The sequence below is a fragment of the Mesorhizobium sp. WSM4815 genome (assembly GCF_055811575.1).
In genome coordinates, this window is the sequence record NZ_JBVVQS010000096.1 from 227,435 (window position 1) to 270,615 (window position 43,181).

Sequence of the window (43,181 nt, forward strand, 5' to 3'; positions counted from 1 at the left end):
GCGATGAACGGGTTTGACGTGTCGACGATCGGCACGCGCTGGAAGTTGATGGCGGTCTGCGAGAATTGCGGGACGATGTAGCGGACATAGTCCGGCATGCGGCGCAGGATGACGTCCATCACCGCCTCGGTGGAATAGCCGCGGGTTGCCCGGTCGCGATGGATCTTCTGGATCCATTCGAGGTTGATGACCGGCACCACGCCGATCCTGAGGTCGGCATGCCTGGCCAGGTCTATCTTGTCGGTGACGACGCAGCCATGCAGGCCCTCGTAGAAGAGCAGGTCGCTTGGCGGGAATTCGCGCCATTCGGTAAATTGTCCGGGCGGCGTGCCGTACTGCTTCTCCTCGTCCTCGTCATGGATGTAGGTGCGGGTCTTTCCGGTTCCGCGGCGGCCATATTCCTCAAACACCTCTTCGAGGATTGCGAGCTCGTTGGCCTCGGCATGGAAGTGGGTGAAGTTCGGATTGCCGGCCTTCTCCTCCTCGGCCACCTTGACCTTCATCGTGGCGCGGTCGTAGCGGTGAAAGGCGTCGCCTTCGATGAAGGCGGCGTCGATGTTCTCGCGCCGGAAGATCAGCTCGAAGATGCGCTTGACCGAGGTGGTGCCGGCGCCTGACGACCCGGTGATGGTGATGATGGGGTGCTTTGCCGACATGATGCTCAGGCCCTGAACAGGCCGCGGCGGCTGAACAGCGGTGCACGCTCGCCGATCGCGCTGGGCTCGGTGTGGTAGCGGGTGATGCGCGCGACCTCGCGCGCCGATCCGAACACCACGGGCACGCGCTGGTGCAGGCCCTCGGGCTCGATTTCGAGGATGCGGGTGATGGTGTCGGTGGCGGCGCCGCCTGCCTGTTCGATGAGATAGGCGATCGGGTTGGCCTCATAGACGAGGCGCAGCCGTCCCTGGCGGTAACCCTTGCGCTTGTCGCCTGGATAGAGGAACACGCCGCCGCGCATCAATATGCGGTAGCAGTCGGCGACGAGGGAGGCGATCCAGCGCATGTTGAAGTCCTTTCCGCGTGGGCCTTCAGTGCCTTCGAGGCAGTCGTCGATGTAGAGCCGCACCGCCTCGTCCCAATGCCGGTAGTTGGCGGCGTTGATGGCGAACTCCTGGGTACGCTGCGGGATGATCCGGCTCTCGTAGGCCTGGACGAAGGTGCCGAGCCTGGTCGAGAGAACGAAGACATGCGTGCCGCTGCCGAGTGACAGGACCAGTGCCAGCTGCGGCCCGTAGATGAAGAAACCGGCGCCCAGCTGCTTCACGCCCGGCTGCAAAAAAGAGGCGGCCGGATTTTCGTCCGGCGCGCCAGTTGCAGGGAGGAGCGAGAAGATCGTTCCGATCGACACATTGGTGTCGATGTTGGAAGAGCCGTCGAGCGGGTCGATGGCGATGGCGAGAGGCGCCTGGCTGTCGAGCAGAACTGGCTGCTCCAGTTCCTCGGAGGCGTAGAGCGCGACCGGAGCGTGGCGCATGGCATCGAGGAAGATGTCGTCGGCGAAGATGTCGAGATCCTTCTGGATATCGCCGTCGGCATTGGCGCTGCGGGTCCCGGCAAAGGCGGTGCCGAGCACCCCCTGATTGATGGTGTTGCGGACCTTGGTGGCGGCCTGCGTCAGCTGACGAACGGTCGCGACGACTGCCGAACGCAGTTCGTCGGGTGGGCCGAGATAGGAATTCAGAAATGCGTCGAGCGTTGCCGCTGGCATCGTAACCTCCCGATCCAGCCGCAACTCCTCCGGCCGGATTGGGGAATGAGAACAAACTGCCATGGATAAGTAAAATTCAATAACTTTACTTTCGTGCTAAAAAAAATTTAGTATGGCGCATGAGAAACCTCACGCTCAAGCAATTCAAGACCGTTCAGGCCATCATCAGCCATGGAAAAATCGTTAGCGCGGCCAAGGTGTTAGGCTTGTCTCCTCCAGCTGTGACGATCCAGTTGCGGCAGGTCGAGGAGGAGTTCCAGCTGGCCTTGTTCGACCGGACGTCGGACGGCATGCGTCCGACTGCCGCAGGTCTGGCCTTCGTCGAGACGGCGCAGGCGATCGAGGAGCGGCTTCGCCTGCTCGAAGACAAGATGGATGCGATCAAGGGCGTGCGTATCGGCAGCTTGCGGCTCGGCGTCGTTTCCACCGCCAAATATTTCGCGCCGCGGCTGATGGCCGGCTTCATGAAGGAACATCCCGACATCGACATGCGGCTCGCCATCGGCAACCGCGCCGAAACCATCAACAGTCTTAAGAACCACGACATCGACATCGCGCTGATGGGACGCCCGGCGAGGGAAGTCCCGGTGCGTGCCTCGGTCTTCGGTGATCACCCGCTGGTCATCATCGCGCCGCCCGACCACCCGCTGGCGTCGGCGCGCGAGATATCCAAGGAGCGGATCGCCGAAGAGCATTTCCTCATCCGCGAGCCCGGCTCCGGCACGCGCATCTCGCTGGAAATATTCCTCAGCGACGTGCCCGGCCGCATCGACGATCTCGGCGTCGAGATGGGCTCGAACGAGACGATCAAGCAGGCGGTGATGGCCGGGCTCGGCATTGCCTTCATCTCTGCCCACACCATCGCCGCCGAAACCGAAGCCGGCCGGCTGGTCATCCTCGACGTCGTCGGCATGCCGATCCGCCGGCAATGGTTTTCGGTGATGCGCAGCGATCACGCGATCTCGCCGGCGATGGCGACGTTCCACGATTTCCTGATGCGCAAGGGCGCGATGTATCTGCCCCTGTTCGGCAAGCTCTATCCGCACGAAGGACCGAATATTGGAGGTCGCGCCTGAATTGAGGGCGGAATGCGTCGCTGGCAGCCACCTGCCAGGGCGGCTAGTTCGATTTGCCGAGAGCTTTCAGGACAAAGCGAATCTGCGTGCGCAGGCCCGCTTCGGTGTCTTCGCCGTGTTGAACGCAGTGCTCGATCAGAATCGGGTGGAAGAACGGCGTGAACGCGGCGTTGACCGCACGCGCCGCTTCTGCCGGGTCCTCGACCTTGAGTTCGCCCGCCTCGGTCCCCTCGCGAATGATCGCCTCAAGGATTTCCAACATTCGCTCGACATGCGCCTTGATGACCGCCCGATTCTCGCGCAGGGCGGCGACGATCAAATCGTGCATGCTTCTTTCATTGATCAATTTCGTCTTGTTGTGCCGGTGAACGGCGGTCAGGAGCCGGTCGAGTTTCTCCAAGGCCGGCGCGTTGGTGCGTGCGATCGCAACGGCGATGTCCGCGACCTCGTTCACGATCTGCCTGCAGATGGATTCGTTGATTGCATCCCTGGAGGAAAAGAAACGGTAGACGTTCGCCCGGCTCATGCCGAGTTCGGAGGCGATGTCGGCTACCGACGTCTTATGGTAGCCGATGCGGCGAAAATGCGCCTCCGCCACCTCCAGGATGCGAGCGCGCACCTCGTCGGGATCCGTTCGCGGTCCGACCGGATGATTCATCGATGTCTCCAGAGCTGATGATGGATCTGCCGGGCTCGCCCTGAACGATCATTTGCAAGCGGTAAGGTCGTGCGACTGGCCCTGCGTATGTTCAGGCAAAGCCAGCGGCGAAATCTTGGTCCGCCTGCTCGACAACGGGGCCCTATTCAGCAGCAATTGCCGTGTGCATTTCCAGTTCCTCCGCCGCGCCCTCACGGACTTCGTCGGCAGTCGGCTTGATGCCGAACCACGCGGCGTAGAGCGCGGGAAGGAAGAGCAGGATCAGCACCGTGCCAACCGCCGTGCCGCCGATCAACGTATAGGCCATCGATCCCCAGAAGACGGAGTGCGTGAGCGGGATGAAGGCCAGCACAGCGGCGAGTGCCGTCAGGATCACGGGCCTCGTGCGTTGCACCGTCGCCTCGATGACGGCGTGATAGTCATTAAGGCCGGCAGCTCGGTTCTCCTTGATCTGTTCGGTCAGGATCAGCGTGTTGCGCATCAGGATGCCGGCCAGTCCTATCATGCCCAGAATGGCGTTGAATCCGAAGGGCTGGTTGAAGGTGAGCAGCATCGGCACGACGCCGACGAGACCAAGCGGCGCCGTCAGCATCACCATGGCCATCGTCGAGAAGGATCGCACCTGCAGCATGATAACAATCAGCATGGCGGCGATCATTGCCGGAAAGACTTTGCCCAGTGCGGTGTTGGCCTTTTCAGCCTCCTCGATCGATCCGCCCAATTCGATGCGATAGCCGGCCGGAAGGGATGCAATCAGCGGCTGAAGGGCCTTCATGATCGCCTTGGAAACCTCTGGCGGCTGAGTCGCTTCGTTGATATCCGAGCGGATCGTGATGACAGGCGTGCGATCGCGGCGCTTCATGATCGGCTCTTCCAGACGGATTTCCGAATGGCCGATCTGGTCGAGCGGAATCGGGCGACCGTCCCGGCTCATCAGTGAGAAATCCGCCAGACGCGCCGGATCCAGCCGCTCGTCGCCGGCGCTGCGTGCGACGATTGGGACATTGCGGATATCCTCGCGAACCTGCGTGACGGGGATGCCGGTGAGCAGGAACTGGAGCTGCTGGCCCACCTCCGCCGGCGACAGGCCGATGAGGTTCAGTCGATCCTGATCCGGGACGAAGCGAAGCACGGGCGTGCGATTGCCCCAATCCCGGTTCGCCTGCCGCACGTCCGGGACGCCCCGCATGATGTCGAGGGCCTTTTCGGAGATGCTGTAAAGTTGCATGGGGTCAGGTCCCATGACCCGGAACTCGACCGGGAACGGCGTGTAGGGCCCGAACACGAGTTGCGTGACGCGGATATTGGCCTCGGGTGCAAGCCCCTCAGACACCGCCTCGCGCAGCCGGTGCTTCAACGCCTCACGCGCCTCGGCGTCCGGGGTGAGCACGACGATCTTGGCGAAGGCAGGATCAGGCAGTTCCGGCGCCATCGCGAAGAAGAAGCGTGGAGCGCCCTGACCGACATAGCTGGTGACGATCCTGGCCTCGGCTTGGTCGTCCAGCCAGCCTTCGAGCTTCTCGACCGTAGCGGTCGTCGTCTCGATGCTGGTGCCTTCAGGCAGGCGAATCTCCACCAGCACTTCGGGGCGGTCGGACGTCGGGAAGAACTGCTGTTTGAGAGAGCCCATGCCGACAACGGAAAGCACGAAGGCGATGCCAACGATACCGCTGATCATGAACTTGTGGCGCACGGCGAAGGTGATGAGCCGCCGCAAGCGCCGATAATTGGGTGTGTCATAGATCGCGTGGTGACCGCCTTCGACCGGTTTGATCGCGGGCAGCATCTTGACGCCGAGGTAAGGTGTGAAGACCACCGCGACGATCCAGGAGACGATGAGGGCGAACCCTACGACCCAAAAGATGTTGCCGGCGTATTCGCCGGCCGTCGAGCGCGCGAAGCCCACCGGCAGGAAGCCGGCGATCGTCACGAGCGTTCCCGACAGCATCGGCGCCGCGGTGTGGCTCCACGCATAGGCGGCCGCCTTGATGCGGTCCATGCCCTCTTCCATCTTCACCACCATCACCTCGATGGCGATGATGGCGTCGTCGACGAGAAGACCAAGCGCCAGGATGAGGGCGCCGAGCGTGATGCGGTCGAAGAACCGGCCAGTTTCCAGCATGATGAGGAACACGACGGCAAGTGTCAGGGGAACGGCGGCCGCCACCACGATGCCGACGCGCCAACCCATGCTAATCAGGGCGATCAGCAGCACCACGCCGAGCGCCATCGCGAACTTCATCATGAATTCGTCGACCGCCGAGGTGATGTTGACGGCCTGGTCGGTCACCTTGTCGAGCGTCATCCCGAGCGGCAGCGTCTGTGCGATGGCCGCCGTCTTGTCCTCCAGCGCCTTGCCGAGCGCGAGACCATCCCAGCCCTCCTGCATGACGGCCGCGAGCATGATGGTGGGCTCGCCCTGACGTCGGATAAGGTAGGTGGGAGGGTCTTCATAGCCGCGCCGGACCTCGGCGATGTCGGAGAGCTTCAGCGTCCGCCCGGCAGCGACAATCGGCGTGTCGGCGATCGCCTGAACGCTGTCATAAGCGCCGTCCACCCGGATGAAGACCCGCGGCCCCTGGGTGTCGATGGAGCCTGCCGGCGTGAGGGTGTTCTGCCGCTGCAAGGCGGCGACGATGTCCTGTGCCGACACGCCGAGGGTGGCCAGCTTGGCGTAGGAAAATTCGACGAATATCTGTTCGGGACGTTCACCAAGGATGTTGATCTTCTTGACGCCGGGCACGTGCAGGAGGTCCTGGCGGATCGCCTCGGCCTGTCTCGCCAACTCACGCATCGGCATGCCCTTGGCCTTCAGCGCGTAAAGGGCGAAGCTTACATCCGAATACTCGTCGTTGACGAAGGGCCCGAAGACGCCGGATGGCAGGTTGCGGGCTTCATCCCCGAGCTTCTTGCGAGCCTGGTAGAACTCATCCTGCACGACAGATGGCGGTGTGCTGTCCTTCAGCGTGACCGTCATATACGCGTAACCCGGCCGAGTGGTCGTCTCGACCCGGTCGTACCAGGTCAGCTCCTGAAGCCGCTTCTCCAACGGTTCGGCGACGAGGTCCTGCATCTCGCGCGCCGTTGCGCCCGGCCATGCCGTCGTGACCGTCAGGGTCTTGATGGTGAAGTTGGGGTCCTCCGCCCGCCCGAGCATGACGAAAGCGTAGGCGCCGGCGGCCACCAGCAGGAGGATGAAGAACAGGGTAACGGCGCGTTCGCGAACGGCGATCGCGGAGAGATTTAGGTTCATCATCAGTTGCCCCTGCTTGCGGACGCGGTCCTGACGCGAGCGCCCTCCTGCAGGAGATGGGCGCCGAGCGAAACAATCGGATTGCTGGAGTTCAGTCCGGAGACCACAGCGGTTTCGCTGGTCACACGAACAAGCTTGACAGGCTGAAACTGTACGGTCGAGGTGGCGCTGTCCAGGACCCAAACGCCTGTCTTCTCGCCGTCATCGAGCACGGCTCCCAGCGGCACCTGGACTTCCCGCTGGCGTGCCTGGCCCGCAAGCCGAATGGTTACCGTCGCGCCAAGCGGTGCTGCCGCGGCCTCACCGTCGAGCACATAACGGGCCTCATAGGTACGGGTCTGGGCATCGGCGGAGTTCGATAGTTGCCGGAGATGTGCCGTATAACGACGCCCATCGCCGCCATACACGCTGGCCTCGGCCACCGACCCAATCGCCGGCCGGATCGTTTCGGGAAGCGCGACCACCGCTTCGCGGGAGCCGGCCTTGGCGATCCGGACCACTGTCTGGCCGGCGGAGACGACCTGCCCCGGCTCGCCAAGCGTTTCGACCACCGTTCCATCCGCGTCGGCCAGCAGGACCGCGTAGATCGCCTCGTTCTCGGCGACCCGTGCTTCTGCTTCGGCGGCGGCGAGTTGCGCCTCGGCCGTATCCACCGCGGCCTTCGCCTGCTCGTAGCGCTGTCGGGGGACCCATCCATCCCTAAGCAAACTGGCGTATCGCCGTTCATCCGGTTCCGTCTGAACGACTGTTGCGCGGGCTGCGGCAACGGCGTTGCGCTTCGCCGTGAGCGCGAGGCGAAGGTCGGTGTCGTCGATGCGCATCAGTGGCTGACCAGCCTTGACCTCCTGACCCACATCCACGAGCCGCTCCACGATTTTGCCGGGGACACGAAAGCCGAGATCGCTCTGCACCCGCGCCCCGACGATACCGGTGAAGCCGCGTTCGGATCCGGTCACCGGCGCTGCCGTCACCAGTCTGACGATCGGCGGTTCCTGCCTCGGGTCGCCTACGGCGGAGGCTCCCTGCGTAGGAATGGCAAGTGTGGCAAATGCCGCCGCTCCTGACATCGCGATCAGCACGCCCCCCAGCACAACAGCGGGTCTCTTTTTCACGTTCGTCGCCTCTCAAGAAAGATTGCGTTTGACCTTTACATCGGCCCCACGGACGTGAGCCCAGCAGCACGCAGGCTGCCGTCTGCAAGGCGGGTCGGTGCATTGGCATCGGCGCGCAGGTGGCTCTCTGACGACACCGTCACCTCCTCGCCGGACCGCGAGAACGCGTAGAGCGGGCCGCGGTGGCCGGGCATCGAAAAGGCCACGGAGTCGCCGTCGGCGAGGCCCATGACGACGCGCTGCGGATCGCCGCCGGTCTTCGGCGCGAATGTGGCGGTGACCTCCAGGCGGTCGCCTTCGGCCGGGACGTAATAGACGACCATGTCGAGGTGTCCCTCGTGCAGGCTGCCGGCTTCGATCGGGCGTCCTATGGTGGCTTCCTCGGCAAACGCCGGGGCGGCAAGAAACAGCGCGGCCAGAACCGAGGCACTCAGGGTTTTGCGGATCATCTCGTATCTCCATTTTTTTAGATTGCGTTCGAACTCTATAACTGAGTTAGATTACGAATGCAATCTAAAAAATGAAAATTTATGATGCATGTGAGTCGCAGGCGCATCGCGCAGACAGAATGGAGGGCTGCCCGATTGACGCGCTCGGTTCGGATGCCGCCGGGCAGGGCGCCGACGTGAGGCATCATTCGAGGCCGGGGATCAGGGAATACTCTGGAATGCTCGATAGCTGGGTTGGCGAGGGCAGGGCAAGGAGCCCAACTGCAAGGCCATTCTCTCGACAACGGCCGGCGCGGTGCTCCTCTCGCGACCGTCAACGACGAGCGGCTGTCGAAGCGGTTCCCGCAAGCGGCCGTCGAGCACGCGCTGATGGGGTCGGCATGGCCACGGGCTAGCGTACCCGCGGTTACGCTGCGGGCCGCTGACTGCGCTTCTGCTAGCCTGCAATTGGTTCGGCGACAGCCTCTTCGAGGCCAGTTGCCGCTTGGGCGGCAAGACCGCGGGCCGCTGCTTGTGAATCGTAGAATTCCTCAAGCGCATAGACCTTGCCCCACCGCAGCGTGAACACGTGGAGACCGCTGTTGACGTAGGACGCGTCGCCGTTGAGCAGCGTCGCGGTGCCGTCCCACTGGGCAAATACGGTGGTGTGCCACGGCCAGCCCTTCACCCAGACGTGGTTGACCGTGAGATGGAGATTGGGCAGGACGCGGCCGAGGCGCTCAAACCAGCGGCGCACGGCTTCCTTGTCGTGGCGCTCACCACCAAGCGCGTGGGCGCCGGAAACGCGGTGATGGACATGCGGCACGAGTGCTTTCACCGCCTCATCCCAGCGATGGTTGTTGACGTGGTCGAAGCTCTGCCGGATCGATTTCTCGACGATATGACTGTATAGCATTTGAGCTCTCCTCCAAATTGGATTGCGTTCGTACTCTATATTTGTTATAGATGTCGAACGCAAGCTAATTTAAGGAGGTCTACATGCGTGTGAGTCGCATTCAGGCGGCGGAAAACCGCGAAACCGTGATCAATGTGGCAAGCCGGCTTTTTCGGGAGCGCGGCTTTGACGGCATCGGCCTCAAAGACCTGATGCAGGCTGCCGGGCTGACCCAGGGCGCGTTCTACAAGCAGTTCGCCTCCAAGGACGATTTGGCGGTGCAGGCGTCGAGGCGGGCGATGGAGAGCGCCACGCTGCGCTGGTCGGCCGCGACTGCGGCAAAATCCGAGGATCCGCTTGGCGCCGTGATCGCATTCTACCTCAGCATGGGCCATCGCGGAGAAAAGATGGACGGCTGCCCGATTGTCGCGCTCGGCTCGGATGCCGCCAGACAGGGCAGCGAGGTGAAAGCGTCGTTCGAAGCCGGGATCAAGGAGCATCTCGAAATCCTCGGCCGTTTCATTGCCTACGCCAAAGCTGAGGAGCCCGATAGAAAGGCCATGGCCATTCTCTCGACGATGGTCGGCGCGCTGATGCTGTCGCGCGTCGTCAACGACCCGGATCTCGCCCAGGCCTTCCTGGACGCGGCGACCGGACAGGTTCGCGAAGCAGCCGGCGGATGAACGGCGTGCGCAGCGTTGGCGGCGCAGCCAAATTGATAGGAAAATAGATGCGACGGATTGTTGTTACAGGCATGGGAGCGGTCACGCCCCTTGCTGCCGATGTCGAAGCGTCGTGGTCGCGGCTGCTGGCCGGTCGCTCGGGCATCCGCAGGCTTCCGGACGCTATGGTGGCAGACCTCCCGGCCAAGATCGGCGGGGTGGTTCCCTCGCCGGAAGACGATCCGGAGGCTGGTTTCGATCCGGATACCGTCCTGGCTGCGAAGGACCAGCGCAAGGTAGACCGGTTCATCATCTTCGGGCTCGCCGCTGCACAAGAGGCCCTCGCGCAAGCAGGGTGGGCGCCCGTCTCGGAAGCGGATCGCCTGCGCACGGCCACGATCATCGCCTCCGGCATCGGCGGCTTCCCCGCCATCACCGAGGCGGTGCGCACGGTCGACCAGCGCGGCGTCCGCCGCCTCTCGCCGTTTACGGTGCCGTCCTTCCTGGTGAACCTCGCGGCGGGCCACATCTCGATCCGCCATGGCTTCAAGGGGCCACTCGGCGCGCCGGTGACGGCGTGCGCGGCCGGCATCCAAGCGATCGGCGATGCGGCCCGCCTCATCCGCGCCAACGAAGCCGATATCGCCGTGTGCGGCGGGACGGAAGCCTGCATGAACATCGTCAGTCTTGGTGGTTTTGCTGCAGCACGATCTCTTTCGACCGGCTTCAACTGGGCGCCGGCTCAGGCGTCACGGCCTTTCGACGTGTCGCGGGACGGCTTCGTCATGGGCGAAGGAGCCGGCGTGCTGGTCATCGAGGAATTGAGCCACGCGCTGGCGCGCGGCGCGAAACCGCTCGCCGAGCTCGTCGGCTACGGCACGACGGCGGATGCGCATCACGTCACCTCCGGTCCCGAGGATGGCGACGGGGCGCGCCGAGCCATGCAGATCGCAATTGCCCAAGCCGGCATCTCGCCGCGTGAGGTTCGCCACCTCAATGCGCACGCGACCTCGACGCCGGTCGGTGATCTCGGGGAAATGGCGGCGATCAAAACACTCTTCGGCGCAGATTCCACCATCGCCGTCAGCGCAACCAAATCGGCGACCGGACATTTGCTTGGAGCCGCCGGCGGGCTTGGAGCCATCTTCGCAATCCTGGCGCTCAGGGATCAGGTGGCGCCGCCAACCCTCAATCTGGGCGCGCCGGATCCCGCCGGCGACGGCATCGACTTCGTCGCAAACCAGGCCCGGCCGATGGCAATGGACTACGCGATCTCAAACGGCTTCGGCTTTGGCGGCGTCAATGCCAGCGCGCTGTTCCGGCGCTGGACGGACGAGTTGGCCGGTGCGAACGCCAGAGGCGCTCATAACTGACTCCGACCTTTCATGCTTCTTCCATGCCAATCCAAAATCAGTCCAACCCCAGAGAAAGAGATGATTTCAATGAACAAGACCAATCCTGGCGTCGCCCTGGTGACGGGGGCGTCCTCCGGCATCGGGCGCGCGACGGCCATAGCTTTGCAAAGCGCCGGTTTTCGCGTGTTCGGCACCAGCCGTCGCGCAGCCGCCAAAAACTCCGACGGTCTGACCATGCTGTCCTGTGACGTGACCGATGACGCGTCGGTGGCGAAACTGGTCGATGACGTGCTGGCCGAGACCGGGCGCATCGATCTGCTCGTCAACAATGCCGGCATGGGTCTGTTTGGTGGCGCGGAAGAGTCCTCAATGATCCAGGCTCAGGCACTGTTCGATGTGAACGTCTTCGGCGTGCTCCGCGTGACCAACGCGGTCCTGCCGATAATGCGCCGACAAGGCAAGGGTAGGATCGTCAATCTGAGTTCGGTGCAGGGGTTCATCCCAGCTCCCTATTTCGCACTTTATGCTTCGACCAAACATGCCATCGAAGGCTATTCCGAATCGCTCGACCATGAACTGCGCCCGTTCGGGATTCGCGTTGCATTGGTCGAACCCGCTTATACCCGCACGTCGTTTGAAGATAATCTCGCCAAGCCGGACCAGTTGCTTGATATTTATGACGCTGCGCGCGCTGGCATGAACGCAGTCGTGCGGAAAGCAATGGAAAAAGGCGATTCGCCCGAATTGGTCGCCAAGACGGTTTTGGCGGCTGCGACCGATCCCGTTCCGAAGAGGCGCTATGCTGCGGGAAAAATGGCGCGCCAGGTCAGTCTCCTGCGCCGTTTCGTCCCCGCATCCGCATTCGACAAGAGCCTGCGTAAGCAGAACGGGCTGCCGGTCTGACGACATCGAAGACACCCCGTGAAGATCGGAATCATCGGCCCTGGAAACGTCGGCGCCGCATTGGCGCAGCGCAACCTGAAGCAATTGCCTAGAACGCCCCGGCGGTTGTTGGTGTTAGATAAGCGATATGTTATATTGCAGTGCGAAAGAGTGGGGGCCACGTCCTTTCACACCCGTAAGCGATCTGTATGTGCGACCCCTGCAGTCTTGTCGGTATCTCGGAAACCTCCCGGGCATGGGGTTCGGGAATTCGATGGGGGTAATGGGGCAATGCTTTACACGCTGGTTATGATGGTCTGCCTGACGGATGTGCCGCAGACCTGTGAACAACGCGAGCAGATGGTGGACGGCCTGGCGATGAACCCAGGGACCGCCTTCATGCAGGCGCAGCCGCTGGTAGCCCAGTGGATCGAGACGCATCCCGGTTATTTCGTGCAGCGCTGGCGCGTGCTGCCCGGCCGGGGAACGTGAGATCCGCTGCGGAGATAGAGGTTCTACTTCTTTGCGGCGAGGGTTTCCGAGACGGCCTTGGACAATTGATAAAGCCGCTGCTCGATGATCGTCGGCACTTCACAGACGTAAGTCAGTGATTGGACGCGTTCATTGAAAATTCGCGTTGCGAATTTCAGCTGTTCGGTTCGCCGTTCGATGTCGTCGGGATCCGCATCCGGCATTGCCCGCAACGCATCGACGTCGGACGCTGCCTTGCGCAAGGCGGCGGCCATTTCGAGCTGCTTGTGGGCGTACCGGGAAATGCCTGAGATCACCTGCGAACGCTCGGCGTCCATGTGATCGAACATGCCTTGCACCAGCATCGCCATCTTCGGCGCAAGCTGCTCGGCCGGCAGCGAGGCGGCGAAATCCTTGATTTTCTTTTGGGCTTCGGCGATCGGCATCCGCCGGGCCGCCACCTCCTCGACCAGGGTGGAGACGGCAGGGTCCTTCGAAAAATCCTTCGCCGCTGGCGGAAGCTCCGGCCCATTCCAGATCTGGCCGAGCGAGAGTTGCGGCACCTTGCGCTGTATGCAGGGCCAGTCCGGATCGGTATTCGCTGCCCTGGCGTTCATGCTCGGCGTCAGCATGGCAACCACAGCCAGGCTGCGAACAAGGCTCATTCGTGCCATCAGGCATTTCCTCCGGTGTCTTGTTTGCGGGTCACCAGGCCGCGCGAAGGGTCATAGGCGATGATGGCGGCGGCAAGGAACAGAACAGTGCAGCCGACAACGACGCCCAGCGACAGCCACTCGATCTGGCCGTAGAAGGCGAAGCGGATCAGTTCGACGGCATAGGTGAACGGATTGGCGAGGCAGATCTTGTGCAGCAGCGGGCTCGCCTCCTGGATGCGCCACAACGGATAGAGCGCCGGCGAGGCGAAATAGCCGGGAAAGATGACGAAGTTCATGATGCCGGCGAAATTTTCGAGCTGCTTGATCATCGACGACAAAAGCATGCCGAGCGCGCAAAGCATCATGCCCGACAGGAACAGCGCCGGCAGCACCATGAGATAGCCGATCGGCGGCGCCTTGACGCCCCAGAACCAGGCAATGATCAGGAACGCATAGACCTGCGCGATCGATACGGATACGCCGGCGAGCATCTTCGACACCAGCAGGAACCAGCGCGGGAAGGGGCTGACCAAAAGGGTGCGCATGTTGCCCATCTCGCGGTCATAAACCATCGACAGCGAAGACTGCATGCCTGAGAACAGCAGGATCATGCCGCACAGCCCCGGCGTGATGTAGACCTCGTAGAGCACGTAAGTCTTGTAGGGCGGGATGATCGACACGCCGAGCACCTGCCGGAATCCGGCGGCAAAGATGAACAGCCAGATGAGCGGCCGAACCAGCGAGGATATGAAGCGCTCGCGCTGGTGCAGGAAGCGCAGGCATTCCCGCAGGACGACGCCCTGGAGGCAGATGAGATAGTGGCGCAGGCCGAATTTCTCGAACTTCTCCGGAAAGATGCCGGCGACTTTTTCGGGTATTGAAGGAGCGCTCATGGCGATATCCCCGCGGTGCCGGCCGCCTCGATGCGGCTGAGCCTGGAAAAGGCGTCGCGGATCGAGCCGGCGCCGCTCGTCCTGACGACATCGGCCACCTTGCCCTTGGCGACCAGTTCGCCCTGGCGCAGCACGACGACATGGTCGCCGTCGTCAACCTCGTCGATCAGATGCGTTGCCCACAGCACGCCGATGCCCTCGGTTTCGACGAGCTTGCGGATGGTGGCGAGAATGCCGGCGCGCGACTGGATGTCGAGACCGACCGTCGCCTCATCGAGCAGCAGTAGCGACGGGCGGTGGAGCAGCGCCCTGGCGATCTCGATGCGCCGCATCTGGCCGCCGGAAAGGCTGCGTGCCTTGTCGTGCTGGCGGCCCGGCATGTCGACGATATCGAGCAGCGCGGCAATGCGCTGCCGGGCCTCGCGTCCGCCGATGCCATGCAGCGCGGCGTGGTAGGAGAGGTTCTGGTGGACGCTGAGGTCGAGGTCGAGCGTGCGCGCCTGGAACACGATGCCGACCCGCCTGAGCGCCTCGCCCGAAGCGCGGCTGACGTCATGGCCGAAGATGCGGATCGATCCGCGGCGCGTGTCGTAAAGATGGCTGATCAGCGAGAACAGCGTCGTCTTGCCGGCGCCGTTGAGACCGAGAAGCACGGTGAACGTCGCCGGCGCGATCGAGAACGAGACGTCGCTGAGCGCCGGCTTCGAACCATAGGAATGGCTGACGCCGGCGACGTCGAGCGCCGCCACCTGATCTCCCGGTCCGTTTGTCCTCACATGCTGCACGCCGGTCGGCTCCCTTGTCGTCGACAATAGTCTGGCCCAAGTCTAGCCCACGGGGCGCGATCGCGCAGGTCCTGCTTTTCAAACCTTACTTGATCGTGATCGTGCCCTTCATGCCCTTGTCGGCGAGGTCGGGCACCGACCATGTGTAGATGCCGGGCCTCACGGTGGTGAACTGTACCTGGATGGTGCCGTCGGCGTCGAATTCGAGCCATGCGGGTGCGCCGTTCATGTGCACCTCGAGGTCGTTGATGACGATCTGGTTGTTCCACACATTGCGGAACAGGTCGGTGTGGAATTTGTACTCCAGCCCGCCGGCCGCGGTGATCTTCCAGCGATAGCCCTGGCCGGCGATCAGCTCAAAATCCTTCTGGTTGGCGGTGAACTGGTCTTCCTTGCTGCCGAGGATAAGTTCCGGCACGTCCTTGCTGGCCCGGGTCGCCTTCTCGACTTTCGGACTGGCCTCCGTGCTGGCCGCTCCGGCGGCGGCGTCATCGTCATCGCCGTCCTGCGCCCAGACCTGGCCCTGGGTGAGCGCCATGCCCACCAGCGCAGCGAAAGCGACTGCCCGAAATTTCCGCATGATTTCCTGCCCTTCTGCTGTTTTTCTGTCGGCTTGATTCACTTGGTTTATTCAACGGTTCATGTGGCGGAATTCAATTGGGCGAGACGACGACGCCCCACGGCAGCGCGCCGACGGTCACCGACTGCACCGGCTCGTCGGTCGCCACGTCGATGAAGGTGATGTCGTTCGACACGCCGTTGGTCGAGATGATGGTCTTCTGGTCCGGGGTGAAAGCAAGCTGCCAGACGCGTTGGCCGACCAGCACATATTTCTCGACCTCGTATGTCTGCGTGTTGACCACCGCGACGCGGTTGGCCGGTCCGAGCGCCACATAGGCTTTCTTGCCGTCGGCGGTGATGCGCACACCGACCGGCTGGATGGATTCGGGCCTCAGGCCGGCAACCTCGAAGGTGATCTTCTGGACGACTTCGCGCGTTTGATTGTCGATCACCGAAACCGTGCCACCGATCTCGGCACTCACCCAGGCCTGCTTGCCGTCGGGCGTGAACTCGATGAAGCGCGGACGCGCGTCAACCAGCACGTTGTCGGTGATCTCGTGCGTCGACGTATTGATGAAATGCGCCATGTTCGTCGTTTCCGACGTGTTGACCATGGTCTTGCCGTCCGGGCTGACACCCATGCCCTCCGGTTCGACGCCGACCGGGATTTCCGCCAGCACTTTCTTGCCCTCGATGTCGATGACGGTGACGAGATTGTCGTCCTCATTGGCGACATAGAGCGTCTTGCCGTCAGGCGACAGCACGAACAGCTCCGGGTCGGGCCCGGAAGGCAAGGTGTCGACGATCTCCAGCGACGCCGTGTCGATGACCTCGATCGAATCATCGTCGCTGGCGCAGAGATAGATGTGCTTGCCGTCGTGCGAGATGGTGATGCCGCGCGGACGCTGCCCGACATTGACGGTCTTCACCACCTGCATCGTCGCGGTGTCGACGACGGTCATCGTGTTGTCTTTCTCGTTGGAGACATAGGCCATGTAGGCCGACGCCGGACCGGACATGAAGCCGGTCGCAACTATGGCGAGTGCGCAAGCTCGTCTCTGCACTGAAATTCCTCCCAAACTTTTCTACTTAAGCACGCATTTTGTTTCCGGCTCGTCGACCCCGAGCGTATCGAGCTCCGACAACTGGTGCAAAAATCCCTCCTGCGGCGAGGTCGAGACGACCGACCTGGTGTCGCCGAGGAAGATCGGCTGCCGCAACTGCTGGTTCCATTTGCGGAAGGTCAGTTTCTGCCCCTTGAAGGCGGCGATCGAAAAATCGTCGGAGCGGATGAAATCGGCCATCTTGCGCGGGTCGGCGCCCTGCGTGCGGGTCGCCGCCTCCCCGAGAATGCGCACCGCGGTCCACGCCGCCATGTCCTTCGACACCATGCGGCGGCCGTTTGCCTTGGCGAAGCGGTTCTGGATCTGGGTGCCGCCCCATTGCTCGCTGGCCGGATGCCAGGCCAAGGGAGTGAGGCCCGCGGTGCCGGCGACCGGCCGCGGAATCCAGGTGCGGAACGGAACGTAGGTGCCGAACACCTCGCTTTCGTCGGCGACCAGCAGCACATCGTGCTCCGGCAGGTCCTGGGTGAAGACAGGCATCTGCCGCTGGATCTGGACGACGCCGGAATCGGTCCGCCGCGCCGTGCCGGTATCCTCGAACAGCTTTTCGCCGACGATCTCGCCGCCGAAGCGCGTCGCCGCCCGGCGCAGCGCCTCGGCAAAAAGCTGGTCGCGCTCGTGCGAGCCGTAGATCAGCACCCAGCGCCGCCATTGCTTCCAGATGAGATATTGCGCCAGCCCGTCGGCCAGCATGCTGCGCGTCGGGATGGTGTGGAAGATGCTGGCGCGGCATTCCTCCTCGCGAAGACTGTCGTCGGTGGCGCCGGCGTTGAAGATCAAGACGCCGTTGTCGCGGGCAAGATCGGCGATCGACAGCAACTGCCTGGCCGAGAGGTCCGCGACCACATAGCGGTTGCCTTTGGCGATCATCTCCTGGAAGGCCGGGACGACATCGGCATCCGGCTTCACCTCGGTCACGTCGAGGCTGAATTTCTGGCCGAGGAAGCTGCCGGTCGTGTTGTTGTCGGCAATCGCCACATTGCCGCCGGCAACACCTTCATCGCGCGGCGGGACGTCGAGCACCGACAAGGCCAGTTGCGGCGCATAGGCGCGCAAATAGCCTATCTTGATCTCGGTCAGCTTTTTTTCCGGCTTGGCCGTTGCGGTCGGCTGCTTGCCCGTCGCTTCCTGGGCGAGCGCGCAAGCAACGTTGACGGTCAGGGAAAAAAAGCACAAAAAGGCCGCCAGAGTGCCCGGCACCGCGCTCGTCATCGATAAAATTACCCGTTCTTGCGCTAAAGTCCGATTGTTGTCGGAGCGGCGCGAAGTCAAGGTGCCCGTGATGAGCTTAGCTGACCCGCAAATTTTATCAAACCCTGAAAGTGGACTGCTCACGTCTGCTTTAGTGCCATGCCTGCTCGCCCGAACGGCGACCGAGCGGATTTCGGTATTCGGGCCCAAAAGCGTCCTTTTCCTCATGCCGGAGAAAGTCCGTCAATGACCAGAATGCTGGCCAGCGTCACCGGCGTCGACGAGGCGGAGATCGCGCTTTCAGGCGGTGCCGACATCGTCGATCTGAAGGATCCGAAGGCGGGAGCGCTGGGCGCGGTGTCCACGCAGATCATCCGCCGGACGATTTCGCTGATCGCCGGCCGGGCGCCGGTCAGCGCGGTCTGCGGCGACCTGCCGATGGAACCGGAGACGATCCGCGCCAGGGCCGAAGAGATCACTGCCGCCGGCGCCGATTACGTCAAGATAGGTTTGTTTCCGTCGGCAAATGTTGCGGCTTGTGCGGCGGCGCTCGCGCCGCTCGCCGCGCGAACGAAACTGATCGCCGTGCTTTTCGCAGACCTGACGCCGGATTTCGAGCTTCTGCCGATGCTTGCCGAACATCGCTTCCATGGCGCCATGGTCGACACGGCCAACAAGGCCAACGGGCGGCTGCTCGACCATCTGCCGCCCGAGCGTATCCCGGGATTCATCGATCGAGCGAAATCGCTCGGCCTCATGGTTGGGCTGAGCGGATCGCTGGAAGCCCCTGATATTCCACGCCTGCTGCCCTTCGCTCCCGATTTTCTCGGCTTTCGCGGGGCGCTGTGCGGCGATTCCGGCCGCGTGGGTTCGATCAGCGCCGAGGCGGTTGCGCAGATCCGCGAACTGATCCCGGAAGCATCCCGGGCCGGCGGCGCGTCGAGCATCGACTACCGCCTGCTGGCGGCGAGGGGCTATTCGCCGGGCACCGACCCGACACTGGGCACCGACAAGATCTTCGTGCGGGACTTTGTCCTGCCGGTCCAGATCGGCGCCTACAGTTTTGAGCACGGCCATACCCAAAAAGTGCGTTTCGACGTGACCGCCGACGTGCTGCAAGTCACCGATCATCCCGAAGACATGCGCCATGTGTTCTCCTACGACATCATCATGGACGGCATTCGCACCATTGTTGCGCGGGGCCACATCCAGCTTAGCGAGGCCCTGGCCGAGCAGGTGGCGACCTACATTCTGGAGAACCCGCGTGTCGTGCGGGTCACGGTAAGGGTGGAAAAACTCGAACTCGGCCCAGGCGGCGTCGGCGTCGAGATCGAACGCAAGCGCCAATCGGCAGGTCGCGGCGTCGCCTCCGGCCCTGCCGGTCGAAAAGACCAAGGCGCCGTTTCCCGGCCGCGACAGGAAAGGCCCGAGGCCATCAGGCGAGCCGCCGTCAAGCCGTCCGTCGTCAAGCTTGGCGGCAGCACCGTCCATGCGGCGGAACTGGAAAGCTGGATCGCGGCGCTGGCGGGTTCCAAGGTGCCGATCGTCATCGTGCCCGGCGGCGGCCTGTTCGCCGACCAGGTGCGCGAGACGCAGATTTACATGGATTTTTCCGACACCGCCGCCCACGCCATGGCGATCCTCGCAATGGAGCAGTTCGCCCAGGTCATCCTCGACCGTGACGAAAGGCTGGCGCCGGCACGGTCGCTGGAAGAAATGGGGCGGGCGCTGGACGCGGGGAAGATCCCGGTGTGGCTGCCGTCGTCATTGGCGCTGCCGGCGCCGGACATTCCGGCGTCCTGGGATGTTACCTCCGATTCGCTTGCCGCCTGGCTTGCCGGCAAGCTCGGCGCGAACGCGCTGCTCTTGATTAAGCAGACCGGCGCCTTCTCCGGCAGCGACACGATCGACAGCCTGGCGGTCAGAGGTATCGTCGACGCCGGCTTCGCCGCCATGCTGCCCGACGGTGTCGATGTCCACCTCGCCGGCCCGAATGATGCCGCCGAGGCCGGGGCGCTGCTCGCGGCAGGCAATCTGCCCGGCATTGCGATCGCGGCTTCGATCCGGTCGGCAAGAAAAGCAGGGTAGGCGATGGCGATGCTGCATACGCCGCGCTGGGCATGGGTTTTGACCGGTTCCGGTCATTTTTTTACGGAGAGTTTTGCACTCATCCACCAGATCGAGCATTGCGATGTCTTTGTGTCGAAAGCCGCCAACGAAGTGCTGCGCATGTACAAGCTCAAGCTCGATTTCCCGGAGACGACGCGCGTGCTGCACGACAAGACGGCGAGCGCGATCCCGGTCGGCGAATTCTACCACGGCGTCTATCATACGGTGGTGGTGGCGCCGGCCAGCTCCAACACGGTCGCCAAATGCGTGCACGGCATTTCCGACACGCTCGCCACCAACGTTTTTGCCCAGGCCGGAAAATGCCGGGTGCCGGCCATCGTCTTTGCTTGCGACACGGCGCCGGAACTCGAAACCATGGCGCCGCATGGGCTGGTCAAGGTCTATCCGCGCAGCATCGACCTGGAGAATACCAACCAGCTGAAGAGCTTTGAGCGAACCCAGGTGGTCGAGTCGCTTGCCGATCTCGAAGCCTCGGTCAGGCGGCGCCACGCCCAACTCGCAAGCCATGGCTGAGCGGCTGGTCTTTCTTACCGGCCATCTGGCCAAGGTCCGGCTGGAAAGGCTGCTGGCCGGACTGGGCGAAACCGAATTTGCCTGGGAGATCATCGACATCGGCGTCAAGGTCGCGGCGCTGATGAGCGAAGACATCATCAAGCGGCGGCTTACCTTGGCAGGCGCCGCCGATCGCGTCATCCTGCCCGGCCGCTATCGCGGCGACATCGAGCATCTGTCGGAGCATTTCGGCGTGCCCTTCGTGCGCGGGCCCGACGAGATCGCCGATCTGCCGGCCTTTCTCGGCCGGGCGGGCGAGCCGCCTGACCTTTCGCGTCACGACATGCGCATCTTCGCCGAAATCGTCGATGCGCCGATGCTGTCGGTCGAGGCGCTGGTGGCGAGAGCACGGACGCTGGCCGCGGCCGGCGCCGACGTCATCGATCTCGGCTGCCTGCCGGAAACACCGTTTCCGTTGCTGGACGAGGCGGTGCGCGAGCTGAAGGCACAGGGATTTCTGGTCAGCGTCGATTCCGCCAGCACCGACGAACTGTCGATCGGCGCAGGCGCCGGTGCGGACTACCTTCTCAGCCTCGATGAGAACACGCTGCCGCTGGCCTTCGACCACAAGGCCGTGCCAGTGCTGATCCCGGCCACGCCCGGTGACCTGGATTCGCTCGGCCGGGCCATCGAAGCGGCACAGAAGGCCGGCGTCGGCTTCCTCGCCGATCCGGTGCTTGATCCGATCCATTTCGGCTTTGCCGCCTCGCTTGGGCGTTTCATCGAGGCGCGCCGCCGCTGGCCTGAGGTCGAACTGCTGATGGGCACCGGCAATCTCACCGAATTGACCGACGCCGACAGTTCCGGCGTTACCGCGGTTCTGGCCGGGCTCTGCTCGGAACTTCAGATCCGAAACGTGCTCGCCGTGCATGTCAGCCCGCACACGCTGCGAACGATCGAGGAGCACGACATTGCCCGCCGCATCCTGTTTGCCGCCAAGCGTGACGGTGCGCTGCCGCGAAGTTACCATCCAGGGCTGCTGCAGGTTCACGACCGCAAGCCGTTCACCGCCTCGACCGAGGATATCGCAGCACTGGCGGCGGAGGTGCGCGACACCAACTTCCGCATTATGACCGCCGAGGACGGCATCCATATTTTCAACGGCAAGGGGCACGCGGTTGCCACGGATGCGTTCGAACTCTTTGCCGGGCTTGGCGTTGAGGCGGATGGAGCACACGCGTTCTATCTCGGCGCCGAACTGATGAAGGCCGAGATCGCGTGGCGCCTCGGCAAGCGCTATGTGCAGGACGAGCCGCTCGCATGGGGCGTTGCCGCGCCGGCTCCCGAAACCGACCGCAGCCGTCTTGCCGAAGCGGGCCCCACGCTTCGCGCGAAGAAGGAGCGCTAAACCATGCCGTTCATTCGCGAATCGATCATCACCACGGTCAACGAAGCCGGCGACGTCCACATCGCGCCGATCGGCATCATCGCCGAGAAGGACGGCTGGGTCATCGCGCCGTTCCGGCCGTCGATCACGCTCGACAATCTCGCCGAAGTGCCGTTCGCCATTGCCAATTACACCGATGACGTGCGCATCTTTGCCGGCTGCCTGACCGGCCGCAAGCATTGGCCGACCGTTGCGGTCGACGGGTTTCCGGTGCCGCGGCTCGCAGCGGCGCTCGCGCATTCGGTCCTCGAAGTCGAAAGCGTGGACGACGATGCCATGCGGCCTCGCCATTTCTGCCGCGTGGTGCAGGAGGAAACGCATGCGCCGTTCACCGGCTTCAACCGCGCCAAGGCGGCGGTGCTGGAACTGGCCATCCTGGTCAGCCGGCTCGGCATGCTGCCGCGCGACAAGATCGAGGCGGAAATCGCCTACCTTTCGATTGCCATCGAAAAGACTGCGGGCGAGGGCGAAAAAGAAGCCTGGGACTGGCTGATGCAGCGTGTCGGCGATCACCTTGCGGCCGAGGATGCCAGCGGCGAGGATGCGCGGGGCTGAACCGGATATGCTGAACCTGGGTAAGCGTCCGGGCCGACGTGGTTTAGCATGGTACACGGTGGCGGTGATCTCAAACGGCGGTGTTCGACCCTTTGCGGTCATTGAGCCCGGTATGCACGATGACCGGAATGGGGCCGAAGCTGACTGGCAGCTTTGAGGCTCGAATTATAAGAAGCGGCCCTTCAGCCCCCCCGCGGGTACCGACGTGATCTGACCCCAATCCGACCATTCCCGCCGCACGATGCCGCCCGAAAGCCGACATTCAAAGGATCCAGCGGCCAAGCGCAGGTTGCCGGAACCGACTCATGAGTGCGCGCGCCGTTTATCCAATCATGTGAGCCACTGGCATGCCCCCAGCGCCGGGCTTGGCCATCAATTCGCAATGAGGTCAGAGATCGAGGCAAACGGTGCCTAGCGGCCGGCTGCAGCAAGCCAGCACATAACCAGCCGCCTTCTCTTCAAGGCTGAGTCCTCCAAGGTCGTCGATCACGACGTCACCTGAGAGCTTGACCGTCCGACAGGTTCCGCAAATGCCCTGCTGGCATGCGGTAGGGATGTAGAGGCCGCTATTGCGCGCCGCATCGAGCAGAGTCTCTCCAGGCGCACACAGGTGCTCCACGCCAGACCGGGCGAAACGGACACAAGTCGGGCCAGCGGCAGCCGATTGAGGAGCCATGGAATTGCCCACGGCGCCGCCGAAACTTTCCTCGTGATACTGGGAGGGTGCGATGCCGATCTCCGCGACACAGGCCCGAACCGTCTGCATAAACGGCTCGGGGCCGCAAACGTAAGACGTGCGCTGGTGAAGGTCCGGAGCCAGCCGCAAGAGCATGGGGCCGTCGATGCGACCGAAAGGGCCCTGCCACGCCGAACCTTCCTGGCTGCAGATGAAGCTTACATCGACATTGGAGAATCGCGCGGCGAGCACCTCCAACTCGGAGCGGAAGGCGATGTCGTCCGCCGTCCGAGCGCAGTGAATGAAACGGATGTCATGGCCAGATGCCCGGTCGGTTAGCGCCCGCAGCATCGACATAACGGGAGTGATGCCGCTGCCGCCCGAAAGGAAAAGCGGCTTCTCGGATGGTAGATCGTCGAAGTTGAAACGTCCGACCGGCCCTTCGATTTCAATGTTGTGGCCCGGCCGGAGATTGTCGTGAAGCCAGTTGGAAACAAGCCCGCCCTTCACCCGCTTCACCGTGATCTGCAGGTCGAGCGGTCGAGTCGGCGGCGACGACACCGAGTACGGTCTCGTTACCCGGGTGCCGTCGATTGTCAGGTTCAGGACTAAATACTGGCCTGCACTAAAGCTGAACATGTGGCCAGAAGCAGCTGAAAAGACGAATGTCTTAACGTCGTGTGTCTCATCGATGACGCGCCGGCAGCGCACGAACTGTCTTGAGCTCTCCGCCCATTGCCGTTGACGCAGCGCTGGAGCGAAATCGGTGGCCGAAAAGGGAGCGTGCGCGTTCATGATTGGACTCTGCTTGACCCGACCAGAATGGCAGCCGGGATACTTTCAAAAAAGCGGCAGATGTCGGCTTTACAATCGGATATTTCGATCTAGCTTTCCATGGACATAACGGCCAGATGGAGCGCGCGAATCCCTCTACGGATGATCGGCTCGTGCTTGCGGCGCGCCAAAATAGCGGTGTGAACCGGCTGCTGAAGCGCGGGCGCGCCCTCGACCACAAAAGACGGCCGCTCGGCGGTATACCGCCGAGCATCGTCACTGCGCATATAGCAAGTGCCACCCATGCGCCGCAGCATCGCTTCGGCGAGCGTTTCCGAGCCCATCGAGAGACGGCCTATCGCCAATTGCGGCAGCGCCTCGGCGTGGGTTTTTTCAAGCGCGACCGTGTAGCCCGGCCGGATATACGTATCCGCGTTGACCTCCGACAGGATCCTGGCCGTCGTAGACACCATCACATATTCTTCAACCATGAGAGGATCGTAGGAGATTTCAGGGAGGTATCGGGGCGCGTAGACCACAGCAATATCGAGGTTTCCCAAGCTCAAGTCGGAAATCATCTGCGGCGAGTAGTCGGACTCTACGTGAATTGACGATTTCGGCAGCACCTGGAACAGAGTTTCCACCCAACCCGGCAATATCGATCGCGTCATCCCGACCTGCGCAGCGACGCGCAAGGTGCCCTCGAACCGGTTGAATGCCCGAACGTCATGGCGGGCCTGAGACCATGTCGACAGCATTGCGCGCGCATAGGCTTCGAAACGTCGCCCCGCCGCGGTCGGTTCGGCGCCGGCGCGTCCCCTCAGGAAGAGCTCCGAACCGATGGCCTGCTCTAGGTTCCTGATGCGGGTACTGACCGTCGACTGCGTAACCCCAAGACGATCGGCCGTACGGTTGAAATTTCGCGACTCCATAATGTCGAGAAAGGTCTCGATGTGATCCAGCTGCATGTCGCCTCGCGATCGAAAAATCCGATCGTATTACCTCAGATCACAAGCTTGATCAAATAATTCCCAAGGCGGAAGCTGCGGTTGAAGAAGCCGGCTGGGTTAGCCGGCCTGCCGCGCCAGGGGAGTTGGTTAGGGTGTTCATAGTCGATTGCGATTGTCACAATTACTGGTCGAGCGCTACGGTGCTCGAGCCCTATCTTTCCGGCGTCTGGAAAGACATGTTCACAGAAGGCGAAAAAACTGGTCCGAGAGGCGCCTTCCCCCACGGTCACCGTCCGTGGTTTCACCCGCAGGATTTCTCCCGGAAGGACGTCAGGCCCGAGACGGAGGCCGACAACTATTTCGTCATGAAAGAAAAGCACCTCGACAAATACAATGTCGGAGCCGCTATCCTCACCGGCGACGAGCCGATCGAAGCCTCCACGCTGGCCAATCCCTATTACGCAAGTGCACTGGTCAGCGCCTATAACGACTACCAAATCGCCGAATGGCTTCCCAAAGACAGTCGTTTTATGGGCTCCATCATCATCGCACCGCAGGACCCGAAGCTCGCAGCAGCCGAGATCCGCCGCCTCGGCAACCATCCGCGTATGGTGCAGGTTCTGGCCTCCCAAGGCTCGGTCAAACCCTACGGTGATCCGTTCTACCATCCCATTTTCGAGGCTTGCGCCGAAGTCGGGCTGCCATTCGCGATCCACCTGGGCGGCCATGGCGGCATCAACTGGAACGCGGTGGCACCGGCTCCCACGACCTTCTTCTGGGAGACGCACGCTATTCTTCACATGTCGGCCTTGTCGCATGTGGCAAGCATGATCGCGCATGGCGTTTTCGAAAAATGGCCGGACCTGTATTTCGTGATCATCGAGTGCGGTGTGGCCTGGGTTCCATCGGTATTATGGCGTCTGGACGCAGATTACAAAGCGCTGCGCAAGGAAACGCCGTGGCTGAAGATGCTGCCCTCGGAGTATTGCCGGCGCAATATCCGCTTTTCCACGCAGCCGCTGGAGCAGCCCGCGAACATACAGCATCTCTGGTCCACTCTCGAAGCGATGGACGGCGAGAACACGCTGATGTTTGCCTCCGACTACCCGCATTGGGATTATGACGATGCCAACACGCTGCACATCCCGCCTGCCTGGAGGAGCAAGATCATGGGGTTGAATGCGCTCGAGGTCTATAAACGCATTCCCCGCACGCAAGCGGCTAATGCCGCCTGACGGGAGCAGACAATGGCTGAGAAAACATACATTTGCCGGGTCGACGAAATCGAGACCGGAACTCCCTACATCGCCAAAATCCGCAGCCTTTCAGTCGGGGTTTTCCGCATCGGAGATTCATTCCATGCCTTGCTGAACGTTTGTCCGCACCGAGGCGCTCCGCTTTGCGAGGGACCGCAATGCGGAACCACGGCGCCGGTCGACCAAGCGCAGTTCATCTATCACCGCGAGAACGAGATCGTGCGCTGCGCCTGGCACGGTTGGGAATTCGACATAAAAACCGGTGCGGCCCTGGTCGATCCGGGCGTACGTGCCCGAACATTCCCGGTCACGGTGGAAGCTGGTGAAATCTATGTAACGGCGTAAGATTTGTGTCGAAAACGCTGAAAATCGAAAGGAGGCAAATCGGCTGAATCCGCCAGATCTGCTCGATAATACCAACAACAAGAATGCGGGAAATCCGCAATGGGAGGAAGCAGTGTCAGAATCTGAATATAAACTTCGCCTGGCGCAAAACCTGATCGGCCGCGGCAAGGTTTCGCGCCGTGATTTCATCCAGCTCGGGCTGGCGGCCGGCCTGACGGTCGCCGCCGGCGACAAGCTCTTCGTGACCGTGGCGCGGGCCGAACCGCAGCGGGGCGGCTTCGCCAAGCTCGGCATGGCACATGGCGCGACGACGGATTCGATCGATCCGGCCGGCTATCTCGACACCTTCACGCAAACCGCCTTTTCGGGTGCCATGTCCAACAGCCTGACCGAGGTCGACGCGAAAGGCAGCATCCAACCGGACCTTGCCGAGAGCTTCGAGACCTCGGACGACGCGACGACATGGGTCTTCAAGCTGCGCAAAGGTGCGACCTTCCACAACGGCAAGACCGTAACAGCGGACGACGTGGTCGCCTCGATGCAATACCACATGGGAGTCGACACCAAATCGGCGGCGAAGTCGCTGCTGGAATCGGTGACCAATATCAAGGCGGACGGTCCGGAAACGATCGTTTTTAAACTAAACAGCGGCAATGCAGACTTTCCCTACATCATGAGCGACTATCACCTTGTCGTCATGCCTGCCAAGGACGGAAAGGCGGACTGGGAATCGGGCGTCCGGACCGGTGCCTTCGTGCTTGAGAACTTTCAGCCCGGCGTCTCGGCCAAGCTCAAGCGCAATCCCAACTACTTCAAGAACGGCAAACCCTATTTTGACGAGGTGGAGTTTATCGCCATCACGGACCTCGCAGCGCGTATGGCGGCGCTGTCAACCGGCGAGGTGGATTATATCGGCCGCGCCGACCTGAAAACGCTCGGTATGCTGAAGCGCAAGCCGAATATCGAAATCCTCGAGGTCACCGGATACGGCCATTACACGCTGCCGATGAACGTGACGGTGGCGCCATTCGACAACCCCGATGTGCGCATGGCGTTGAAATGGGCCATCGATCGCGAGGAAATCGCGCAGAAGATCTTCCTTGGCCATGCAACCGTCGGAAATGACAACCCGATCGCACCGGCGATCAAGTTCGCCATCAATCCGGAGCCGCAGCACAAGTTCGATCCGGAAAAGGCGCGCTTCCATCTGAAAAAAGCGGGAATCGAAAATCTCAAGGTCGACCTTTCGGTCGCCGACGCCGCTTTCGCCGGCGCCGTGGACGCAGCCGCCCTCATCCGCGAGACGGCGGCCCAATGCGGCATCGATGTCAATGTGGTGCGCGAGGCCGAGGACGCCTATTGGGACAATGTCTGGCTCAAGAAACCGTGGTGCGCCTCCTATTGGAGCGGTCGTGCAACGGCCGACTGGATGTTCACGCAGGCCTACTCGGCCGATTCCAGCTGGAACGACACGTTCTGGAAAAATCCTCGCTTTAACGAACTGCTGATCCAGGCACGCGCGGAGACCGACGAGGCCAAGCGCTCCGCGATGTATGCAGAAATGCAGCAGTTGACGCATGACGACGGCGGCGCCATCGTCCTGGTCTTCAACAATTTTGTCAGCGCCAAGTCCAAGAAACTGGCGCATGGCGAGGTGGCGCCGAACTGGGAGAATGACGGACTGAAGATGGCCGAGCGCTGGTGGATAGCCAACGCGTGACGTTCGCCAGGCGAACTGCCCGCGGCGCGGGCGGTTCGCTGTTTTCAGGGGAAAGGCTCGAAGGTACCGCCCATGAACCCGGTCGTTAGAACGGTTCTGCAGCGCCTGGGCCTTGGCCTGATCACGCTCTTCATCGTCTCGATTATCATATTTTCGGCGATTGCCATGCTTCCGGGCGATTTCGCCAAGGCGATGCTTGGGCAATCTGCGACGCCCGAGACGGTCGCTGCCTTCCAGCGCGAGATCGGCATCGATCGTCCGCCGGTCGAGCGCTATTTCGCCTGGGTCGGACAGATCGTGCAGGGGGATTTCGGCTCTTCCTTCGCAAGCCGCACCGGCTACCGGCGCACGGTCGCCGAGATCATTGCGCCCCGGCTCTACAACACGATGTTCCTCGCCGTGATGACCGCCCTTATAGCGGTCCCTCTCGCGCTGGGACTCGGCATTCTCGCCGCTCTCTATCGCAACAGCTGGTTCGACCGTGTGGTGAACACGGTGACGCTGACGACGATTTCGTTCCCCGAATTCTTCGTCGCCTATATGCTGGCCTATCTCATCATCTCGCGCGACACGTTCATCGGAACCGAATTTGCACAATCCCTACCCGAGTGGCTCGCGTCTTCGATCAACTGGGTCCTGAACCTGGTTCCCAAATTTCCGACACTGGCGAATATCAGCGACCAAACGCCGTTCTGGGAGCACGTCTGGCGCGCAGCGCTGCCGTCCATCACCCTGACGCTGGTGATTGTTGCCCATATGATGCGTATGACGCGAGCGGCGATTATTAACATGCTGGCAAGCCCCTATATCGACATGGCGCGGCTCAAGGGAATGTCGCCAATGGCAATCGTTCTCAGACACGCCCTGCCTAATGCCTGGGCGCCCATCGTCACGGTAATTGCTTTCAACCTCGCTTATCTCATCGTCGGCGTGGTCGTGGTCGAGGTGGTGTTCGTCTATCCCGGCATCGGCCAATTGATGGTCGATGCGGTGAAGTCGAGGGATGTTCCGGTCGTGCAAGCCTGCGCCTTGATTTTCGCGGCAACCTACATCCTGCTCAACCTGACCGCCGACATCATTTCCATCGCCACCAATCCGAGGCTTTTGCACCCGCGATGACCAGTATCGAACACGCCGTGGCGGTTCCGAGACAAAGGCGCACGCGCGCCTCGCGGGTAAAAACCGCACTCAGAAAGGCTCCCTTCAGCGCCTGGTTCGGCATCGTGGTCATCCTTGGCTATGTCTTCGTCGCGCTGTCGGCGCCCTGGATAGCGCCCTACGGGGAAACGCAGGTTTTCAGCGAAGCCTTCGCGCCCTGGAGCCAGGAATTCATCGTCGGGACCGACCAACTCGGCCGCGACGTGCTCACCCGGCTGATCTATGGCGCGCGCAATACGGTCGGCATCGCTCTCGCGACTACGCTTCTGTCCTTCGCGGTCGGCGTCACTCTCGGCTTGCTGGCCGCGATGTACCGGGGTTGGCTCGACCAAATTTTGTCACGCGCGGTAGACGTGCTGATGTCGATCCCGAGCCTCATCTTCGCGCTGGTGTTGCTATCCATCTTCGGTTCCTCGGTCACCAGCCTGATCCTCATCATCGCCCTGCTCGATTCAACCCGCGTATTTCGGCTGGCGCGTGCGGTCGGGCTGAATGTTGCCGTCATGGAATATGTCGAAGCCGCGCAACTGCGTGGCGAAGGGCCGAGATGGATTCTGACCAAGGAGATCCTGCCCAACGTGCTGCCGCCGCTGATCGCGGAATTCGGTCTGCGCTTCTGTTTCGTTTTCCTCACCATCGCCGCGCTCTCCTTTCTCGGCGTCGGCATCCAGCCCCCGACAGCCGACTGGGGCTCGATGGTGCGGGAAAACGCCACCCTCATCACCTATGGCGACATCACTCCGCTCTTGCCGGCAGGCGCGATCGCCCTTCTCACGGTTTCTGTGAATTTCGTTGTCGATTGGTTCCTGCACACGACAAGCGGGTTGCGCGATGAAAAGTAAGGATTCTGGCCCACGCGAAAAGGGAACGAAACTCCTCAGCGTTCGCGACCTTCACGTCGAAGGGTTTTCCGACGAGCGCTGGCACCCGATCGTTCGCGGTGTGGATCTCTCGCTAAAGCGCGGTGAGGTTCTCGGCCTCATAGGCGAGTCCGGCGCCGGAAAATCCACCATTGGGCTTGCCGCGATGGGATATGCCAAGCCAGGTTGCCGGATAACGCAAGGATCGATCCTGTTCGACGGGATCGACCTCCTCGCCATGAGCGAAACCGCACGGCGGCGGCTCCGAGGCTCGCGCATCGCCTATGTCGCGCAAAGCGCGGCCGCCTCCTTCAACCCGGCCCACCGGCTCCTCGATCAGACCGTCGAAACGGTCGTGGCGCACGGGATCGCCAGTCGCGAGGCAGCGAATCGGGATGCCATCGAACTTTACCGGCGTCTTCACCTGCCGGATCCGGACAGCATCGGCTTCCGCTATCCTCACCAGGTCTCCGGAGGGCAGTTGCAGCGGGCAATGACCGCGATGGCTATGGCCTGCCGGCCCGACCTGATCATCTTCGACGAGCCGACGACGGCGCTCGACGTGACCACACAGGTGGAGGTCCTCGCCTCGATCCGCAAGATTGTCGAAGAGTTCAACACTGCCGCGATCTACGTCACGCATGATCTGGCGGTGGTTGCGCAGATGGCGGACCGGATCATGGTTCTGCGCCATGGCCGTACTGTGGAGGAGGCCGAAACACGCCAGATGCTTGCGGCGCCGGCCGAAGACTATACGAGGACGCTCTGGGCGGTGCGAAAGCTAGCCAAACCCGAAGTGCCGGCCGCGGACCATCTGCTCACGATCGATAACATCACCGCCGCTTACGCAGGGAAAGTCAAGGTTCTGCAGGATGTATCGATCAAGGTGCCGCGCGGACGGACGGTAGCGGTCGTCGGTGAATCTGGTTCCGGTAAATCAACGCTCGCCCGCGTCATCACCGGCCTGCTGCCGCCGGTTTCGGGCTCGATCTCATTTGCGGGGCATCGTTTGCCAAGAACACTGAAAGAGAGGCCCAAAGACATTCTGCGCCGCATCCAGATGATCTATCAGATGCCTGACAACGCGCTCAATCCGCGTCAGACCGTCGAGGAGGTCATCTCCCGGCCACTTGAGTTCTATCTCGGCCTCAAAGGGGCGGCGTGCGACCGCCGCGTTGGCGAACTCATGCACATGATCGAGATGGACGAAAGCTTCCTCGACCGTCTGCCGGGCGAACTCTCGGGCGGTCAGAAGCAGCGCATCTGCATTGCCCGGGCGCTGGCTGCTAATCCGGAGCTCATCATCTGCGACGAGGTGACCTCGGCCCTCGACCAGATCGTACAGGAAGAGATCCTGAAACTTCTTATGCGGCTCCAACAAGAATTCGGAGTCAGCTACATTTTCATCACGCACGACATCGCGACGGTGCGGGCAATCGCAGACGAAATTGTCGTCATGCATCACGGCAAAGTCGTCGAGCAGGGGCTCAAGACCGAAATCCTGACGCCGCCGCATGCTCCGTATACGGAACTGCTTCTCTCCTCCGTGCCGGAGATGGATCCAGACTGGCTGACGAGGCTGCTGGAAACCCGGGAGCGCAAGCGGGTCGGCGCGGCGAACTGAATCCCAACGTATTGACCGCCTGGCTCCAGTTCTCGCGCGAACGTCGGTTATGCCGCAACCGCGACGTCCAGAATGGTCGCAACAATGTCTGCTTTCAGGCAGTAGCAACGGCCATCTCAATGGTCGAAGTGAGGCGATCCACGCCGGCTAACTCGTGAACCACGCGGCATGCTGCCGGTGCACCAGTGAAGCCAATGATCGAAAGTCTCATGCCGCGTTGGTAACTCGGCTGGAACTAAAGACGCCACCCGCCATGCCCCAACCCAACGCGGTTGATCTCGTTTGACCAGCCATCTTGCTGGTCGGGCTCTTAGTCGTATTGGCACTCGTGGTGGGCCACTAGAGCCCCCGATGATACGATGTCCGGCAGATGAGGGGCTCATCACTCCTGATCCCACGATGCAACAGCAGCTAGGACCGGCCATATTTGTTACGAATGGTGTCGATGTCGGATTGATCGCCCCGGCCTCGTCGTTCCAGAAAATGAAGGAGCAACGATATGTCTGAAAAGGAAGTCTTGTCTGTTATCCGGGGCCAGGAAGACGCAACTGCCAAGGGGGACGCCCGCGCCAACGTTGATGCCATGGACCCGGATGTCGTGGTTTTCGATCTGCCGCCGCCGCTTGCCTATCGAGGCGAACAGGCACGCGACATCGAAGGGATAAATGCTTGGTTTGCAACTTGGCGCAACGGCGTCACCGTTCACATGGCTGACCCGCAGCTCATGATCGACGGCGATCTTGCAGTGGCCTTCGGGCTGTCGCGCATGACTGGCATTAAGACCGATGGCACAAAGGTCGACTCCTGGAGCCGGCGAACCATCGTGCTAAGGCGCATCGCCGGTTCTTGGAAAATCATCCACGAACATGCCAGCTTCCCTATGGCAATGGACGGAAGTGGGCGCGCTGTGACGGATCTCTTGCCGTAGTTCCGGAACGCTTAACGTCCTCAACAGGGATGTCGGCTTTCACGCGGCAAGGGTTCGTAGGTGAACGGTCGATTTGGCGGCGCGCTGCTGACAGTCAGCCTTGCGGCCGTTGGCGGGCTTGCGGCTTAGAGGCTGAATGTCAGAAGCGTTCGGGAGCCTATATCCGTTCCCAAAATCGCACATTGAGCGCAACCAGCGGTTCTGACCCTAAGCTGCCGTTTCACCTTGGAAGTTCGGGCCGGGTGGGACAGCGGACGTTCCGCGATATCCAAGTCATATCTTGCAGGAAAATGACAAAAGCCCGGAAGCAGTCGATCCTGGGTCGATCATGTCCTTGTCTGATCAGGGATTATGATGACATCGCTGCGTCGGCCGCCTCGGCGGCGCGCCGCCTCAACAGGGCATGTTCCCGCCTGTTGCCCGCCAGCGCCGCGGCTGCTTCGAACGCGGCGCGCGCCTCCTCGTAGCGGCCGAGCTTGTGGAGGAGGTCGCCGCGAACGCTCGGCAGCAGGTGATAGCCTTTGAGCGCCGGCTCGCGCGCAAGGCGGTCTACGATCGCCAGCGCCACTTCTGGGCCCTCGGCCATGCCGACGGCAACCGCGCGGTTGAGGTCAATGATTGGCGAGCGCACGACAGCCGCCAGCTCCGCATAAAGTCCGGCGATGCGCGACCAGTCGGTATCGCCCGCTGTCCTCGCCTGAGCGTGGCAGGCGATAATCGTCGCCTGGAGGACGTAAATGCCGCCGGCTCCGCCTAATCGCGTGCTCGCCCGAGCGCCTGCATCCCGCGCCGGATCTGGAGCTGGTCCCAGAGTGCGCGGTTCTGGTCCAGCATGAGGATTGGCTCGCCCCCTGCATCAGTACGCGCCGCCGTGCGCGAGGCGTTCAGCTCCATCAGAGCGAGCAGTCCATGGGCTTCGGGCTCGTGCGGCACGATGGAGGTGAGCACGCGGCCCATGCGAAGCGCTTCATTGCAGAGCTGGGGGCGCAGAAGATGAGGTAGACGACCTCCAGCACCGAGGAGAGCCGCTTTGAGAGCTCCTCGCCGCTTGGGGTCTCGTAGGCCGGCCCCGATTCCGAAAGCGTCCGCTTCGCGCGCACGATGCGCTGGGCGATTGTCGCCTCCGGCAGCAGGAAGGCCCTGGCGATCTCCTGTGTTGTCAGACCGCAGATCATCCGCAGTGCCAGCGCCGCGCGCGCCTCGTGCGACAGTCGCGGGTGACAGGCGGTGAAGATGAGCCGAAGCAGTTCATCGCCTATGTCGTCGTCCAGGGCCGAGTCGAGGTCGGGCATGGCCTGCTGCTCCTCCTCCATATCCCAGGCGATAATGTCGTGCTTGCGCTCGAGCATCCGGCTGCGGCGCAGATGATCCAGGGCCCGGCGCTTGGCGGTCGCCATCAGCCAGGCGCCGGGTTTTTCCGGAACGCCTGTGGCAGGCCACCGCTCAAGGGCGGCCAGCAGGGCTTCCTGCGTCAAATCCTCGGCCAACGGCACATCGCGCAGCATCCTCGCCAGACTGGTGATCAGCCGGGGCTGCTCGATCCGCCACACGGCGAGGATCGTGCGATGGGCGTCGGCGACCGTCATGGCCGCCGACCGCGTCTGCAGGAACGTCGCCTCAAGGGCCGGCAAACGCGCGGACCTCGCACGTGCCCTCCCAATCCGGCATGAAATCCTTGTGGAGCTGCATGAACTCGACCGCCGATGCCACAGCCTCTTCCTTGTTCCGGAACTCCATGATCGCGTAGCCGCCGATGACCTCCTTCGCCTCGACGAACGGGCCATCGATGACGCTGAGCTTCCCATCGGCGATGCGCACCTGCGCGCCCATCGCGACCGGCGTGAGCCCGCCCATGTCGACCATGCGGCCGGCCTTGATTTCCCGGTCGGCGAGCTTGTTCATCGCCTCGATGAGTTCCGCCGTTGGCGGTCCGGCGTGGGCGGAAGTGACGAACGACATGAAGCGCATTTGAGAACTCCTCCTGAGGCGAGCCGCGGACGTGGTGGCCGCTGAACAGTCTCGCTAATAAGTCGACGAACCAGCCCCCGGCGGATCGACATGCGCTTTGAATAAAATCACGCCCGGGCTCTAAAGACGATGGGCGAGTGAACAGGGTCGATTGACCAACCCCATCTAACGTCCAACGTCGTGAGTTCCGTTGCCGCGTTATTTTGGCGCCTAGGAGGCTGGTTCTAACTTCCGCCAAGGGGTCGACTTCCGCCGTTGGACGTCCGTCAATTTAACGGCCGGTTCTGACCCATTCGAGACCTTCATTCTCGGCGTTGCGAATGGCAGCAACGCGCCTGAAGTCGGTCGTTAATCGCCGGCCCCTGATTGCCCGAAAGCGGACATCTTAGCGAGGCAGTAGTAGAATCCACCGTCGTACGTTGATTTGAGCGCCGGCTTTCGTGCAAATGCTAGCAAGGTGAGTGCGCTGTCGTATGACAGGCCAAGCTGTTCAGCTGCTTTAGGCACCGTTTGCCCTCCAGTTTCGGCGGCCCGCTTGTGCCACGAACCACCTTGGCTATGAGCCCTTCTTGTCGTAGCTTCATGCGGCAACGTAAGCGTGTGCAGAGGAGGCGCGTTCGAGATGCGGTGTCTGATCTGGCTCCTTTCGACCCTTGTGCTTTTGTCGGTAACGCTTGCATCTGCCGTGTACGCCGCCGGCAACAATCCGAAACTCACGCCACTCGTCGCCGAGATCATCGCTGCTCCGCACGTAGTTCCTGGCTCGGACGGCAAGCGCCACATAGTTTACGAAGTCGCGGTGACCAATGTCACCGGCGGTGATGCCCGTTTCGAGAGGCTCGCAGTCATCGATGCTGACAGCGGGGCAAAGCTTGCAGAACTCGGCCCTGATGAACTGGCCAGCCGCGTCACGCCGGGGGCGAGCCGCGGCAACGAAACCCGCGAACTGACGGCGTATCAGTTCGCTGTCATTTTTATGCACGTTGCCTTGGCTGAGGGGGCGGCGGTCCCGGCTCGCATCACCCACGAGGTGACTGCGCATTTCGCAGTCATAGGCGCTGAGATGACTCTGACACTAGGCGAGGCTACCGTTGTCGCTACGGCTCCCGTGATACTCGGACCTCCGTTGCGCGGCAACGGCTACGTCGCCGCCGACGGCTGCTGTGATTCCATCCGCCACGTCCGGGCGCTGCTGTCGCTCGACGGCAAGTTCCATCTTGCCCAGCGCTTCGCGATCGACTGGGAGCAGCTCGACGACAAGAATACGCTGGTTGTGGGCGACCTCAAAGTGCCGGCCAACTACCACATCTACGGCAACCCGATCCTCGCGGTTGCCGACGGTACGGTAGTCGGGACTCGCAACGACTTGCAGGACCAGGTCCCCGGTGCGCTGCCTCCGAACCTGCCGATTGATGAGGCCGACGGCAATTTCGTCGTGCTCGACATTGGCTCAGGTCTGTTCGTCAATTACGCGCACATGCGGCCGGGCGGTGTTAAGGTGAAGCTGGGCGACAAAGTACGGCGTGGCGACCAACTCGGCGAGGTTGGCAACACCGGCAACAGCCAGGCGCCGCATTTGCACCTGCATGTCATGGACAACGCCTCTCCGCTGGCTTCGGATGGCCTTCCCTACGTCTTCGACCGCTTTACCATCACTGCGGTCGACGAAGCCGGCACAGAGGATTTCGACAAGGCGGAAGCGACGGGGTCGCCACTGACGCTGACGCCGCGCTCGCCTCCTCAACAGCTAAAAAATGTGCTGCCGCTTGACCTCTCCGTCGTTACCTGGCCGCAATAGCGCAGAGCGCGATACCCATGACCACAACCCGCATGATGTCCTTCCGCCTCCTGCTCGCGGCTGCTTCTGTTGCCTGTGCAACTCCTGCTACTGCCGATCCGCTGCTGGACGAATCGGTCGGATTCGCCGGTACTTTCGCTTTCATCGGTTCAGGTGCGCCCGGTCTTGTGATTGCTGCCGTTCGGAACGGTGAGACTGCCTTTGCCGGTTTCGGCGAAACCGCTCGTGGGTCAGGCATCGTGCCTACTGCCGACACGATGATGCGAGTCGCATCCATCTCGAAAGCTGTCTGTGGGGACGTTCTCGCCAGTTTGGTTGCAAAGGGAGAAATTGGCCTGGGGGACGCGGTTCAGTCGCACCTGCCTGATGGGTTTATCGTGCCAGAAAAGGACGGCCGGAGGTTGCGGATCATCGACGCCGCCAGCCAGACATCCGGCCTGCCCCGAGAGATGTCGCAGACCGGTGGCACGCCAGCCAATCCCTATGCCGGACATACCCATAAGGCCATGATCGAGGCGCTGAAAGGCGACCCGTTTCTTTTTGCGCCCGGGACCGGTGCGCTCTATTCGAACTTCGGCTTCGATCTCCTCGGATTGGCGATCGCCGGCGCAACCGGCAAGCCCTATGCCGCCGTATTGGAGGAACGGGTTTTGCGCCCGCGCGGCATGGTGGATACCGTTTTCAATCCCCGCCCGGGCGATGAGAAGAGGCTGATGCAGGGCCATAATTTCGATGGCACCCCGCTTCCGTTCGTACCGACGCCGGTGACGATGGAATGCGCATCGGGACTCTACACGACGCCCAACGACATGCTGAAATGGATCGCCTGGCATCTGGCTCAAGGCGGTCCTGAGGATGATGCACGCCGGATCATCGACCACGCCAGCCTGGTCCGGAGGGACGGGCTCTCGCCGGTGCTGGGGCTCGACGACGGTGGGGCGCCGATGGATGCGATGGGATTGGGCTGGGTGATGATCGAAGCCGACGGCGATCATCCGTTGATCCTCCACAAATCCGGGGGCCGGCAGGGCATGTTCACCTATGTAGCCATCGCCCCGACGCGCCGCATTGCCGTCTTTGTGGCGATCAACCAGTTCAGCGCAGGGGGCTTTGCTTCAATGGTGAAGCAGGCGAACGAACTGATATACCAACTCGCACCGCGCTGACTTTCATTGAGGGCTTCGAGATGACCGGTTCCAGCTACAGGCGTTTCCTCATCTCCTCCGCCATGGCTGGTTGTCTCTTCGCGGTTCCTCAGGCAGACGCCGAGGATCGCCTATTGGAGGAAGCCGTTGGCTTCACCGGCGTCTTCGCGTTTCTCGGCTCCGGCGCACCGGGTCTTATCATCGCCGCCGTTCGCAATGGCGAAACGGCCTTCGCCGGCTTCGGCGAAATCAGCAAGGGTTCGGGCAAGACGCCAGACGAACATACGCTGATGCGGATCGGATCGATTTCGAAGGCCTTCTGCGGCGATCTCATGAGTGGAATGGTTGAGGACGGAACGTTGGGCATTACCGACCCACTTGCCGTTCATCTGGACAAAGGCTGGACCGTCCCGGAATTCGAGGGCCGTACGCTCCGGCTAGTTGACCTCGTCACCCAGGCATCCGGGCTGCCGCGCGAAGTGCCGAACCAGACCGGTGGAACTCCGGACAATCCATTTACGGGTAACACCTATGAGCTCAGCAGGACCGGGCTTGCAAAGGGCAGTCCCTATCTTTTTCCACCGGGCACTGGCGCCCTCTATTCCAACTGGGGATACGACCTGCTCGGCCTTGCGCTCTCCAATGCGGGAGGCAAGTCCTACGGGCAGCTTCTTGCTGATCGGGTGCTCGTTCCGCGCGGCATGACCGATACCAAACTTAACCTCGAAGAAAGTGACAAATCGCGGACCATGCAGGGCCATTTCTTCGACGGCGCCCCTATGCCGTTGGTGCCTACACCGGAAACGATTGGCTGTGCCGGAGGGCTCTACAGCTCCGCCGCCGACATGCAGAAATGGATGGCCTGGCACCTCGACCAGGGCACCGCCGACGACACATGGCGAACCATCAACCATGCCGGCTGGCTCTGGCGCGACGGCTTGTCGCCGGTCAGTGGCCTGGATGATGGAGGGCCGATGGGCATGATGACCCTAGGCTGGGTCGGTTTGCTGCCCAATGACGACAAGCCGTTGATGCTCAACAAGTCCGGTGGCCTGCAAGGTCAGTTCAGCTATGTGGTGATTGCGCCGACGCGTAGTGTTGGCGTCTTCGTCTCCATCAACCAGTTTAGCATCAGCGGGTTTAACGGGATGGTCGAGGCAGCCAACGATCTCATCGCGCAACTCGCGCCCAGATGATGCTGGAAGAAAGCCGAATGTCGGTAGGCGCCGCGAGCTTAATACGAGCCGATCAACTGGAATAGGAAGCGGGTGCCGGTATCGGTCAGACCTTGGTTATCTTCGAACGGTATGGCAACGAGCGCCCTACCATTCAGGTGCTGCCCGAAGGCAGCCCTCGCACCGATGCCGGCCGATCCTAGCTCAGCCTCGGTATATTCCACGCCGATATCGTGGTTCCAAACCGCCCCATAGTCGACGAATGCAAACACATTCAGGTTCGAGATCGGCAAGGTTTCCGGGAGTTCGATATTTCGTCCCAGTTCCAGCGACGCTGCTATGCCGCTGTCGCCTGACGCCGCCGAACCATCGAAAGCCAGGCCATAAGGATCGCCGCCGAGCACGAACTGGACCGACGACGGCACAGCGGTCGGCGCGTATTGCGCCGCTACTCGGAAGTGGGCGACCGCCAGTGAGGCGATTTCCGTGGTGAGGTCGAGGTCGGCTCGGAAAAACCTGTAGTCGTCAGGGACGCCTGGACGCGGCGCAAGCGGATCAGTACTGCTGCTCGCCCCAAGACCGTCGAGGCCCTGACCGAAAATACCGGTTAGTGTGACGGCGCCATTTTCCAACTCACCGACATACTTAAGGGACGCGGCCAGCCATCGGAGGTCCTCGTCGGTTTGCGTTTCACCGCCCGCAGCCAGCGAGTTGTTCTTGAAGTTCAATTCGAGGCGGCCAAACAAGCTGTGTTCGATTGTCCGCAGCAGCGGGTAATTGGCATACGCGCTGCCGAACGTAGAGGCTATATCGAGATCAAGCGGTGCGAGGTCGGCGCCGGGCTGGGATGAAACGTAGCCTAGGCTGTATCCGAAATGCAGTCCGTCATACCCAATCGGAACATCGAGCGAACCCAGCACGAACCTTAATTCATCCGGAGTGTCTGGAATGGTCACCCCAACGATGTTTGCCACGTCGAAAAGCCTCAACGCATCGTTTAGTGTGCCGGTGCCAGACACCTGATAAGGACCAACGGCATCGCTACCAAGATTGTCGACAATGACGTTCGCGCCAGTCCGCGTGAACCCAACCTCGAGTTTTAAGGCGCCCCCGGCGGAAGGCGTCTCAGGACGAATGAACGTGCCTTCGATGGTAAGGCCGCCAAGATCGCTCATCAGAAGGAGTACCCGCTCGGCTTCCTTGATCCGGATGGGCCGCATGGCGACGATGCGATCGATGTAAGGTTTTAAACGCCGTTCAATATCAGGCACGGCGCTGTCGATGATGACCTGGCGTACGTAGGATTCGTAGAGGACGATGACGACGTTGCCCGATGAAAAGTCCTGCTCAGGAACAACCGCCCACGAAAAATATCCCGCCTTTTGGTAGATTTCGTCGATCCGTTCGGCAATGGCGTAGAGGTCGCCAAGGCTTATCCTTTTGCTCAACTGGTAGGCCCACGCTTGCTGCAACTGTGACGCCGGCACCGTCACGGCGCCGCGAACCGTTACCGACCTCAAGGTGAATAATATTCGTTCGGCTTGTTCGGGTGGCGTAGTCTTGCGCGCGTCGGGGACCGAAAGGTCGATCGTTCCAGGCTTCCTCGGTGCGGAATAGCGTCGGACAGTCTCGTTCTGATCCGAGATCACCGAGTCGATCTGCTCGGGAATTGTTTGGCTAAGGCTGGGCCCGACAATGAAGGCACTGATCGCAAGACAAATCGATAGGCAACGCACTGCGTCGGACCATCGGGACAGCGCCTTGCGACCAGGCATGTCAAAACTCGCTGAACTATCGTGGCAGGGAAATCAGCGGTAACTCTGAATTGGTTTAGCAGTATGCCGCGGGTCCGTCACTGGCAAAAAATACCGTCAATGGCCGAGTAACGCGCAGACAGCCTGAGCCTGAACCTCCCTCAAGTGCTCAATCAAGGCACCTGTGGGCTCGGCAGCGTTCAGCGTGGTAGTGACCGAGCGCGTACCGTCGGCGTTGGACGCGGCCCACTGCGTATAGCCCGGGAAGTCGCCAGTATGGCCGTACACGACGCCGCACGGCGTGGTGTAGCGGAACAGTCCTAGGCCAGCCTCATTCGTCCCTGGTCCGGGCGGGCTGGAATCTCCTGATATGAACTGCATCTGCTCCTGCTGCTCGGCAGCGCCGAAAAACTTCAGCGCAAGGTCAGCCCGTATGAACGTGGACAAGTTTTCAGGAGTCGACACGATCGCACCAGATGCCCACGCGCCGCTGGGGCTGACAAAGTTGGTCACGTCCTCTGGCTGGGATCCGGGCTCAACGGCGTAGCCGTGGATGTAGGGCGTCGGCAGCGCGATTTCCGTTGTCGGGAAGCTAGTTTGCGCGAGGTTGGCAGGACCAAATATCATCTCTTGCAACAGTGCCTCGTAAGGTTTGGAGGTCACTTCTTCGGCAATCAGCCCAACCACGATATTGTCGGTGTTTGAGTAGGCATACTTAGAACCGGGGGCAAACTCGAGCGGATCGTTGCGGACCCAGTCGATGATCTTTCTCGGCTCGACGTAGCCTTGGGGATCTGTCGCCACTTGCTTGGCCAAGCCGTCGGATCGCAGGTAATCAGGTAACCCGCTGGTGTGGTTTAGCATGTGCCGAAGCGTGATCGCGGACCATGCCGCCGGCAGCCCGGGCAAATGTTGGCCGATAGTCTCGTCGAGGCCGATCCGGCCAGTCTGGACGAGATGCAGGGCAATGGCCCCGTTGAAGGCTTTTGAGACGCTGGCGATACGCATGTATTGATTGACCGCTGGCGCTACATCCGAGGACACATTGGCGCGGCCCGCACTGAGTACGGTTAGGCGGCCGTCGCGGTAAAGAGTTGCTATCGCACCTGGCGGCCCACCCTCAGTCTCGACTAGCTGCTGCAGGCCGTGTCGCACCGCTGCATCGGTTGTGGCTGACCGCGCGGCCGGCGGAGGGGGCGTGGGTGCGGGGCGTTCGGCATCGGAATGCTTTATATATCGGCCGGGATCCATTTCCTCCGGCGCCACGATGACCTCGTCGTTAACGCCAGAGTCGATGTATTCATCGGTAATGGAAAAGCCTGCCAGAAGCTGCTTTCCCGTGAGAGGGTACCAGGAGCCGAATTCGTGTGAGTATGCGGCGATTGCCAGCAAGGCCAGTTGCCGGTTGTCATATAAGTCGATTTCATAGCCTTCCGCCAATTTGCCGCCTGAATATTTTTTGTAGCCGTCAATATACGCATCACGAGGATTGTCGCCGCGGTACTTGTCTACGATGGCGCCAATGGTGACCTTGTCCTTCTTGCCCCCGAAATAGATTTTGCGAAGAAGAAAGCCCCAAGCGGCTACCCCAAACTCAGGAGTCTCGTAAACGGCGGTCTGGTTGCCGTACCTGTCGGGCAGCGTGCAACCCACATACCCTTTCATGCTATCTCGCTGCCATCTCGAGATGTTGATGGCGCCGGGATTGTTTGTTCGAAGCGCCCGTCGAGTGAGCGTATCGGACGAACTGTAGCGGGCGTCTGGCACGCTGCTGAAGAAATTGCCAATCCCGATCAGGCTCCTGAACCTGAATTCTATATCGTCAGGATATTTCGCAGAATCACGAAATGGAGGAGTTAGCTTGCGAGTGTGACCGGCGTCCCAAAACGGCAACCCCATCGCTTTGCCTGTCTCAATGCCGACCATGCCGTCGACAGGCATCCCACTATTGGCCTGAAAGGACTTCACCGCGCTCACTGTTTGCGAGCCGAACAAGCCATCGATCACAGATGCATAAACTGCCTTATCCGCCAGCACGCTCTGTAGAAGCGCAACTCTGCGATCAGGAGCGTTGCGTAGGCTCTGCCTGAATATGGGGCCGGCGGGTTGTCGTTTTGGGTTCGGTTGGGGCTTGCTGGCTCCTTCGCTCGGTGCGGAACGATTGCCAGAGGACCCGCAACTCAAATAATCCGTTGCGCTAGCTTGCTCCAGGCTCTCAAAAGCGGAGGTCGGACCACATAACGATGCAAAGAGAATGGCAGCCGAGCAGTACGCACTCAGCTTGAGATAATGGCCGACCGTTTGGCGACTTCGCCGGACGCTGGTCAATTCCTCGATGTTCGACATGTCGTCTGACCTATGGCGAAGTCTTGTGCACCATCTTCAATATCACTTGATGAGTGCGTAACGGAAGCAGGGTTCGATATACAGGCTGCAGCGATGTCAGGCAGGCCTCGACGTCGCCGACAGACGCAAGTCTTGTTCGCGAAAACTACCCCATCGCAACGCCCGAAGTCGGCGGCCTGCTGTCGGACAACGTCAATACCAGGGCGGCAACAGTCCGCTTCTGAATAATTGACTTGAAAGCCGCCAGTCCGCTCCCGTGAAGAGTTTCGGGCGCCGGCAGGCGTACGAAAGTCCCCGAGGAAGGAACCCGCGGGCCACAGGCGATGGCTATGGGGATTTCGGATTTCGGCAGATGTCGGCGATGGCGCGA

37 protein-coding genes and 1 pseudogene (1 of these 38 cut by a window edge) are annotated in these 43,181 nt (G+C 61.8%); 19 read left to right on the forward strand and 19 right to left on the reverse strand.

Annotation, left to right across the window (positions count from 1 at the left end; genetic code table 11):
- Positions 1–656: the 5' portion of a phosphoribulokinase gene (locus AC0L2B_RS19505; protein ID WP_023797694.1), read on the reverse strand. It extends 217 nt beyond the left edge of the window; the window shows 656 of its 873 coding nt (coding positions 1–656); the start codon lies at positions 654–656; its stop codon lies beyond the left edge, outside the window.
- 5 nt (positions 657–661) lie between these two features.
- The gene (locus AC0L2B_RS19510; protein WP_023797695.1) at positions 662–1,708 is read right to left on the reverse strand and encodes a class 1 fructose-bisphosphatase; all 1,047 of its coding nucleotides are present in this window, start codon (positions 1,706–1,708) and stop codon (positions 662–664) included.
- Between the two features lie 119 nt (positions 1,709–1,827).
- On the opposite strand from AC0L2B_RS19510, the gene AC0L2B_RS19515 reads away from it, so the two are divergent.
- Positions 1,828–2,784 carry a LysR family transcriptional regulator gene (locus AC0L2B_RS19515; RefSeq protein WP_473587370.1) on the forward strand — a complete coding sequence of 319 codons (957 nt, stop codon included), beginning with the start codon at positions 1,828–1,830 and terminating at the stop codon, positions 2,782–2,784.
- Positions 2,785–2,827: 43 nt separating this feature from the next.
- On the opposite strand, the gene AC0L2B_RS19520 is transcribed toward AC0L2B_RS19515, so the two are convergent.
- From AC0L2B_RS19520 to AC0L2B_RS19540, 5 genes are all read right to left on the reverse strand, one after another.
- Positions 2,828–3,442, reverse strand: a complete 615-nt coding sequence (locus tag AC0L2B_RS19520) for a TetR/AcrR family transcriptional regulator (RefSeq protein ID WP_473746481.1) — start codon at positions 3,440–3,442, stop codon at positions 2,828–2,830.
- Between the two features lie 142 nt (positions 3,443–3,584).
- Entirely contained in the window at positions 3,585–6,695 is a 3,111-nt protein-coding gene (locus tag AC0L2B_RS19525; RefSeq protein WP_473746511.1) for an efflux RND transporter permease subunit, read from the reverse strand.
- A 2-nt stretch (positions 6,696–6,697) separates the two neighbouring features.
- On the reverse strand, positions 6,698–7,807 hold the full coding sequence (locus AC0L2B_RS19530) for an efflux RND transporter periplasmic adaptor subunit (RefSeq protein WP_473746482.1): 1,110 nt from the start codon (positions 7,805–7,807) through the stop codon (positions 6,698–6,700).
- Between the two features lie 35 nt (positions 7,808–7,842).
- A complete protein-coding gene (locus AC0L2B_RS19535) occupies positions 7,843–8,256 on the reverse strand; it encodes a hypothetical protein (RefSeq protein WP_473746483.1) in 414 nt (137 codons plus the stop codon).
- Positions 8,257–8,692: 436 nt separating this feature from the next.
- Positions 8,693–9,151 (reverse strand): nuclear transport factor 2 family protein, encoded by a 459-nt coding sequence (locus AC0L2B_RS19540; protein WP_128173337.1) that lies wholly within the window; start codon positions 9,149–9,151, stop codon positions 8,693–8,695.
- Positions 9,152–9,234: 83 nt separating this feature from the next.
- On the opposite strand from AC0L2B_RS19540, the gene AC0L2B_RS19545 reads away from it, so the two are divergent.
- The 4 genes from AC0L2B_RS19545 to AC0L2B_RS19560 all read left to right on the forward strand — a co-directional run bounded on the left by AC0L2B_RS19545 (position 9,235) and on the right by AC0L2B_RS19560 (position 12,521).
- The gene (locus tag AC0L2B_RS19545; protein WP_473746484.1) at positions 9,235–9,813 is read left to right on the forward strand and encodes a TetR/AcrR family transcriptional regulator; all 579 of its coding nucleotides are present in this window, start codon (positions 9,235–9,237) and stop codon (positions 9,811–9,813) included.
- 47 nt (positions 9,814–9,860) lie between these two features.
- Entirely contained in the window at positions 9,861–11,165 is a 1,305-nt protein-coding gene (fabF, locus tag AC0L2B_RS19550; protein ID WP_473746485.1) for a beta-ketoacyl-ACP synthase II, read from the forward strand.
- A gap of 69 nt (positions 11,166–11,234) precedes the next feature.
- Positions 11,235–12,050: an oxidoreductase gene (locus AC0L2B_RS19555; protein WP_473746486.1), complete on the forward strand. Its 816-nt coding sequence runs from the start codon at positions 11,235–11,237 to the stop codon at positions 12,048–12,050.
- A gap of 270 nt (positions 12,051–12,320) precedes the next feature.
- Positions 12,321–12,521, forward strand: a complete 201-nt coding sequence (locus tag AC0L2B_RS19560) for a hypothetical protein (RefSeq protein WP_023797709.1) — start codon at positions 12,321–12,323, stop codon at positions 12,519–12,521.
- A 23-nt stretch (positions 12,522–12,544) separates the two neighbouring features.
- Here the strand turns inward: AC0L2B_RS19560 and AC0L2B_RS19565 are convergent, their stop codons facing one another.
- The 6 genes from AC0L2B_RS19565 to AC0L2B_RS19590 form a co-directional block, all read right to left on the reverse strand.
- Positions 12,545–13,174 carry a hypothetical protein gene (locus AC0L2B_RS19565; RefSeq protein ID WP_473746487.1) on the reverse strand — a complete coding sequence of 210 codons (630 nt, stop codon included), beginning with the start codon at positions 13,172–13,174 and terminating at the stop codon, positions 12,545–12,547.
- Positions 13,174–14,049, reverse strand: coding sequence for an ABC transporter permease (locus tag AC0L2B_RS19570; RefSeq protein ID WP_473746488.1), 876 nt, complete (start codon positions 14,047–14,049; stop codon positions 13,174–13,176). Before AC0L2B_RS19570 ends, AC0L2B_RS19565 begins: the two co-directional genes overlap by 1 nt.
- The gene (locus tag AC0L2B_RS19575) at positions 14,046–14,798 is read right to left on the reverse strand and encodes an ATP-binding cassette domain-containing protein (RefSeq protein ID WP_473746489.1); all 753 of its coding nucleotides are present in this window, start codon (positions 14,796–14,798) and stop codon (positions 14,046–14,048) included. Before AC0L2B_RS19575 ends, AC0L2B_RS19570 begins: the two co-directional genes overlap by 4 nt.
- Positions 14,799–14,919: 121 nt before the next feature.
- A complete protein-coding gene (locus AC0L2B_RS19580) occupies positions 14,920–15,414 on the reverse strand; it encodes a cupredoxin domain-containing protein (protein WP_473746490.1) in 495 nt (164 codons plus the stop codon).
- A 73-nt stretch (positions 15,415–15,487) separates the two neighbouring features.
- Positions 15,488–16,414, reverse strand: coding sequence for a YVTN family beta-propeller repeat protein (locus tag AC0L2B_RS19585; RefSeq protein ID WP_473746512.1), 927 nt, complete (start codon positions 16,412–16,414; stop codon positions 15,488–15,490).
- Between the two features lie 66 nt (positions 16,415–16,480).
- Positions 16,481–17,731 (reverse strand): ABC transporter substrate-binding protein, encoded by a 1,251-nt coding sequence (locus AC0L2B_RS19590; protein ID WP_128166450.1) that lies wholly within the window; start codon positions 17,729–17,731, stop codon positions 16,481–16,483.
- 225 nt (positions 17,732–17,956) lie between these two features.
- Here AC0L2B_RS19590 and AC0L2B_RS19595 point away from each other — a divergent pair, with 225 nt between their 5' ends.
- The 4 genes from AC0L2B_RS19595 to AC0L2B_RS19610 are packed head-to-tail and all read left to right on the forward strand — an operon-like array spanning position 17,957 to position 22,334.
- On the forward strand, positions 17,957–19,798 hold the full coding sequence (locus AC0L2B_RS19595) for a (5-formylfuran-3-yl)methyl phosphate synthase (RefSeq protein ID WP_473746491.1): 1,842 nt from the start codon (positions 17,957–17,959) through the stop codon (positions 19,796–19,798).
- Positions 19,799–19,801: 3 nt separating this feature from the next.
- Positions 19,802–20,353 (forward strand): flavoprotein, encoded by a 552-nt coding sequence (locus tag AC0L2B_RS19600; protein ID WP_473746492.1) that lies wholly within the window; start codon positions 19,802–19,804, stop codon positions 20,351–20,353.
- Entirely contained in the window at positions 20,346–21,740 is a 1,395-nt protein-coding gene (locus AC0L2B_RS19605; protein WP_473746513.1) for a DUF6513 domain-containing protein, read from the forward strand. Before AC0L2B_RS19600 ends, AC0L2B_RS19605 begins: the two co-directional genes overlap by 8 nt.
- Positions 21,741–21,743: 3 nt before the next feature.
- A complete protein-coding gene (locus tag AC0L2B_RS19610; protein ID WP_023797719.1) occupies positions 21,744–22,334 on the forward strand; it encodes a DUF447 domain-containing protein in 591 nt (196 codons plus the stop codon).
- A 388-nt stretch (positions 22,335–22,722) separates the two neighbouring features.
- Here AC0L2B_RS19610 and AC0L2B_RS19615 read toward each other — a convergent pair whose 3' ends face one another.
- A complete protein-coding gene (locus tag AC0L2B_RS19615; protein WP_473746493.1) occupies positions 22,723–23,805 on the reverse strand; it encodes an FAD-binding oxidoreductase in 1,083 nt (360 codons plus the stop codon).
- 89 nt (positions 23,806–23,894) lie between these two features.
- Positions 23,895–24,752 carry a LysR family transcriptional regulator gene (locus AC0L2B_RS19620; RefSeq protein WP_473746494.1) on the reverse strand — a complete coding sequence of 286 codons (858 nt, stop codon included), beginning with the start codon at positions 24,750–24,752 and terminating at the stop codon, positions 23,895–23,897.
- 134 nt (positions 24,753–24,886) lie between these two features.
- Here AC0L2B_RS19620 and AC0L2B_RS19625 point away from each other — a divergent pair, with 134 nt between their 5' ends.
- From AC0L2B_RS19625 to AC0L2B_RS19655, 7 genes are all read left to right on the forward strand, one after another.
- Positions 24,887–25,969, forward strand: a complete 1,083-nt coding sequence (locus AC0L2B_RS19625; protein WP_473746495.1) for an amidohydrolase family protein — start codon at positions 24,887–24,889, stop codon at positions 25,967–25,969.
- A gap of 12 nt (positions 25,970–25,981) precedes the next feature.
- On the forward strand, positions 25,982–26,335 hold the full coding sequence (locus AC0L2B_RS19630) for a Rieske (2Fe-2S) protein (protein ID WP_023797723.1): 354 nt from the start codon (positions 25,982–25,984) through the stop codon (positions 26,333–26,335).
- 112 nt (positions 26,336–26,447) lie between these two features.
- Positions 26,448–28,055 (forward strand): ABC transporter substrate-binding protein, encoded by a 1,608-nt coding sequence (locus tag AC0L2B_RS19635; RefSeq protein ID WP_287219623.1) that lies wholly within the window; start codon positions 26,448–26,450, stop codon positions 28,053–28,055.
- A gap of 72 nt (positions 28,056–28,127) precedes the next feature.
- The gene (locus AC0L2B_RS19640) at positions 28,128–29,174 is read left to right on the forward strand and encodes an ABC transporter permease (protein ID WP_023797725.1); all 1,047 of its coding nucleotides are present in this window, start codon (positions 28,128–28,130) and stop codon (positions 29,172–29,174) included.
- The gene (locus AC0L2B_RS19645; protein ID WP_023797726.1) at positions 29,171–30,055 is read left to right on the forward strand and encodes an ABC transporter permease; all 885 of its coding nucleotides are present in this window, start codon (positions 29,171–29,173) and stop codon (positions 30,053–30,055) included. Before AC0L2B_RS19640 ends, AC0L2B_RS19645 begins: the two co-directional genes overlap by 4 nt.
- Positions 30,045–31,697, forward strand: coding sequence for an ABC transporter ATP-binding protein (locus AC0L2B_RS19650; protein WP_473746496.1), 1,653 nt, complete (start codon positions 30,045–30,047; stop codon positions 31,695–31,697). Before AC0L2B_RS19645 ends, AC0L2B_RS19650 begins: the two co-directional genes overlap by 11 nt.
- Positions 31,698–32,196: 499 nt before the next feature.
- Positions 32,197–32,625, forward strand: a complete 429-nt coding sequence (locus AC0L2B_RS19655) for a YybH family protein (RefSeq protein ID WP_236377519.1) — start codon at positions 32,197–32,199, stop codon at positions 32,623–32,625.
- A gap of 349 nt (positions 32,626–32,974) precedes the next feature.
- On the opposite strand, the pseudogene AC0L2B_RS19660 reads toward AC0L2B_RS19655, so the two are convergent.
- Positions 32,975–34,211 (reverse strand): annotated as a pseudogene (locus AC0L2B_RS19660) (RNA polymerase sigma factor).
- 31 nt (positions 34,212–34,242) lie between these two features.
- On the reverse strand, positions 34,243–34,593 hold the full coding sequence (locus AC0L2B_RS19665; protein WP_027156019.1) for a YciI family protein: 351 nt from the start codon (positions 34,591–34,593) through the stop codon (positions 34,243–34,245).
- A gap of 685 nt (positions 34,594–35,278) precedes the next feature.
- On the opposite strand from AC0L2B_RS19665, the gene AC0L2B_RS19670 reads away from it, so the two are divergent.
- Genes AC0L2B_RS19670 through ampH (AC0L2B_RS19680) form a run of 3 tightly spaced genes read left to right on the forward strand, consistent with a single transcriptional unit; the run spans position 35,279 to position 38,732 of the window.
- The gene (locus AC0L2B_RS19670; RefSeq protein ID WP_473584414.1) at positions 35,279–36,391 is read left to right on the forward strand and encodes a M23 family metallopeptidase; all 1,113 of its coding nucleotides are present in this window, start codon (positions 35,279–35,281) and stop codon (positions 36,389–36,391) included.
- Positions 36,392–36,408: 17 nt separating this feature from the next.
- Positions 36,409–37,557 carry a D-alanyl-D-alanine-carboxypeptidase/endopeptidase AmpH gene (gene ampH / locus AC0L2B_RS19675; protein WP_473493150.1) on the forward strand — a complete coding sequence of 383 codons (1,149 nt, stop codon included), beginning with the start codon at positions 36,409–36,411 and terminating at the stop codon, positions 37,555–37,557.
- 20 nt (positions 37,558–37,577) lie between these two features.
- Positions 37,578–38,732, forward strand: a complete 1,155-nt coding sequence (ampH, locus tag AC0L2B_RS19680) for a D-alanyl-D-alanine-carboxypeptidase/endopeptidase AmpH (protein WP_473746497.1) — start codon at positions 37,578–37,580, stop codon at positions 38,730–38,732.
- Between the two features lie 38 nt (positions 38,733–38,770).
- On the opposite strand, the gene AC0L2B_RS19685 is transcribed toward ampH (AC0L2B_RS19680), so the two are convergent.
- Positions 38,771–40,486: a ShlB/FhaC/HecB family hemolysin secretion/activation protein gene (locus AC0L2B_RS19685; protein WP_473746498.1), complete on the reverse strand. Its 1,716-nt coding sequence runs from the start codon at positions 40,484–40,486 to the stop codon at positions 38,771–38,773.
- 96 nt (positions 40,487–40,582) lie between these two features.
- Positions 40,583–42,811 (reverse strand): serine hydrolase, encoded by a 2,229-nt coding sequence (locus AC0L2B_RS19690; RefSeq protein ID WP_473746499.1) that lies wholly within the window; start codon positions 42,809–42,811, stop codon positions 40,583–40,585.
- Positions 42,812–43,181: the final 370 nt, after the last annotated feature.

What these genes read in the sequence shown, in the direction of transcription:
- AC0L2B_RS19690 (WP_473746499.1), bottom strand. Translation starts at nt 42,811, where the DNA reads ATGTCGAACATCGAGGAATTGACCAGCGTCCGGCGAAGTCGCCAAACG.
- AC0L2B_RS19585 (WP_473746512.1), bottom strand. Translation starts at nt 16,414, where the DNA reads ATGTCCGGTCCGGCGTCGGCCTACATGGCCTATGTCTCCAACGAGAAA.
- AC0L2B_RS19630 (WP_023797723.1), top strand. Translation starts at nt 25,982, where the DNA reads ATGGCTGAGAAAACATACATTTGCCGGGTCGACGAAATCGAGACCGGA.
- AC0L2B_RS19655 (WP_236377519.1), top strand. Translation starts at nt 32,197, where the DNA reads ATGTCTGAAAAGGAAGTCTTGTCTGTTATCCGGGGCCAGGAAGACGCA.
- AC0L2B_RS19665 (WP_027156019.1), bottom strand. Translation starts at nt 34,593, where the DNA reads ATGCGCTTCATGTCGTTCGTCACTTCCGCCCACGCCGGACCGCCAACG.
- AC0L2B_RS19615 (WP_473746493.1), bottom strand. Translation starts at nt 23,805, where the DNA reads ATGAACGCGCACGCTCCCTTTTCGGCCACCGATTTCGCTCCAGCGCTG.
- AC0L2B_RS19580 (WP_473746490.1), bottom strand. Translation starts at nt 15,414, where the DNA reads ATGCGGAAATTTCGGGCAGTCGCTTTCGCTGCGCTGGTGGGCATGGCG.
- AC0L2B_RS19600 (WP_473746492.1), top strand. Translation starts at nt 19,802, where the DNA reads ATGGCGATGCTGCATACGCCGCGCTGGGCATGGGTTTTGACCGGTTCC.
- AC0L2B_RS19560 (WP_023797709.1), top strand. Translation starts at nt 12,321, where the DNA reads ATGCTTTACACGCTGGTTATGATGGTCTGCCTGACGGATGTGCCGCAG.
- AC0L2B_RS19650 (WP_473746496.1), top strand. Translation starts at nt 30,045, where the DNA reads ATGAAAAGTAAGGATTCTGGCCCACGCGAAAAGGGAACGAAACTCCTC.
- AC0L2B_RS19540 (WP_128173337.1), bottom strand. Translation starts at nt 9,151, where the DNA reads ATGCTATACAGTCATATCGTCGAGAAATCGATCCGGCAGAGCTTCGAC.
- AC0L2B_RS19515 (WP_473587370.1), top strand. Translation starts at nt 1,828, where the DNA reads ATGAGAAACCTCACGCTCAAGCAATTCAAGACCGTTCAGGCCATCATC.
- AC0L2B_RS19570 (WP_473746488.1), bottom strand. Translation starts at nt 14,049, where the DNA reads ATGAGCGCTCCTTCAATACCCGAAAAAGTCGCCGGCATCTTTCCGGAG.
- AC0L2B_RS19610 (WP_023797719.1), top strand. Translation starts at nt 21,744, where the DNA reads ATGCCGTTCATTCGCGAATCGATCATCACCACGGTCAACGAAGCCGGC.
- AC0L2B_RS19520 (WP_473746481.1), bottom strand. Translation starts at nt 3,442, where the DNA reads ATGAATCATCCGGTCGGACCGCGAACGGATCCCGACGAGGTGCGCGCT.
- ampH (WP_473493150.1), top strand. Translation starts at nt 36,409, where the DNA reads ATGACCACAACCCGCATGATGTCCTTCCGCCTCCTGCTCGCGGCTGCT.
- AC0L2B_RS19510 (WP_023797695.1), bottom strand. Translation starts at nt 1,708, where the DNA reads ATGCCAGCGGCAACGCTCGACGCATTTCTGAATTCCTATCTCGGCCCA.
- AC0L2B_RS19565 (WP_473746487.1), bottom strand. Translation starts at nt 13,174, where the DNA reads ATGGCACGAATGAGCCTTGTTCGCAGCCTGGCTGTGGTTGCCATGCTG.
- AC0L2B_RS19685 (WP_473746498.1), bottom strand. Translation starts at nt 40,486, where the DNA reads ATGCCTGGTCGCAAGGCGCTGTCCCGATGGTCCGACGCAGTGCGTTGC.
- AC0L2B_RS19620 (WP_473746494.1), bottom strand. Translation starts at nt 24,752, where the DNA reads ATGCAGCTGGATCACATCGAGACCTTTCTCGACATTATGGAGTCGCGA.
- fabF (WP_473746485.1), top strand. Translation starts at nt 9,861, where the DNA reads ATGCGACGGATTGTTGTTACAGGCATGGGAGCGGTCACGCCCCTTGCT.
- AC0L2B_RS19605 (WP_473746513.1), top strand. Translation starts at nt 20,346, where the DNA reads ATGGCTGAGCGGCTGGTCTTTCTTACCGGCCATCTGGCCAAGGTCCGG.
- AC0L2B_RS19645 (WP_023797726.1), top strand. Translation starts at nt 29,171, where the DNA reads ATGACCAGTATCGAACACGCCGTGGCGGTTCCGAGACAAAGGCGCACG.
- AC0L2B_RS19595 (WP_473746491.1), top strand. Translation starts at nt 17,957, where the DNA reads ATGACCAGAATGCTGGCCAGCGTCACCGGCGTCGACGAGGCGGAGATC.
- AC0L2B_RS19555 (WP_473746486.1), top strand. Translation starts at nt 11,235, where the DNA reads ATGAACAAGACCAATCCTGGCGTCGCCCTGGTGACGGGGGCGTCCTCC.
- AC0L2B_RS19545 (WP_473746484.1), top strand. Translation starts at nt 9,235, where the DNA reads ATGCGTGTGAGTCGCATTCAGGCGGCGGAAAACCGCGAAACCGTGATC.
- AC0L2B_RS19640 (WP_023797725.1), top strand. Translation starts at nt 28,128, where the DNA reads ATGAACCCGGTCGTTAGAACGGTTCTGCAGCGCCTGGGCCTTGGCCTG.
- AC0L2B_RS19590 (WP_128166450.1), bottom strand. Translation starts at nt 17,731, where the DNA reads ATGACGAGCGCGGTGCCGGGCACTCTGGCGGCCTTTTTGTGCTTTTTT.
- ampH (WP_473746497.1), top strand. Translation starts at nt 37,578, where the DNA reads ATGACCGGTTCCAGCTACAGGCGTTTCCTCATCTCCTCCGCCATGGCT.
- AC0L2B_RS19525 (WP_473746511.1), bottom strand. Translation starts at nt 6,695, where the DNA reads ATGAACCTAAATCTCTCCGCGATCGCCGTTCGCGAACGCGCCGTTACC.
- AC0L2B_RS19535 (WP_473746483.1), bottom strand. Translation starts at nt 8,256, where the DNA reads ATGATCCGCAAAACCCTGAGTGCCTCGGTTCTGGCCGCGCTGTTTCTT.